This window comes from Arthrobacter pityocampae (genome assembly GCF_002927275.1).
Lineage (GTDB): Bacteria > Actinomycetota > Actinomycetes > Actinomycetales > Micrococcaceae > Arthrobacter_D > Arthrobacter_D pityocampae.
Window position 1 is genome coordinate 55,426 of the sequence record NZ_PRKW01000003.1, and the last position, 55,984, is coordinate 111,409.

Genomic DNA, 55,984 nt, shown 5'->3' on the forward strand with positions numbered 1-55,984 from the left:
CCCCGGGCGGCCGCGCCTGGCTGGTGGTGCAGAAGAACCTCGGCGCGGACTCGCTGCAGCGCTGGCTGGCCGAGGAGCTGCCGGAGGGCTTCCGGGTGCGCCGTGCGGACACGTCGAAATCCTTCCGCATCCTCGAGGTGCATCGCGCGGACTGACCCCGGCCTGCACGGGCACCAACCCGACCCGACTCGGTCGTCCGACTCGGTCGGCCGACTCGGTCGTCCGGCTCGCTCGTCCGGCTCGGCCGGCCCGACCCGATCAGTCGGACGGCAGGAGAACGCCCTCGGCGACGAGGGCCGCGGGGCCGCTGAGCAGGACGTGCTCGCGGCCGTCGGGGCCGTCGACGAACTCCACGCCGACGACGCCGCCCGGGACGGCCACCTGCCACCGCGTCGGCGCGCCCTGGCCGGCCCAGAAGCGCGTGGCCGCCGCGGCGGCGCACGCTCCGGTGCCGCAGGACTGCGTCTCACCGACGCCCCGCTCGTGGACGCGCATGCTGAGCCGGCCCACGCCGTCGTCGCCCACCAGCGGATCGGCGGGCACCACGAGTTCCACGTTGGTCCCCTCCGGCGGCACCGGCTGCACGGTGGGGGCCCGGTGCAGTTCGGTCCTCTGCAGTTCGGCGGACTCGGCCAGCGCGACGACGGTGTGCGGGTTGCCCATGCTGATGGACAGGGCCGGGCGATCGACGTCGAGCCCGCCGATCTCCACGAGGGAGTCCATGCCGCGGGCGACGGCGGCGTCGGGGTGGATGAACTCCCACGGGCCCATATCCACCGCGTAGCCGTCGTGCGAGCGGGTCACGCGCTTGACGCCCGCGCGGGTGGCGATGGCGAGTTCACCACCCTCGGGGAGGTCCGCCACCGCCGAGGAGAGCAGGAAGTGGGCGAAGACGCGCACGCCGTTGCCGCACATCTCGGACACGGACCCGTCCGCGTTGCGGTAGTCCATGAACCACTCGGCCTCCGGCGCGGTCTGCAGGAGTGCCCGACCCTCGGGCAGGGCGGACGACCGCACGGCGCGGATGTAGCCGTCGGCACCGATCCCCCGGTGCCGGTCGCAGAGCGCGGCGACGAAGGCTGCGTCGTCGGGGGCCGAAGCGTCCGGGTCGAGGGTCAGGACGAAGTCGTTGCCGGTGCCGTGGCCCTTGGTGAAGGAGAGGCCGGCGGACTGCCCGGAAGTGGCGGAGGCTCGGTGGTCGGTCACCGTTCTAGGATAGGTCCCCGTGCCGCTGCACCAGGCCGACCGCGCGGTCGACGAGGCCGGGAGCCTGCCAGTCGGTCCAGGCCACACGCGGGTCCCCGCGGAACCAGGTCAGCTGGCGCCGGGCGAATCGGCGGGTCGCGGCGATGGTGTCCTCGACGGCGTCGGCCTCCGTCATGGAGCCGTCCAGCACCCGGAGGAACTGCCCGTATCCGAGGGCGCGCGAGGCCGTCCGCCCGTCCCGGAGCCCGGCCCCGGCGAGGCGGGCGACCTCGTCCGCGAGCCCGGCCCGCACCATCGCGTGGACCCGGTCGGCGAGCCGTCCCCGCAGGACGTCGCGGTCGACGGCGAGGCCGATCTGCACGGCGGGTTGGTGGTACTCCCGGCGCGGCATGAAGGCGCTGAACGGCCGTCCGGTGATCTCGTGCACCTCGAGGGCGCGGATGAGCCGACGGTCGTCGTCGATCCGGTCGGCGGAGGCAGGGTCCACGGCCCGCAGGCGCCCGCGGAACGCCGCACTCCCGGTGGCGGTGAGTTCCGCCTCGAGGCGGGCACGCACAGCGGGGTCGGTCGGCGGGAACTCGAGATTGTCGAGCGCTGCGCGGAGGTACAGGCCGGATCCGCCGACGAGGACGGGCACCCGGTGCCGGGCACGGATCTCCCCGATGACTCGGCGGGCGTCCTCCTGGTAGGCGGCGACGCTCGCCTCCTGCGTGACGTCCAGGACATCGAGCAGGTGGTGGTCGATGCCCTGACGCTCCGCCGGGTGCAGCTTGGCCGTCCCGATGTCCATGCCGCGGTAGAACTGGAGGGCGTCGGCGTTGACGACCTCCCCATCGAGGCGCCGGGCCAGGGCGATCCCGAGCTCCGACTTGCCGGACCCCGTGGGGCCGACGACCGCGACCACGGGAAGGGTCAAGGACGCCCTCCACGGACCGGCAGGGACGGCATCCCCAGCGCGACGGGCCGCGGGGCACCAGCAGGACCGCCGCCGTCGGGCCCGGCACCGGACGGGGCGGGGACACCGCAGGAGTCGGCCTGGCTCCTGTCCCACGCGTCGCCGGCCCGGGAGCGGCGCACGGCGTACTGCTCCGGCGCGGGGTCCGACAGCAGGTGGAAGGAGGCCGCCTCGGTGACGGGCACCGTCACGACGTCCCCCGGCCGGGGCACGGGGCCGCCGTCGGGGACTGAGAAGTGGACGAGCCGCTGGTCCCGTGCACGTCCGGTGAGCCGGTGCGTCTCGCCGCCCTTGCGGCCCTGCTGGTCGGTGACGAGCACCTCGACCACCGTCCCGACCTGCCGGGCGTTCTCCTCGCGACTGATGCGGTCCTGCAGGGCGGTCAGTCGCTCGAAGCGCTCCTGCACCACGGCCTTGGGCAGCTGGTCGGGCAGGTCCGCGGCGGGGGTCCCGGGCCGTCTGGAGTACTGGAAGGTGAAGGCCGTGGCGAAGCGGGACTGTTCGACGACGTCGAGGGTGGCCTGGAAGTCCTCCTCCGTCTCGCCCGGGAAGCCCACGATGATGTCCGTGGAGATGGCGGCGGAGGGCATCCGGTCGCGGACCCGTTCCAGGATGCCGAGGAAGCGGCTGGACCGGTACGACCGGCGCATCGCCTTGAGGACGCGGTCCGAGCCCGACTGCAGAGGCATGTGCAGCTGCGGCATCACGTTCGGCGTCTCGGCCATCGCGTCGATCACGTCGTCGGTGAACGCTGCCGGATGGGGGCTCGTGAACCGGACCCGCTCGAGGCCCTCGATCGAGCCGCAGGCACGCAGCAGCTTCGCGAAGGCACCCCGGTCGCCGAACTCGACGCCGTAGGAGTTGACGTTCTGGCCGAGGAGTGTGACCTCGACGGCGCCGTCCGCGACGAGGGCCTCGATCTCGGCGAGGATCTCCCCCGGCCGGCGGTCGCGCTCCTTGCCCCGCAGCGACGGCACGATGCAGAACGTGCAGGTGTTGTTGCACCCCACGGAGATGGAGACCCAGCCGGCGTAGACCGACTCCCGCCGCGTCGGCAGGGTCGAGGGGAAGACGTCGAGGGACTCCAGGATCTCCAGCTGGGCGTCCTGGTTGTGGCGTGCCCGCTCGAGCAGGGCGGGCAGTGCGCCGATGTTGTGTGTGCCGAAGACGGCATCCACCCAGGGCGCCTTCTTCAGGATGGTTTCCCGGTCCTTCTGCGCGAGGCACCCGCCGACGGCGATCTGCAGGTCAGGTCGGGCCTCCTTGACGGCCTTGAGGATCCCGAGGTTGCCGTAGAGCTTGTTGTCCGCGTTCTCCCGGACCGCGCAGGTGTTGAATACGACGACGTCCGCCTGACCGCCCTCCACGCGCGACAGTCCGGCGCCCTCGAGCAGGCCGGAGATCCGCTCCGAATCGTGCACGTTCATCTGGCAGCCGAACGTCCGCACCTCGTAGGTGCGCCGGTCGCCTGCTCCGGGCGCGACGGGCGGAGCGGCCGCTGCGGTCAGGCCGGGCGCCCTTCGTGTATCAGGCGCGTCGGGCATGCTGCGGGGGGCCTCATCGAGGGAGACGGGAAGTGTCGTACTCACGTCCTCAAGCGTACGGCGGGCAGGCGGAGCCCCCACAATCCCGGCGCCCCTCCCGATGCCAGGCCTGGCCCTGTCCGATGCGGTCACCCGGCGTCGGCGATGACGTCCCTGACGATCGAGAACGCCCTGCCGGGGCTGTACCCCTTGCGGGCGAGCACCCCGACGAGGCGCTTCATCTCCTTCTCCCGCACGGTGCGGTCCGCGAGGTCGGCGCTGCGGCGGAGCTTGCGGCGCACGACGTCCCGGGCCTGTTCGTCCTCGTCCTCGTCGGAGAGCTGCAGCAGGGCGTCTTCTGCCAGGTCGGCGTCGATGCCCTTGTCCGCGAGCTCGCGCCGGAGCGAGGACCGGGAGAGCGACTTGGCGGCGGTGCGGGTGCGCACCCACATGCGGGCGAACTCGGCGTCGTCGATGAGCTGCACCTCCTCGAACCTGTCGAGGAGGGCTGTGGCGATCGGCGATGGCACGTCCCGCTCGGCGAGCTTCCGCTCGAGTTGATGCCGGCTCCGCGCCCCCAGGGCCAGTTGGCGGAGCAGGACCGACCGCGCGAGCGACGTCCACTCCTCGTCGGTCCGGATGTGCGCGTCCTCCCCCGACGCCGCATCATCCGCGGTGTCGCGGGGATCTGCGCCCGTGCGGGAGTTGCCTGCGCCGCCGGGCGACCCGCCGTCGCCGCGACGCCCGCGCCGCGCTCCCGGGGACCGGCGTCCGCCGCCGCGTGCGCGCCGACCGGTGTCGTCTCCGTCGCCCGCTTCGGGACTGTCGAACAGGGCCTCGTCGGGCCGTGCGTCGTCGGCCAACGCACCATCAGGCAGGTCGGCGTCGGCGGAGGCACCGACCACCGGGCCGAACGGATCATCGAAGGACGCCCGGCCTGACGGGCCTCCGCGGCGCCGGGCCCGCGGAGTCCCCTGCCCCCGGGCCGACGTCGACCTGCTGAAGGAGGACGCCGACCGCGACGATTTCTGCCGTGCGGACCGGGGCGGCCGTGGCTGCTCGGGGCTCGCCGGTTCGGCGGAACTGTCCGAGCCGAACAGGTCGTAGGAGGTCCCCCAACCGCCCGGGTCCGGTCCGGTCTCCGATGCCACCGGGGCCTACTCGCCGCTGACGGCCTTGAGCTTGGGGGCGTCCGGCTCCTCCGGCTGCACTCCGATGCCCAGCTTCACCCTGATCTTCTGCTCGAGCTCGTCGGCCAGACCCGGGTTGTCCTTGAGGAACTTCCGGGCGTTCTCCTTGCCCTGCCCCAGCTGGTCGCCGTCGTAGGTGAACCAGGCGCCGGACTTCTTGACCAGTCCGTTCTCGACACCGACATCGATCAGGCCGCCCTCACGGGAGATTCCGTAGCCGTACAGGATGTCGAACTCGGCCTGCTTGAACGGCGGGGCCATCTTGTTCTTGACGATCTTGGCGCGTGTCCGGTTGCCGACCGGGTTGACGCCCTCCTTCAGGGTCTCGATGCGTCGCACGTCGATACGGACCGACGCATAGAACTTCAGCGCCTTGCCGCCCGTGGTGGTCTCGGGGCTGCCGAAGAACACGCCGATCTTCTCGCGGAGCTGGTTGATGAAGATGGCCGTGGTCTTGGTCTGGGCGAGCCGGCCGGTGATCTTGCGGAGCGCCTGGCTCATGAGCCGGGCCTGGAGGCCGACGTGGCTGTCGCCCATCTCGCCCTCGATCTCGGCGCGGGGCACGAGGGCCGCGACCGAGTCGATGACGACGATGTCGATCGAGCCCGAACCGATGAGCATGTCCATGATCTCGAGCGCCTGCTCGCCGGTGTCGGGTTGCGAGACGAGGAGCGCGTCGGTGTCGACGCCCAGCTTCTTCGCGTACTCGGGGTCGAGGGCGTGCTCGGCGTCGATGAAGGCGGCGATGCCGCCGTTGCGCTGGGCGCTGGCGACGGCGTGGAGGGCGACGGTGGTCTTACCCGACGACTCGGGACCGTAGATCTCGACGACCCTGCCGCGGGGCAGTCCGCCGATGCCGAGAGCCGCATCCAGGGCGATGGAGCTCGTGGAGATGGTCTCGATAGGGGCCCTGGTCTCGTCCCCGAGTCGCATGATCGAGCCCTTGCCGTACTGCTTGTCGATCTGGGCGAGAGCAGCTTCTAGGGCTTTCTCGCGGTCTGGAGCGGCCATTCTTCACCTCGGTTGTTCATGGCCTGCCGGCCTGTGATTACGTGTTCGATTCGACTGTAGGGGCCCGCACCGACACTTTGCGGAGGGGTCGTCGCCATGTGCACAACAGCGCTCGGGCCGTTCGTCCATTCTATCCCTGTCCGAACAGATATTCGATTATCTGGCCGTTCCTCCGTGTGTCCCCGGGCCGCGGGACGGACGGACCCTCGGGTCAGCGCGGCGTGACGTCCCGGCCGAGCCAGCGGCTGACGGGCACATCCTGCGCCCGGCACACCGCTTCCCAGACGGTCTTCGGATCGGTGCCCGCGCCCAGCGCCTCGGACGCCGTCCTGTCCCCCAGGCCGTCGACGACGAGATCGCGGGCCAGCGTCCGCGAGTAGCGTTCCCCGAACTCGTCGTCCATCAACCGCCAGAAGTCGCTCAACCGCATACGCTGTCCCTTGCTCTCGTCGTGGGCCGGTCGTCCGTTCCGACACTCCTACCATTCTCGGTCCTGTCCGCACCACCGGCACACCGATCACCTGTAGCGTCCCGGCGGAATCACCCGAGAGGATGACTCGCACCCGGAATGCGCGGTCCGTATCACGATTCAGGCGGTGGGGCATGGCGATTCCGCCCCGTCGCCCTAGAATGGCCCCATGAATGCGAAGCCGAGCACCACCGACCCCGGCCCGGGCCGGGCAGGCTATCCCGGGGAGGATGCCGACACCGACGTGGCCATCGAAGCCCTGGAACAGCAGCTGAGCATGCTGTGGCGCCGCGCCCGGTCGAACTCCTACAAGGTGGCGCGCCGGGTGCACCCCGACATGGAACCGGCAGCGTACGGACTCCTGGTGATCCTGCAGCGCGAGGGCTCGATGCGCCTCACCGACATCGCCGCGAGCGTGGGAGTGGGCAAGCCGTCCGTCAGCCGGCAGATCGCGATGCTGGAGCAACTGGGCCTCGTCCGGAAGGAAGCGGACCCGCTCGACGGCCGGGCGCAGTCCATCTCGCTGACGGATGCCGGCACGCGGCAGCTCGTGGCCGCGCAGACCGCCCGGAAGCAGGCCTTCCACCAGCTCATGGAGGACTGGGACGTGGAGGACCTCACCCGCCTCGGCACCCTGATCGCGCAGCTCAACAACACCTACACCCGCGACAACTGGTAGCAGACGGCAGGAAGGCCCGTCCCCTGTTCGTACCGGGGACGGGCCTTCCTTGTACGGGTGACTAGCGGTTCGTGGCCGCGAGCCCCCGGCGGAAGTCGTCGTTCAGATCGTCCGTGAGGTCGTCCCCGAATTCGCGGGAGAACTCCTGGGGGATCGTGTCGGGGATCGACACGCCTTCTGCTTCTGCCAGGCGGTCACTGACCTCCCGGAGCATCGAGGAGAGTGGCACCTCGAGTGCACTGCAGATTGATGAGAGGAGTTCGGAAGATGCTTCCTTCTGTCCACGCTCCACCTCGCTGAGGTATCCGAGGGAGACCCTCGCACTGTGCGACACCTCACGCAGGGTACGGCCCTGGCGCTGGCGCACGTCCCGGAGGACGTCACCGATCTCGTGGCGGAGAACCACCAGCTTGCGCTCCTTGGGCTTGCGTTGTGCATCATCCGCCAACCCCACATCACGCCAACGGACCACGCCGTTTACGGATACGGGCTGCTTTACCATCTGGATCGCCTTGCTCCCTCATAATGTGGCGGCGTCCGATGGACGACCGCCCCGTGATGATGACCTGCCCGTTCTACTTGAGCCTGAGTCGCCAACCCTATCAACGGCCGACAGACTATATAACTACCCTTGGTCACTCTTTGTTCCCCCGACCAGCACCGCGTGGAGCTCGTCGAGCACCGCATCACGGGACGCCGCCCTGATCGCGTCGCGGCCTCCGGAGAAGTGATGCTCGGCCGTCGTCGTGCCCGACGCGGTGGAAATCGCCGTGAATACGGTCCCTACGGGCTTCCCCTCGTGGGGTGAGGGTCCGGCGACGCCGGTCGTGGCGACACCGATGTCCGCCGAGAACGCGGCCCGCGCGCCGTCCGCCATCGCCGCGGCGACGCGTGCATCGACGGCTCCCGCGCGGGCAAGAAGGTCGGCGTCGACGTTCAGGAGCTTCTGCTTGACAGAGATCTGGTAGGCGACTACACCGCCCTGCAGGACGGAGGAGGCTCCCGGGACGTCGGCGAGCGTTGCGGCGACCATCCCGGCGGTCAGGGATTCGGCCGTGGCCACGGTGAGACCCCGCCGCGTGGCCAGCCCGACGACGTCGGCCGCCCGTCCCGCGCCGGTCACGAGCGGGCGGCGGCCCGGAGGCGGATGGCCTGGACGATGTAGTCGACGCCGGTCACCACGGTGATCACGACGGCGGCCGCCATGACCGCGGCGGCGGGCCACCAGGCCCACGGCCCGAGCATGGTCTGCAGCGGGATGAGGAACAGCAGGATCGCGGCGGTCTGGACGACCGTCTTCAGCTTGCCCCCGCGCGAGGCGGGCATGACCCCGTAGCGGATCACGGCGAACCGCAGGAGGGTGATCCCGATCTCGCGGACCAGGATGACGATGGTGACCCACCACCACAGTTCGCCCAGGTAGGACAGCATGATCAGGGCGGAGCCGATGAGCAGCTTGTCGGCGATCGGGTCGGCGATCTTGCCGAAGTCCGTGATCAGGCCCCTGCTACGGGCCAGGTCGCCGTCGAGCTTGTCGGTGTAGATCGCCGCCGCGAAGACCAGGACGGCGAGCCAGCGGAACAGGCCGTCGCGGCCGTCGTCGAGGAGGAGGAACCAGACGAAGAACGGCACCATGAGGATACGCACGACCGTGAGGACGTTCGCGATGTTCAGGACCGGCACGGCCGGGCTCGGGGAGTTGTTCACGTTCTCAGGCTACCTGCCGGTGAGGTTCCAGGCGTCGGTGCTTTCGCCGTCGTCGTCGGAGCCGGACGCGTCGGCGCCGTCGTAGTAGTCGACCGCCTGCGCCCGGGAGGCGAGGTCGTCGGCGACGAGGTCGATCGGCGCCTGGGACTGCGGCTGGACCGGCACGGACGGCTCGTCCCCGCGCATGGCGGCGAGGACGGGCGCGAGGTCGTCGGGCTTGACCAGCACGTCGCGGGCCTTCGACCCTTCGGAGGGTCCCACGACCCCCCGCGACTCGAGGAGGTCCATGAGCCGCCCGGCCTTCGCGAATCCGACGCGCAGCTTGCGCTGCAGCATGGACGTCGAGCCGAACTGGGTGGTGACCACGAGTTCGGTGGCCTGGAGCAGGACCTCGAGGTCGTCCCCGATGTCGTCGTCGATCTGCTTCTTCGGGGCGTCGACCGCGACGTCCTCGCGGTAGATGGCCTGGAGCTGCCCCTTCACGTGCTCGACGACCCGGTGGATCTCCGACTCGGTGACCCAGGCGCCCTGCACGCGCATCGGTTTGGACGCGCCCATGGGCAGGAACAGCGCATCGCCCTGGCCGATCAGCTTCTCGGCGCCGGGCTGGTCGAGCACCACGCGCGAGTCGGTGACGGAGGAGGTCGCGAAGGCCATGCGGGACGGCACGTTCGCCTTGATCAGGCCGGTGACGACGTCGACCGACGGCCGCTGCGTGGCCAGGACGAGGTGGATGCCGGCGGCGCGCGCCAGCTGGGTGATGCGGACGATCGAATCCTCGACGTCGCGCGGGGCGACCATCATGAGGTCGGCGAGCTCGTCCACGATGACCAGCAGGTACGGGTAGGGGCGGACGACCCGCTTGGAGCCCTCGGGCGGGACGACCTTCCCGTTCCGGACGGCCTTGTTGAAGTCGTCGATGTGCTTGTAGCCGTAGTTCGCGAGGTCGTCGTAGCGGGTGTCCATCTCGCGGACCACCCACTGCAGCGCCTCGGCGGCCTTCTTGGGGCTCGTGATGATGGGCGTGATGAGGTGGGGCACACCCTCGTACGCGGTGAGCTCCACGCGCTTCGGGTCCACCATGACCATGCGCACCTCGTCGGGTGTGGAGCGCATGAGGATGGAGGTGATCATGGAGTTCACGAACGAGGACTTGCCCGCGCCCGTGGCACCGGCGACGAGCAGGTGGGGCATCTTCGCGAGGTTGGCGACGACGAAGCCGCCCTCGACGTCCTTGCCGACACCCATCACCATGGGGTGGTCCGTCTTGCGGGCGTTCCCGGACCGCAGCACGTCCCCCAGGGACACCGTCTCGCGGTCCGTGTTCGGGATCTCGATACCGATGGCCGACTTCCCGGGGATCGGCGAGAGGATGCGCACGTCCGAGCTGGCAACGGCGTAGGAGATGTTCTTGGACAGCGCTGTCACGCGCTCCACCTTGGTGCCCGGCGCCAGTTCGATCTCGTAGCGCGTGACGGTCGGGCCGCGCGAGAACCCGGTCACCTTCGCGTCCACGTTGAACTGGTCCATGGTGTGCGTCAGGGCGGCGACGACGGCGTCGTTGGCCTCCGAGCGCTCCTTGGGCGGAGTGCCCGCGGGCAGGTAGTCCGACGGCGGCAGGGTGTACGCGACGTCGCCGGCGAGCTGCAGCTGCTCGGTGCGCTGCGGGATGGGCGTGGGTGGGACCTGCGGCTGGACCGGCGTGGACGGGACGATGAGCGCCTTCGCGGCGGGGACGATGTCGATGGCCTCGGTCGCGCCCTCGGGTTCGCGCTCGGGCGCGCGGTCCGGGGTGCCGATGCCCTGCGACCGCTTGAGTTCCTCGGCGGCGAGTTCCTGCCGCGTGGGGCGCCGGACGCCGGGGCGGACGGCGGACTCGGCCTCGCGGGCGCGCCGCTCCTCGTCCTCGATGACGGCGCGTTCGAATGCCTCGTCGCCCACGTAGCCGTCGTCGTGCTGGTCGTGGTCGTTCGCGGACGTGTCGGGCTTGTCCTTGCCGAACAGACGCTTGCGGCGCTTCGGCTCGGGCTTCGCGGTGGCCCCGTGGGTCTCGTACAGGTAGCTCTGGTCGTGGCCGTCGTCGCGGCGGGCCGCCGCGGCGTCGGGGTCCTGGCCCATCAGGTGCTCGTACAGGGTGCGCAGGCGGGCCGGGATGTGGCGGAAGGGGGTGGCCGTGACGATGAGCAGGCCGAGGAAGATCGCTGCGGCGAGCAGGACGCCCACGGGCCACGGCGTGAGGATGCTGCTGAGCGGCCCCGCGACGAGGAACCCGACGACGCCGCCGGCGCGCCACAGGGCGTCGAGGCCGTCGGAGAGGCCCGGGCGGCCGCCGACGAGGTGGGCGATACCGGAGCCGGCGAAGAGGATCACGAGCTGGCCGATGGCGATCCGGTTGTTGGCGCGGTGCCGCTCCGGGTACCGGAACAGGCGGACGGCGCCGAGGCCGAGCATGAACGGCACGAGCAGCGCCATCCAGCCGAAGGTGCCGCCGGCGGCCGCGTGGACGACGTCGGCGGCGGTGCCGCTGAGGGCCCACCACTCGACGGCGGCGACGGCCAGGGCCAGCAGGAGGAGGAAGAAGCCGGATCCGTCACGGCGGAGCTCGCGGTCCGGGTTGACGTCGTGCCCGAAGGTCCGGACACCGGAGCCGACGACGCGCGCGGTGCCCATCCAGACCGCCCGGACGGCCCGCAGCGGGAGGGCGAGCTGGTCCTCGTCCCGCGGTGCGGGTGTCACGGGGCCCTGGCGGGTCTTCGCCGGGGCGCGGCCGGCCCCCTTGGCCGATGAACCGGCGGGCGGCTTGGCCGGGCCCTTGCTCCGGGGGGACCCCGCGACGGCGGACGCTCCCTTGCTGCGGGTCTGGTGCTGGCCCCGCGGGGCAGGGGACGTTCGAGTGGCCATGCTCCTCACGGTACCGGAGATCTCCCCTCATCCGTCGAATCCCGGCGCGTCGACGGGGCCCGAGGGCGTGGCGTCCTCAGGCCTCCAGGACCACCGGGATGATCATCGGGCGTCGGCGGTAACCCCGGTTGACCCAGGTGCCGACGATGCGCCGGACGACCTGCTGCAGCTGGTGCGTCGTGTGGTCCGGCGTGTTCGTCACGGCCTCCTCGAGGGCCCGGGCGATCGTCGGCTTGATCTCGTCGAACACGGCGTCGTCCTCGGCGAATCCGCGTGCGTGGATGTCCGGTCCCGACACGATCGTCCCGGTGCTGCGGTTCACGACCGTGATGATGGAGATGAAGCCCTCCTCGCCGAGGATCCGGCGGTCCTTGAGATCGGCGTCCGTGATCTCGCCCACGCTGGATCCGTCCACGTACACGTAGCCGCACTCGATCGCCCCGACCACGCGCGCCCGGCCGTCGACGAGGTCCACGACGGATCCGTCCTCGGTGAGCAGGACGTTCGACGCCGGGACACCCGTCTGCTGCGCCAGCTTCCCGTTGGCGATGAGGTGGCGGGTCTCGCCGTGCACCGGCATGACGTTCCGGGGTTTCAGGAGGTTGTAGCAGTAGAGGAGTTCGCCGGCTGCGGCGTGGCCGGAGACGTGCACCGTGGCGTTGCCCTTGTGGATCACGTCGGCGCCGAGCTTCAGGAGCCCGTTGATCACCCGGTACACGGCGTTCTCGTTGCCGGGGATGAGCGAGGACGCCAGGATCACGGTGTCGCCCTTGCCCACCCTGATGCGGTGGTCGCCGTTCGCCATCCGGGACAGCGCCGCCATCGGTTCGCCCTGGGATCCGGTGGACATGAGCACCACGCGGTCGTCCGGGAGGTCGTCGACGTTCTTGATGTCCACGAGGATGCCCTCGGGCACCTTCAGGTAGCCGAGGCGCGCGGCGATCGCCATGTTGCGCACCATCGACCGGCCCGCGAAGCACACGAAGCGGCCGTGGGCGTGGGCGGCGTCGAGGACCTGCTGGACGCGGTGCACGTGGGAGGAGAAGGAGGCGACGATGATGCGCTTCCGGACCTTCCCGAAGAGGTTCTCGAGGACCGGCCCGATCTCCCGTTCCGCCGTCGTGAAGCCCGGGACGTCGGCGTTCGTGGAGTCGACCATGAAGAGGTCCACGCCCTCCTCGCCGAGGCGCGCGAAGGCCCGCAGGTCGGTGATGCGGCCGTCGAGCGGCAGCTGGTCCATCTTGAAGTCACCGGTGTGCAGGACGTTGCCGGCCGCGGTGCGGATGAACACCGCGAGGGCGTCCGGGATCGAGTGGTTGACGGCGACGAACTCGCACTCGAAGGGCCCGAGCTGTTCGATCTGCCCCTCGGACACTGTGAGGGTGAAGGGGCGGATGCGGTGTTCCTGCAGCTTCGCCTCGACGAGCGCCGACGTGAGCTGCGAGCCGATGAGGGGGATGTCGGCCTTGAGGCGCAGGAGGTACGGCACGGCCCCGATGTGGTCCTCGTGGCCGTGCGTGAGCACCAGGCCGACGACGTCGTCGAGCCGGTCCTCGATGGAGGAGAAGTCGGGCAGGATCAGGTCCACGCCGGGCTGGGTCTCCTCGGGGAAGAGCACGCCGCAGTCGACGATGAGGAGCTTGCCGTCGATCTCGAAGACCGCCATGTTGCGGCCGATCTCCCCCAGCCCGCCGAGCGGGATGATCCGCAGGGTGCCCGGTTCCAGCGCCGGAGGGAGGACCCTCGGGGCGGGACCGACGCCGGCCGCGTCGCTCATGCCCCGGCGACCCGGGCGGTCCCCGCAGCGCCGACGTCCCAGCCGGCCTCGGCCAGGTCGGCGAGGACCGGAGCCAGCTCGTCCGCGTCCGCTTCGACGAGGGGCAGGCGGACGACGGCGTTCGGGAGCACCCCCCGCAGCCGCAGGATCTGCTTCGCGGAGACCGCCCCCGGGAGGTGGGTCATCACGGCGCGCACCACGGGGTCGAGGGCGAAGTGGATCCGGCGGGCCTCGTCGAGGTCGCCGGCGGTCGCGGCGTCGACCAGCGCACGGAAGGCGACGGTGGCGACCTGCGCGCTGACGCTCACCACGCCGACGGCGCCGGCGGCCATCCACGGCAGGGTGAGGGCGTCGTCGCCGGCGTACACGTCGAGGTCGGTGGCGGCGAGCACCCGCGTGATGGCGCTGAAGTCCGCCTTCGCGTCCTTCAATGCGCCGATCCGGGGGTTCTCCGCGAGCCGGAGCATCGTCTCGGTGGTGATGGGGATGGCGGACCGGCCGGGGATGTCGTAGACCATGATCGGCAGGTCCGTCGCGTCGGCCACGGCCTCGAAGTGGGCCAGCACGCCGGCCTGCGTGGGCTTGTTGTAGTAGGGCGTCACGACGAGCTGCGCGTGGGCTCCCGCACGCTCGGCCCGGCGCGCCATCTCCACCGAGTGCGAGGTGTGGTTCGTGCCCGTGCCGGCGATGACCCGGGCGCGGTCGCCCACCGTCTCTGCGACCACCCGGTAGAGGTCCTCCTTCTCGGAGTCCTCGAGCGTCGAGGTCTCCCCCGTCGTGCCGGAGACGACCAGGCCGTCGCAGCCGTCGTCGACGAGCTTCGCGGCGAGGGCGGCGGTGGCATCGAAGTCGACGCCGCCGTCGTCGGTGAACGGCGTGACCATGGCGGCCACGAGCGAACCGAACGGAAGGATGCGGGAGGGGGTTTCAGGCATGGGTAAAACGTTACCCGGTCGGGCAGGACCCGGTGGGACCCGGCGCCGGGGAGCCGGGAGGTACCTGTGGGACCATGACTGGATGCACTCGACGTCCGCGCCCCGCCGCCTGACCGGGATCGACGCGGCGCGCGGCGTGGCCCTCTTCGGCATGATGAGCACCCACGTCCTGCCCCTCTACGTACCGGGCACCACGGACGCCACCTGGACGGCCCTGCTGTTCTCGGGCCGCGCGTCCGGTCTGTTCGCCGTCGTCGCCGGTATCGGCCTGGCCCTGCTGACGGGAGGGCACGTCCCCCACCGCGACCGGACGCTCTCCGCCGACCGCACGGGCATCGCGGTCCGTGCGGTCGTGATCGCCCTGATCGGGTTCGTCCTCGGCGGCGTGGAGACGAACATCGCGATCATCCTCGTGCACTACGGCGTGCTCTTCCTCCTGGCCCTGCCGTTCGTGGGGCTGCGGCTGCGGGCGCTCGCGGCGTGGGCAGCCGGTTGGCTGCTGGTGGCCCCGGTGGCCGCCTACCTGCTGCGGCCGATGGTGACGGCGGTCGTGGACCCGCCCTCCGTCGACGGGAATCCCGTCTTCGAGCACTTCCTCGTCCCGGGGACGCTCGCCGCGGACCTCTTCCTCACGGGGTACTACCCCGTGCTGCAGTGGCTCGGCTTCCTCCTCGTGGGCCTCGTGATCGGGCGGCTGGACCTGTCGCGGCTCCGCGTGCAGCTGGGACTCCTCGGCGTGGGCGTGCTCGCCGCGGTCGGGGCCCGGCTGCTCAGCGCCCAGCTCCTCGGGCCCGGTGGGGGCCTCGCCGCGCTCCTGGCGACGCCGGACGGCAGCCGCTACCCGCTGGAGGCCATGCTCGACGTCGGGCTCGAGGCTGTGGACCAGTCGGGCTCGTGGTGGTGGCTCGCGGTCAGCGCTCCCCATTCGGGGGCCCCGCTGGACCTCGTGCACGTGGCGGGCTCCGCTGCGGCGGTCGTCGGGCTCTGCCTGCTGCTCACCCGCCGGTTCCCGCAGGCGCTCCTGCCGCTCTCGGCGCCGGGCGCCATGACGCTGACCCTGTACGCCCTGCACGTGTGCGTCATGAGCTGGGCGGACGAACTGGTCCCGCAACCGGATCCGCTGCTGGTGCTCTGGCTGCAGGTCGTCGCGGCGATCGCGATCGGCATCCTGTTCCAGCGCCTGCACTCCCGCGGGCCCCTGGAGCTGCTCGCGTCCGGTGCAGCGAACGCAGCCCGGGACAGTCGCACCCAGGTACGGCGCTGACGCCGACGCCCCCTACGACGGGGTGCCCGCTCCGTGCTCCCGGTACAGCGCGGCGGCGTCCCGCTAGGACGGGGTGCCCGCTCCGTGCTCCCGGTACAGCGCGGCGGCGTCCCGCATGGCGCGCCGGGCACGCTTGCGGTCGCCCGCGGCGTCGTACGCGCAGGAGAGCCTGAACCAGCCCCGCCAGTTCTCCGGATCGGCCTCCACCTCGGCCTGGTAGGCGGGGAAGGCGGCGTCGGCCGCGGACCGCACGATCCGCCCCGCGGGAGTCCTCGGGAGGTCATCGACGGGCAGGCCGCCCTCGGCACCGAGCCGGCGGGCCATCTGCTCCGTCCGGGCGCCGAACAGCAGTTCCCGGATCAGGGCCCAGGCGCCGATGCAGGGCAGGAGGAGGTACCCGGCACCCAGGGCCTTGGCCACGGGCTCAGGATCGCCGAGGAGGAGGAAGCTGCGCTGGAAGGCGACCGCGAGCCAGAAGACGAGCAGCGCCGTGATGAACAGCACGCCCGCCTTCACCTTGTGCCGCTGGTAGAACCTTGCCACCGGGTTCGACGTCACGACCCCGTCCCGCCGGTCTGCAGGTTCAGGTAGCCGTCGAGGCCGACGGTCAGCCCGGGGTGCCGGGCCACGGACCGGATCCCGAGGAGGACGCCGGGCATGAAGGAGGCGCGGTCGAAGGAGTCGTGGCGGATGGTCAGCTGCTCCCCTGCGCTGCCGAGGAGGACCTCCTGGTGGGCCGTCAGTCCGCGGAGCCGCACGGAGTGCACGGGGACGCCGTCCACGCGCGCGCCGCGGGCGCCGTCGAGCTGGTCCCGGGTCGCGTCCGGCGCGTCGGGGACGCCCGCGGCGGACCGCGCGGCGGCCACGAGCTGCGCGGTCCGCACGGCGGTCCCGGAGGGGGCGTCGACCTTGTCCGGGTGGTGGAGCTCCACGATCTCGACGGAGTCGAAGTAGCGGGCCGCGGCGGCCGCGAAGGCGGTGGCGAGCACGGAGCCGAGCGCGAAGTTCGGGGCGATCAGCACGCCGGTCGCCGGTGTACCGGCCAGGAGGGTCTCCAGCCGGGCGAGGCGGTCGGCGGTCCAGCCCGTGGTCCCGACGACGGCGTGCATGCCGTGCTCGACGGCGAAGGAGACGTTCCCGACGGTCGCGTCGGGCACGGTCAGATCCACGACGACGCGCGCACCGGCCGAGACGAGCGAGTCGAGGGGGTCGCTGCTGCCGAGGGCAGCGACGAGCTCGAGGTCCTCCGCCGCCTCGACCGCGCGGACGGCCTCCGCCCCCATGCGACCCCTGGCGCCCAGCACGGCCACCGGCAGTAGTTCAGTCATGCCCTCCAGCCTACTGTTCCGCTCCTGCCCCGACCCATTCCACACTGCCGTCCGTGAAGAACTGCTCCTTCCAGATGGGGACCCGCTCCTTGACGAGGTCCACGAGGTCCGAGCAGGCCCGGAACGCCTCTCCGCGGTGTGCGGCCCCGACGGCTGCGACGAGCGCCTGGTCCCCGATCGCGAGGGGTCCCACGCGGTGCGCCACCCAGATCCGGATGCCGTCGTGCCGGGCGGCGATCTCCTCGGCGACCTCCCGGATGACGCGCCCCGCGCTCGGGTGCGCGGAGTAGCTCAGCGACCTCACGTCGCGGCCGCCGTCGTGGTCCCTCACCACGCCGCTGAAGCCGACGACCGCCCCGCAGTACGGGGAGTCGACGCCGGCGTGCGCCTCCTCCGGGGTGATCGGGGTGTCGGCGACGGCGGCGTGGACGACCTCACCCGTGGTCATGGTGGCCCTCCAGCTGGGAGCAGATGTGGTCGATGAGCGGGGCGAGGACGGCGAGGCCGTCACGGACTCCCCCGGGTGATCCGGGCAGGTTGACGACGAACGTCGGACCCGCGGTGCCCGCGAGCCCGCGGCTGAGGACCGCCGTCGGGACGGCGTCGGCCCCGGCGCGGCGCATGGCCTCCATGATGCCGGGCAGACTGCGCGTCAGGTACGGCGCGGTCTGTTCGGGGGTGGCGTCATCGGGGCTGAGCCCCGTGCCCCCGCTCGTGACGAGCACGGCCGGGCGGGACTCCAGGGCGGCGCCGATCGCGGCGCCGACGGCGTCGCCGTCGGGCACGACGACGGCGTCGGCGACCGCGTACCCGTGGTCGTAGAGCCAGCGGGCGATCTCCGGGCCGCACTCGTCCTCGTACGTGCCGGCCGCGGCGCGGGTGGAGGCGATGACGACGGCGGCGGTGCGCAGGGGTGTCATACGGACCAGTCCCCGCTCTTGCCGCCGGACTTCGCGAGCACCCTCGTGCCGGTGATGACGGCGTGCTTGTCGACGGCCTTGATCATGTCGTAGACGGTCAGTGCGGCGACGGACGCGCCCGTCAGGGCTTCCATCTCGACGCCGGTGAGCGCGGTGGTCTTCACGAGCACGACGACCCGCACGCGGCCGCCGTCGGGCTCGAAGTCGACGGTCACCTTCGACAGCGGCAGCGGGTGGCACAGCGGGATAAGGGTGGAGGTCTGCTTGGCCGCCATGATGCCGGCGACGCGGGCGACGGCGAGGGCGTCGCCCTTCGGCAGGGCCCCGTCGGTGATGAGCGCGACGACGTCGGGCGTGGTCTCGAGGATCGCCTCGGCGACGGCCTGGCGGACGGTCGCCTGCTTGCCGGAGACGTCGACCATGTGGGCGGTGCCGTCGGCGCGGACGTGGGAGAGACCCTCGGGAGGGGGTGGAGTGCTCATGTCGGAGTCCTTTCTGCGGAGTCCATTCCACCAGATGCGGCCCGGTAAACCGCGATCGGGGCTCCGCTTGCCAGGGGCTCCACCGGTATGGGCCCGATGAGCGTGACTTCGACGCGGCTGCCCGCGGGGAGCGATGCGACGCCCTCGGGCAGGTGGACGAGGCAGTTGGCGGCGGCCAGGGCGTGCAACAGGTGGGATTCGGGGCCGCCCACGAGCGAGACCCTTCCCTCGCGGTAGATGCCGCGGCGGACCTGGTGCTTGGCGGGAGGGCTGTCGACGCCCTCGGCGAGGACCGCCCCGAGCACGGGGCGTGGCGCCGGGACGCCGGTCACCCGGGACAGGGCCGGCCGGAGGAACATCTCGAAGGAGACGATGGCGCTCACCGGGTTGCCGGGGAAGCCGAGGAACGGTACACCGGCGAGGGTGCCGTGCGCCTGGGGTCCGCCCGGCTGCAGGGCCACGGAGGAGAACTCCACGCGGCTGTCCGCCAGTGCCTGCTTCACCACCTCGTAGGCGCCCTGGCTGATCCCCCCGGTGCTGAGGACGAGGTCGGTGCTGCCCGCCGTGATCGTCGCGAGGTCCTCCCGGAGCACGGCGGGATCGTCCCCGAGGAGGCGGTGGCGCGTGACGTCCGCGCCGGCCTCCCGCAGCGCCGCTTCGAGCAGCGTCGTGTTGGCGTCGTAGATGCGTCCGGGGGCGAGGTCCGCGCCGGGTTCGGTCACCTCGTTGCCGGTGGACAGGAGCAGCACGCGGAAGCGCGGGGCCACGCGGACCTCGCCCACGCCGCAGGCGGCGAGGAGCCCGAGCTGGGCGGCGCCGAGCAGCGCGCCGGCCCGCAGCGCCGTCCCGCCCTGGGCGAGGTCGCTCCCGGCCCGCCGCACGAACAGTCCGGCGTCGATGCCTCCGGGCAGGCGGACGGTCGCGGTCCCGTCGGCGCGCTCCGCGTCGGAGTAGAACCGGTCCGGGTCCGCACGCTCGATGGGCACGACGGCGGCGGCACCGGCCGGCAGCATGGCGCCGGTCATGATCGGGGCCGCCGTCCCCGGCGCGAGCGGCGGGGGCGCGATGCCCGCGGGGATGGGGTCGGCCACCGTCAGCGGGGCCGTTCCCGCGAGGTCGGCGGCGTGGACGGCGTAGCCGTCCATCTGCGCGTTGTCGAACGGCGGGAGGTTCACGGGCGCCTTGACGTCCTCGGCCAGGGCCCGACCCGGGGCGTCGCGGAGCGCGAGCACCTCGGCAGCGCGGCGGGTCCCGCCGCCGGCCTGCAGGAGTCCGGCCACGGCGGCCTGGTGTTCGGCGACGGTTCGTCTCATGGGTGCCTTCCGCGCGCTCGTGCCGGGACCGCCCGGAGGGCGTGGCCTAGGTCACCGAGAACGTTACCGTGTGGAGTCCCTCGGCGCCGTCGGGTGCCGGGGGCACGCTGTCCTCGGACTGCACGGCGCCCTCACGGTCCACGGCCCGCGCCTGGACGGTGTGCTCGCCGGCCTCCAGCTGCAGGGTGGCACTGTACTGGCACCAGGTGTCCGCGGAGATCGGACGTGCGAGCGTGGCAGGCTGCCAGGCCCCGCCGTCGACCCTCACCTCGACGGCCTCGACGCCCCGGTGCTGCGCCCAGGCCACCCCGCCCACGACGACGTCGCCGGCGGGCACGCTCGCGTTCGTGCGCGGCACGTCGATCCGCGAGGACGTCTTCACGGGGCCGCGCTCGGACCAGCCGCGGGTGGACCAGTACGCCGTGTCGTCGGCGAAGCGGGTCACCTTCAGCTCGGTCACCCACTTCGTCGCGGACACGAAGCCGTACAGCCCCGGGACCACGAGCCGGACCGGGAAGCCGTGCTCCACGGGCAGCGGCTCCCCGTTCATGCCGACGGCGAGCAGCGCGTCCCGTGCGTCGGTCAGGGCTTCGAGGGGCGTGCCGACCGTGAAACCGTCGGCACTCCGCGACAGCACCATGTCGGCCTCGGGCCGCACACCGGCCCGGGCGAGGAGTTCGCGCACGGGCCAGCCGAGCCAGCGGGCGTTGCCCGTCAGGTCCCCGCCGACGGTGTTCGACACGCAGGCCAGCGTCACGTGGCGCTCGATCAGGGGCTGGGCGAGCAGGTCCTCGAACGTGATCTCGATCTCCCGGTCCACGAGCCCGGTGACCGTCAGGGACCACTGGGCGGCATCGACGACGGGCACCACGAGGGCGGTGTCGATCCGGTAGAAGTGGGCGGTGGGCGTCACGAGTTCGCTGATGCCCTCGACGTCGAGCTCCGCACCATCGGGGACGAAGGACCCCTCCGCCGGCGGCGCCGTCTTCACGGGCGCGGGCAGCGTGATCGACGAGCGCTGCTGCGTCACGGCGGACTGGGAGGAGCGGACACCGGTGGCCGCGACGCCGGCGGCGACGGCGACGGCGGCGGTGCCCCCTGCCCCCTGGAGGAACCGGCGGCGCGCCGGGAGCGGGTCCTCCCCACCGTTGTCGGCCGCCCTGGACCACGTCCTCAGCGCACGGACGAGTGCGGCCAGGACGGCGATCCCGACGAGAGCCGCGACCGCGGGCGCCACGAAGGAGACGGTGGAGGACTGCGGGCGGGAGGCCACGGCGACGGCACCGAGGATGCCGAAACCGACGATCACCGCCCGGCCGGCGAAGTTTCGCCGGTCCTCGAGCACGCCTGCGGCGGCGGCGATCACGGCGATGACCACGGCGATCGTCGCCAGGAGTACGGCCTTGTCCGCGGTGCCGAACCAGGCGACCGCCCAGTCCTTGACCGGCGGAGGCACGAGATCGACGACGGCGGCGCCCACGGCACTGACGGGGGTGACGGAGGGGCTCAGCGCCGCCGCGGCGAGCTCACCGGCAATGACGCCCAGGCCCACCGCCAGCACACCGGAGACGGCTGCCCACGCCGTGCGTCGCATGCTCACCAGGGGTAAGTCCCGCCTTTCCGTCGTGTCCCGGCCGCTGGGCTGTCCGAGGCGCGGGGGTCCGTTCCTTACACGACCGCGGGTGGGAGGAGGTTCCCCGCGTTCTACAGGGTCGCGCTACCGGGCGGTAGCCCTGCCCCCGCGGGCGCTCGCGGGTAGGGCGCAGGCGGAGGGAGGGCGTAACCTCGATCCCATGGGAATCCACTTGGGAATGCCGCGTACTGCCCGCGGGGGCACGATCGAAGGCCTGCTGGACACCCACGGGCGGCAGGCGACGGACATGCGTCTGTCACTGACGGACAAATGCAACCTGCGCTGCACCTACTGCATGCCGGCCGAGGGCCTGAACTGGCTGCAGAAGGACCAGGTCCTCTCCCGCCAGGAGATCGTCCGGCTGGTGCGCATCGGCGTCGACCTGCTCGGCATCCGCGAACTGCGCCTGACGGGCGGGGAACCCCTCGTCCGCGCCGATCTGCTGGACATCATCCGGGACATCCGTGCCGACCACGCCGACCTGCCCATCTCGATGACGACCAACGCCCTCGGCCTGGACCGACGCGCCGTACAGCTGAAGGACGCCGGGCTCACCCGCATCAACGTCTCGATGGACTCCCTGCACCCCGAGACCTTCGCCCAGCTGACCCGCCGTCCTTTCCTGGATCGCGTGCTCCGGGGCATCGAGGCGGCCGCCGACGCCGGGTTGGGACTCGTGAAGATCAACGCCGTCCTGATGCGCGGCATCAACGACCACGAGGCGCCCGATCTCGTCGCGTGGGCGGTGGCCCGCGGCTTCGAACTGCGCTTCATCGAGCAGATGCCCCTCGACGCCGACCACGGCTGGACGAAGGAGGGCATGGTGACCGCCGCGGAGATGCGCGCGCTCGTAGAGACCCGCTTCGTCCTCACCCCGGACCCCCGGAACCGTGACGGAGCGCCGGCCGAGCGGTGGGAGGTCCGGGCGAAGGAGTCCCCTGACATCGTCCTCGGGACCGTGGGCATCATCGCGTCCGTCACGGAACCGTTCTGTGCCGACTGCCGACGGACACGGGTGACGGCCGAGGGCAAGATCATGAGTTGCCTCTTCTCCCATGAGGAGACGGACCTGCGCGGCCTCCTGCGCTCGGGTGCGGACGACGAAGCGGTGGCCCAGCGGTGGCGCGACGCCATGTGGCTCAAGCCACGGGCGCACGGCATGAGCCACACGGGGCTCGGCGCCGACGACTTCGTCCAGCCCGACCGGTCGATGAGCGCCATCGGTGGCTGAGGTGCTGGTGAGATATTTCGGGGCGGCGAAGGCCGCCACCGGCGTCGGCGAGGAGCGGCTGCCCGGCGGCCGTACCCTCGACGCCGTCCTCGACGAGCTGCGGGCACGCCGGTCCTCCCCCGGCGCGCCGTCGCTCGCGACGGTTCTGGACCGCAGCAGCTTCCTCCTCAACGAGGTCGCGCTGCGGGACACCTCGACGGTCATCGGGGACGGCGACGTACTGGACGTCCTGCCGCCCTTCGCCGGGGGCTAGAGAGCAGAGGATGCCTCGGGCGCTGCCGCATCCGGGATGAGCGCCGTGTCCGCGACGAGGGCGGCATCCGCCACGAGGCGCCAGCTGTCCTGTTGCTCGTGCTCCGGTCGCTCCGCCGGCCCGCCGATGGTGACGCGATACCAGTAGATGGCCTTGTGATCGACGCCAAGGTCCACCGGATGCCCCTGGTGGACGCTGATGCCGCACGTCTCCTCACCCCAGACCTCCACGTGCACCACCCGCTCGTGGGGTGCGAGCACGCGGTCCTCGACGGCCTTCTGCGCGTGGCGCATCAGAACGAGGCCCTCGATGTAGCCGGCGCCTGCCGCGCGGAGGAAGCTGACGGTCTCGTACCGCGGGTAGGTCGTCATGGCGGTGGTCCGTTCCTATTGCGTACCGAGCGCGGTGGGGAAGTACTTCCATTCCTTGCGGAACCGCTCTTCGGCACGCAGGGCGGCACCTTGCTCCAGGGCGTGCAGCCTGCCGTAGGTGAAGCCGTTCTCGCCCTGCTGGGAGGCTGCGGCGCCGAGGCGGCGCAGCAGGTCGCGGGTCACCACGCTGTCCTGGTGCTCGCCGAGGATCTTCTGGATCCCGAGGGCCGAGTCCGCGATGCGCGTGATCTTCTTCCGACCCACCGGGGCCGCGGCCTCGGCCCCGTACCGCAGCCGCTTGGCGTCCTTGCGGGCCTGGTGGAGTGCGGGGTGGTCGCCGAGCCCGGCGGGGTGGTGCCGGGCTTCGTGCACGGCCGAGCGCAGGCGTCGTATGTCGCGGTTCAGGAGTTCCGGGATCAACCGGGCCGCCGGCTCGGCGGCCCGGGCGGTCAGCGCCGGAGCCGTCAGCAGTGACTCGAAGGTGTCGACCAGCCGGAAGTAGCGTTTCCCGCGCAGGGTCTTGAGAACCTGGGCGTGGGCTCTCCGGTAATCGCCCCCGAGCTCCAGGTCCACGCGGCGCCCCACCGGCCCGAGCACGAGGTCGGCCGGCTCGCCGGCGAGCATCTCCCGGAGGCGGGCGTGCATGACCTCCGCGTCGCGCGCCTTCCCGAGGACCCCGGCGAGCCATTTCAGTTCCTCGCGCAGGCTCCGGACGGCGTCGGCGTCCTCCAGCAGGGACCGGTATGTGGCGAGGGCCGATCGCGCACGGCGTGTGGCGACCCTCATGCGGTGGACGGCGTCGGGGGCATCCCGCCGCACCTGGGGGTCCTGCTGTTCGAGGGCGCTCAGTTGCTCGTGGAGGTAGGCGAGCAGGACGTCCGCGGCCGGGCCGTCCGGCGTCGGCGCCGGTCGGGCGTCGGTGACGGTGCGCAGGAGCGGGCCGAGGGTCCGCTCCAGCTTGGAGCTGTGGGTGGCGGGGCGCGCACCGGCATCCGTGACGCGGGTCTGTGCGGCGTCGAGCAGGTCCCTGGACCCGTCGACGAGCTCGATCTCCCATTCACGCCAGTGCAGGCTGTCCTGTTCGGGATGCAGCACCTCCGCCCGCACGCGGTCGTCCATGAGGTCGGCCAGGATCCCGCCCTCCTCGCCGTGGAGATGGTGCACGATGCGGCGCGTCGACAGCCGGGCGACCGGCACCAGCGCCCGGTCCCTGATATGCACGCGGACCAGGTCCAGCAGTGACGCGGGGACACCGTCGCCCTTCCTGCCCAGCGGCGCATGGTGTTCGTGGCGCTCGTCGGGGCCGACCGGGATCTTCAGGTGCCATCCGGCATCCTCACCCCCGGTGCGTCGTCGCACGGTGATGCGCCGTGCGGCGAGCCGGAAGTCCTCCGTATCGAAGTACTCGGCCTTCAGCTGGTACTCCACCGGCTGGGCCACCCTCCCGATCCCGGGCAGGTCGTGCAACAGAGGCACCGCGGCGTCGTCGTCGACGTCGAACTTCCGCTCGATCTCCACCGCAGGATCAGGACCCATAGGGCACTCTATATCGGGACACCCGATGGCGTCAGCAGGCCGAAAGCCCGTAGTCCCTCCAACGCTGCCGGGCGCACCACGAGGCCGGAGCTACTCCTCCTGCGCGGGACCGATCGCACGTCAGGATGCGTGGGGACAGCCCGTGAGCCAGGGCAGGGCGTGGGCGCGGTGCCGGAAGTACCGGGTGGGATAGGGCGGATCGTGCACTTCGGCGAAGAATGCCGCGAGGGTGCTGTCGACGGCGGTCGGTCCGACGATCGCCATCGCCGCGATGTTCAGGTCCCGGGCGAACCGGAGGAGGGCGTTCCGGCTGAGCGTCACCATGCCGTTGAGCTCGACCAGCATGGGCGGGCACACGTTCTCGCTGATCGCATCCGCCCGCGCGACGAGGGCCGCAGCGTCCGCGTCATCCACGCTCGTGCCGGCGTGCCATTCGACCCAGAGCACCCCGTCACACATCGTTGCCGTGAAGGTCTCGACCGCCGTCCGCGGTGCGTCGTCGATCGTCATCTCTGCTTCTCCGTCCCACGTCGTCCGGTCGAAGACTATCGGGCCAGTCGGTGCTCCTACTGGAGGCGGGGCGACGCGTCGGGGAGGTGGCTTCCCAGCCAGGCCAGGGCGGCGGCCTCGTCGGTGAAGAAGCGGACCGCGTGCACCGACTGCTGCACCGACGCGGCGATGACCCGGTCCACGGGTGTGGCGCCGAGCATCGCTGCGGCGAGGACCATCGTCTCGGAGCCGTAGGCGGCCCGCGCACCCGCGTTGATGATCGTGATGTGGTGCATGTCCACCAGCACCGTGTACGGGACATGACCGACGAGCTCGAGGCTCTGTCTGAGGACATCCCGGGCGTCGGCCGCCTGCACCTCGGTGTCCGGCACCCAGCTCAGGCGGAGCAGGGCAGGGCGGAGCAGGGTGAGTGTCGCCCTGCCGCCTGCCGCCGGCGCCGTCCTCATCGGGGCACGGCCGGGCATCGGTACGGGACCCGCACCAGGCCGCACCGCCTGCTCGATCAGTCGATCGTCGATACGTCTCAGCTCCCAGGCCACGGTGGTGTCGTCAGCTCTTCATCCTACGAACCGATCGGGTCCAGGACCTGCTGGGCGCCCGCAGCTTCTCCGCAGCTTGTCCGCACCGGCCCGCAGAGAGCAGGAAGCGGAGAGCAGGAAGCGGAGAGCAGGAAGCGGAGAATCGTCCGATCAGGTCTTGACGATCCCCGGAGGGGTCTTTACTCTGAGTGCCAAGACGTTTTGGCAAAACGTTTTGTCATACCCCTCAGCAATGAAGCTCAGAATGGAGTCCCTGTCATGCAGCACCTCGCCAGCCGGCGCCCCTCCGGCGCAGCAGCACGCAGCACCACGAAGACTTTCCTGTCCGCCGCAGCGGTCCTGTCCGCCCTCACCCTCGCAGGGTGCGGGGCGGGAGGAGGCGGCACGGCATCAGCCGACGACGCCGAGTCCCTGACCGTCCTCGTCGAGGCCGGCGGCAAGGCCGAGCTCACGGGCGTCGCCGAGAAATTCACGGAGGAGACCGGCACGGACGTCACATTCGTCGAACTCCCGTACGAAGGCCTCTACAACCGTCTCAACACGGAATTCTCGTCGGGCAGCACGTCCTTCGACGTGGCGGCCCTCGACGCGATCTGGCTGTCCACCTTCGCCGACGCCGTGACACCGCTGAACGACATGTTCACGGACGAGGTGACGTCCGATCTCTTCCCGGCACTGGTCGAGGAGGCCCAGGTCGGGGAGGACTTCGTGGGCATGCCCGTGTGGACGAACTCCGAGATCCTGTTCTACCGCACCGATCTGTTCGAGGACCCGGCCGAGAAAGCTGCGTTCAAGGACGAGTACGGCTACGACCTCGATCCCCCGACTACCTGGGAGCAGTACCAGGACGTCGCACAGTTCTTCACCCGGGATACCGACGGGGACGGGCAGACCGACCTCTACGGCACGGATGTCAAGGGCGCCGTGGAGACCGAGTGGCTGGCCACCGTGTCCCAGTCCGGCGCGGAGAACATGGTCCTCAGCCCCGAGGGCGACGTCACCGTCAACGACGCCGATCACCTCGCGGCCCTCGATTTCTACGTCGGCCTCAACAACGACCTGAAGGTCTCCCCTCCCGGGGCCGCTCAGATCGACTGGGCCGGCGCGCAGAACCTGTTCTACCAGGGCGAGACGGCGATGATGCGTTTCTGGGCGCACGCCTACCCCCAGACGCCGGAGGACTCACCGGTCGCAGGGAAGATCGGCGCAGCACCGATGATCGGCGGGCCGGGCGGCGTCGCAGGCGTCCCCGGACCCTGGTACCTGTCCATCCCGAAGACCACGGAGAAGCAGGAGACAGCGAACGAGTTCCTGCAGTTCGCCTACGACAACAACGCCATGGGCATCGACTCGTCACTGGGCCTGGCCGCCCGCGTCTCGGCCTTCGAGGAGTACGAGGGCAAGCCGGGCTACGAACACTTCGACGCCCTGGTGGAGACCCTCTCGGCCGAGGGCACGAAACCCCGGCCCGCCACGGAGAACTGGCAGGAGATCGTCGACTCGGCGCTCATCCCGATGCTGCAGAAGGCCCTCGAGCCGGGCGCCGACAACCAGCAGCTCCTCGACGACGCCAAAGAACAGATCGAAGCCATCGTCCAGTAGCCGACCGGTGGTGGCGGGCCCTGCGGTCCGCCACCACCGCCCCACGCTTCACAGCCCGCCTCCGCATTCTTCCCAGCAAAGGCTCACCCCGTGCACGTAACCGATCAGCGGGCTCCGACCCCGCGACCCCGGGCGTCCCGTCCTCCCAAGGCCGGGTCCTCACCGGTCACTCCCCCTCCGGTCCGCCGGAAGAGGGGCTTCACCGATCGGCGGTTCGCCGCCCTGATGATGCTTCCCGCCGTCGCATTCCTAGCGGTGTTCGTCGGGTGGCCGCTGGTGCAGTTCGTCCGGGACAGCTTCTACGCCATCGAACCCTTCGGTGGCGACCGCGAGTTCATCGGGCTTGCGAACTACTCGGCGGCACTCGCCTCCGACGCGTTCACCGGGGCCGCGTGGCGGACCCTCGTGTACACCGTGATCGTCGTGGCCCTCGAATTCACGCTGGGTCTGGCGGTGGCCCTGCTCTTCTCGGCCCTGGGCGACCGGTCGAGGGTCTTCCGGACCATCTTCATGTACCCGCTCATGATCGCGCCCGTGGTGGCAGGCCTGCTCTGGCGGTTCCTGCTCATCGACAACTTCGGCATCCTCAACGAACTGCTCCGTCGGGTCGGGATCCTGCAGAGCACCGACCAGATCCAGTGGCTCAGCAACCCCGACATCGCACTGTTCTCGGTGGCGCTCCCGGACATCTGGCTGACCACCTCGTTCATCACCCTGATCCTCTTCGCGGGTCTGCAGAACGTCCCGGAAGAGCTGCTGGAGGCAGCCCGGATCGACGGCGCGAACTATCCCACGATCCTGTTCCGGATCATCCTGCCGCTGCTGCGGCCGGTGATCGCGGTCGCCCTCATCATCCGGGGGATCGACGCCGCACGGGCCTTCGATATCATCCTCATCCAGACCAACGGCGGACCGCAGGGCAGCACCGAGACGCTGTCCCTGCTCGTCTACCGGACCCTCGTCCGCTTCGGCGACCCCGGCCTGGCCAGCGCCATGGGCACCATGTACCTGATGGGCATGCTGCTCGTCGCCGTCGTCGCCGTCTACGCCATCTGGCGCCCAGGAAGTGATCGCTCATGAACGGCCTCGTCGTCCGGGGGAAGACCGCCCGCACCGTCTTGTGGGTACTGCTCGCAGTCGTCACCGTCCTCTACGGCTTCCCCTTCGTCTACCTCCTGCTCACCTCCTTCAAGACCCCACTGGAGACCATCGCCGTACCGGCGACGGTCTTCGGCTCGGAGTTCACCCTGGAGAACTACGCCACCGCGCTCGGACGCGAGGGTGTGATCGCATCGTTCATCAACAGCACCGTCACCGCCGTGCTCAGCACCGCCATCTCCCTGGTCCTCGCAGTACCGGCCGCGTACGCCATCACCCGCTACCGGACACCGAGTGGGCAGGTCTTCATCCTGGTCGCGCTGGTCTGCCGGATGGTCCCGGCGATCGTCGTCGGCGTCCCCCTGGTCTCCCTGTTCCGGGACCTCGGAATCGCCGATACGTCGCTCGCCCTCGCCATCGCCCACGCCACCCTGTCCCTGCCGCTGTCGATCTGGCTCATGACGAGTTTCTTCGACGCGGTGCCCGACGAGCTCGACGAGGCCGCGAAGATCGACGGCTGCAGCCGCCTCGGGGCGCTTCGCCGGGTGGTCCTGCCGGTGGTCTCCGGCGGTGTCGCCGTGACGGCGATCTTCGCCTTCCTCGCCTCCTGGAACGAGTTCCTCTTCTCCCTGCTCCTGACATCCGTCAGGGCCCAGACGACGCCGATCGTGATCGCGAACTTCCAGACCCAGTTCGGCCTCGACTGGGGGTCCATGACCGCCCTGGCGGCCGTCTACTCCATCCCCGTCGTCCTGCTCACCCTGGTCCTCCAGCGGCACATCGTCGCCGGCCTCACCCTCGGCGCGGTCAAGGGCTGACCCGGTGCACCGGCTCCGCTGAGGAAGCGATCCCGGACCCGGGAACCAGGAACAACCAGCATCGGCTCCATCACGACAGGGGATTAACATGGCACGGAAGACAGTCGGTATACGGGACGTCGCAGCCGCGGCGGGTGTCTCCGTGACCACGGTGTCCCACATCCTCAACGACACCCCCCACGCCCGGGCGAGTGATGAGACCCGCAAGAAGGTCAGGGACGCCGCGGCTGCCCTCGGATACGGACCCAACCGGATGGCCCAGGGCCTGCGGACGCAGCGTTCGGCGATGATCGGCCTGCTGAGCGAGGACATCGCCACGACCCCGCATGCCGGCATGATCATCAAGGGGGCCGAGGAGACCGCGCGGAAGCACGATTACACACTCGTCATCATCAACACCGACAAGGACGCCGACACCCGGTCCAAGAGGCGTGATGTCGATGCCCTCCTCGAGCGGCAGGTGGATGGCATCCTGTACGCCACCATGTACCACCGCGCGGTCTCCCTGCCGCCCCGACTCTTCGAGGTTCCGGCCGTCCTCATCGACTCCACCGACAGGACCGGACTGGTCCCCTGCACCATCCCCGATGAGCGGGGCGGCGCCCGGACCGCCGTCACAGCACTCCTTGACGCGGGCCACCACCGCATCGGCTTCGTCACCAACACCGACGACGTCCCCGCCACCCATGGGCGCCTCCAGGGCTACCGGGACGCCGTTCAGGGAGCGGGGATCACCTTCGATCCGGGACTGGTTGCGGCGCAGGAGTCGGAGGCGGCAGGGGGTTATGCCGCCGCGAAGGAGCTGCTGTCCCGCGAGGACCGTCCGACGGCGTTGTTCTGCTACAACGACCGCATGGCGATGGGCGCCTACCGTGCCGCCGGCGAACTCGGGCTCGGCATTCCTGAGCAGCTGTCCGTCGTCGGCTTCGACAACCAGACCCTCATCGCCGAAGGACTGTTCCCGGGCCTCACCACCGTGGCGCTCCCCCACTACGAGATGGGCGCCTGGGCCGTCCAGACACTCATCAGGCTCATCGAGGGCCACGACGAGGAGAAGCTCCTCGCGGACGAAGCCACGATCCTCTCCTGCCCGCTCATCCGGCGCGACTCCGTTGCGCCGCCCCATGCCTCAACTCCGGCCGGCGCCGACGCCGCGCTGACCGACTAGATAAGGACACTCGATGTTTGAACTGCGTTCCTCCTGGGTGTGGGATTTCTGGTTCGCCGATGACGGCGACCGCTACCACCTCTTCTTCCTCAAGGCCTCGCGCGCCCTGCAGGACCCCGACCGCCGGCACTGGCGCGCCTCCGTCGGCCATGCCACCTCGACGGACCTGCGGACCTGGGAAGAGCATGCCGACGCCCTCGTCCCGGCAGACGGGCCCGCGTTCGACGACCTCGCCACCTGGACCGGCTCCGTCGTCCGCGACGACGCCGGACTGTGGCACATGTTCTACACAGGAGTGGACCGCGAGGGTAAGGGACTCGTCCAGCGCATCGGCAGCGCCACCTCCCCCGATCTCTTCACCTGGACCCGCACGGACCTGGTCCTCGAAGCGGACAGCGCCCACTACGAGAAGCTGACCCAGGCGTCCTGGCCCGACGAGGCGTGGCGCGACCCGTGGGTCACCCGGAGTGCGGACGGCACGGGGTGGGACATGCTGATCACTGCCCGGGCGACGGCGGGTGACCCCGACCAGCGCGGCGTCGTCGGGCACGCGTTCTCCCCCGATCTCGTGCACTGGGAGATCCGCTCCCCGCTCAGCGGCCCGGGGAACGGCTTCGGCCAGCTCGAGGTCCTGCAGACGGAGGTGATCGACGAGCAGACGGTGCTCCTGTTCTCCTGCCTCGGATCCGAACTGTCCGTCGAACGGCAGGCACGCCAGGACCGCGGAGGTATCTGGGCCGTGAACGCGCCGAGTGCCCTCGGCCCCTTCGACATCTCGGAGGCCTACCTCGTGGCCGACCAGTCCCTGTACGTGGGACGACTCATCCAAAACCGTGTCGGCCGGTGGCAGATGCTCGCCTTCGAGAACACCGACGAGGCAGGGGCCTTCGTCGGCAGGATCACCGACCCGCAGCCCGTCTCCTTCCGCGACGGCAAACTCACGCTGACAGGCGCCCACGACCCACAGCTCGAGGTACGGCACTATGTCGACGTCGACTGAGGGCAACTGCTACGACGTGACAACCTGGCCCATCGGCGACGCGTCCGAAGACGTCGGTGAGGTCATCAACAGCATCATCGCTGACATCAAGGTGCGGCAGGTTGCCAACGATGTGAACCACGGCGGAAAACCAGGCGCAGTCATCACCATTCCGCCCGGGGACTATCACCTCCGGACGCAGGTGCTCATCGATATCAGCTTCCTCAGAATCCAGGGTGCGGGGCACGGGTTCACCTCCTCGAGCATCCGGTTCAACGTTCCCGAGGACGAATGGGCCGGCCTGCACGAGTTGTGGCCCGGCGGAAGCCGCATCATCGTCGATCTTCCTCCCGCCGGGGATGAGGAACAGGCCACGGGAGCCGCTTTCCACGTCGAGCGGAGCGGGAGCCCGCGGATCAGTTCGGTCGAGTTCGTCGACTTCTGCATCGACGGGTTGCACTTCACCCCGGACGGCTCGGGAATGCACCCTGAGAACACCTACGTCAACGGCAAGACCGGCATTCACGTCGCCTCTGCGAACGACTCCTTCCGCGTGACCGGTATGGGCTTCGTGTACCTCGAGAACGCACTCACGATCCACCACGCGGACGCGCTCTCCGTCCATGACAATTTCATCGCCGAGTGTGGCAGTTGCATCGAGTTGCGCGGGTGGGGGCAGGCATCGAAGATCACCGACAATCTGATCGGGGCAGGCTTCAAGGGCCACTCGATCTACGCCGAGAACCACGGCGGACTCCTGATCACCGCCAACAACGTCTTCCCCCGCGGCGCGAGCAGCGTCCACCTCGAGGGCGTCACGCGTTCCAGCGTCACCAACAACCGCCTGCACTCGTTCTACCCCGGGATGCTGATCCTGGCGGGGGACAGTTCGGAGAACCTCGTGGCCACGAACCACTTCCTGCGGGACCAGGAGCCGTGGACGCCCTTCCGTGGTGTGGACAACGGCCTGGACGACCTTCACGGACTTCTGCGGGTCAGTGGCAGCAACAACTCCGTCATCGGCAACCACTTCTCCCAGATCATCGACGCACAGGACATCCGGCCCGAAGGTGCGACGCCGGTGGTCATCCGGCTCGTCTCCGGAACGGGTAACTTCGTGTCGACCAACCATGTCGTGGCGCTGGACGTCCACTCCACATCGAGTGACTCCTGCTTCGAGGCACAGGTGGATGCCCTGCTGACGACGACGGCCTCGAACGACCGGGCCGTCACGACCGTCCTCGTCGATCCCGGATCGGGTCGGAACACGATCCTCGATTCCGGCACAGATACACAGGTGCTCCTGGACAGGACGGTCAACGCCGTCAGGGCGACACCGACCATCGACTCCTAGTCAGGTGAAGACGTGGAGGAAGCGGAGGAACACCGAGGCGGCGACGGCGATCCAGGCCAGGACGATGATCGGCCCCACCCAGGCAGCGAGGATGCGGGTGGGACTCGCGGGTGCGGGGATGACCCCGTGCACCAGATTGCGGACGGTGGTGAGGACGAACAACGGGATCATCACCGCCCACACGACTATGCAGTAGAGGCAGAGGATGTAGATGTCGAAGAGCGCCTGGCTCCACAGCCAGGCCGCGAAGACCATGCCGAGGGTGACGCCCGCCTGCAGTCCCACCCAGTACCAGCGGCTGAAGCGGGCTCCGGCGAGCAGGGCCATGCCGGTGGTGATGACGACGGTGAAGCCCACGAGCCCGATGAACGGGTTGGGGAAGCCGAAGAGCTCGGACTGCCAGGTCTCCATGACCCGTCCACAGGACACCCACGGATTGATGTCGCAGCTCGTGACGTGGTCGGAATCGCGGTACAGCTCGAGCTTCTCGAGGACGAGGATGCCGGCGGCGATCCAGCCGATGACACCCGTGGCCACCAGCATGGCCCCGAACGGGATCCGACGCGCGAAGCCGGTCAGGGCCACGCCGTCCCGCCGGTCGGTAACGCCCTCCGTCATGGTGCTCAGTCCGCGATCGCTGTCTCGATGAGGCTGCGGAACTCCTCGATCGTCGCCGGCTGGATCTTCCGGCCCTCGAGGAAGAACGTCGGGGTGCCCTCGACGTCCAGGGCCATGCCGTCGGCCTTGTCGGCGTTCACGCGCTCCATCGTGGCCGGGTCGGCGATCGCCGCGTCGTAAGCCGCCAGATCCAGGCCGAGCCCTTCCGCGTAGCCCCGGAAGACCGGCGACCTGTCCTCGTCGGTGTGGCTCCACTCGGTCTGCGTCTCGTACATGCGGGCGTGCATCTCCTTGAACCGACCCTGCTGGGCGGCCGCCTCCACGGCCGCGGCTGCGGTTTCGGAGTTCGGGTGGCCGGGGAGCGGGAAGTACCGGGACACGACCGTGAGGTTCTCCCCGTACTCCTCGGACAGGTCCTCCACCACGGGGTATGCGGCGAGGCAGGATTCACACTCGAAATCGAGGAACTCGACCAGCACGGCCTTCTCGTCCGGCGCCTGAGACAGACGGTGGCTGTCCTCCCGGACCACCTCCGCGGCGGTCGCTGTCGTGCCATCGGTCCGGCCCTCGTCCTGGCCGAGCACGTCGAGGAGGATCACGAGGCCGACGACGGCGGCAGCGGCGGCGAGCAGGCCGACCGCGATCCGGTTCGGCAGGCTCAGTCGGTTCTTTGTCTCCGGCGTGGCGCTGGGTGCGGGTGTTGCCACAGTGGTGTCTCCTCGTCATGGGATGTCGTCTGATGGATGGGCGCCAGCACCCCCGTGACGGGTGGACACCCGGACGTTGCTGCTCGGCCTACGGGGCGAAGTCGGCTTCCGAGTCGAACGGCCCGACGACGACGGTGGTGCGCGGCGCCGCGGCCAGCTCCTGTGCCAGGGACTGGACGTCCTCGGCGGTGACCGACCGGATGCGGTCGAGGGAGGTGTCCATGTCGACGAACTCGCCCGAGACGAGCTCCGACCGGCCGAGCCGCGACATGCGGGAGCTGCTGTCCTCGAGGGCCATGACGAGTCCGCCCGAGAGCTGCCCGACGGCCTTGCGGAGCTCCTCGGCGTCGATGCCGTGGGCGGCGAGGCGGTCCAGTTCGGCGCCGAGCAGGTCGATGACCTGGCCCGTCTTGGCCGGTGAGCACCCGGCGTACATACCGAAATAGCCCGCATCGGCGTAGGCGGCCGAGAACGAGTAGGTGGAGTACACGAGTCCGCGCTTCTCGCGGACCTCCTGGAACAGGCGCGAGGACATCCCGCCGCCCAGGACGGCGTTCAGGACGCTCATCGCGAACCTGCGCTCGTCCGTCGCCGTGAGGGAGGGGCAGCCGATCAGGATGTTCGACTGCTCGACGGCGCGCCGGATCACATGGACGCCGGTCTCGCCCCGGACCGGGGCCTCCACGGTCCGCCGGCGCGGGACAGGCAGGGCGCCCTCCTCGAGGGTCCACCCGGCACTCTCCAGCGCCTCCTGCACCAGGCGGCAGACGACGTCGTGGTCCAGCCCGCCCGCCGCGGTGACGACCAGTTCGGCGGGCGTGTAGTAGCGGCGGTAGTGCGCGAGGACGGACTCGCGCGGCACCGCGCGGATGGCCTCGGGGGTCCCGCCGATCGGTCGGCCGAGAGGGTGCTCCCCCAGCACCAGCTCGACGAACCGCTCGTGTGCGACGTCCGCGGGGTCGTCGCTGTCCATCGCGATCTCCTCGAGGATGACGTCGCGTTCCTGCTCGAGCTCCTCCGGGTCGAGCACGGCGGAGGTGACCATGTCCGCGATGACGTCGATGGCCATCGGCAGGTCGGAGTCGAGGACGCGCGCGTAGTAGCAGGTGTTCTCCTTCGCGGTGGCGGCGTTGGACTCGCCGCCCACCTCGTCGAAGGCGGACGCGATGTCCATGGCACTGCGCCGCGCGGTCCCCTTGAACAGGAGGTGCTCGAGGAAATGGGTGGACCCGTGCTGGCCGTCGGCCTCGTCGCGGGACCCGACCCCCACCCAGAAGCCGATGGTCGCGGACCGCTGGCCCGGCATCGCCTCGGTGAGCACGCGCACGCCGCCGGGCAGCACGCTGCGACGCACCACGTTGCCGCCGGGATCACCGGCCACGAACGTGGGATCGGAACCCTCGCCACCGGTGTGGATGGTGGGCTGCAGGGGCAGGGACACTATGGAGGTCAGGGACATCCTGGACTTTCTGGTCTGTCGACTGGTCGGGGAACGGCAGACGGCTCCGGCGCCGATCGAAACGATCGGGACGCGCCGGGGCCGTACGGTGCTCACGGGGAGCGGGGCGAGAGGTCAGTCGTCGCCCTCGGTGGCCTCGGGCAGCTCGATACCGGCGTCCTCGGAGACGTCCTCCGCGACGACGGGCGAGAGCGAGAGCTTTCCGCGGTCGTCGACCTTGGTGATCTCGACCTGGACCTTCTGGCCCACGGAGACGACCTCGTCGACGTTGTCGACGCGCTTGCCACCGGCGAGCTTGCGCAGCTCCGAGATGTGCAGCAGGCCGTCCTTGCCGGGGGTCAGCGAGACGAAGGCGCCGAAGGTCGTGGTCTTGACGACCGTGCCCAGGTAGCGCTCGCCGATCTCGGGGACCTGCGGGTTGGCGATGGCGTTGACGGCGGCGCGGGCGGCTTCCGCCGACTCGCCGTTCGTCGCGCCGATCAGCACGGTGCCGTCGTCCTCGATCGAGATGTCTGCCCCGGTGTCCTCCTGGATCTGGTTGATCATCTTGCCCTTGGGGCCGATGACCTCGCCGATCTTGTCCACGGGGATCTTCACCGAGATGATCCGGGGTGCGAACTCGGAGAGCTCGTCCGGGGTGTCGATCGCGGCCTGCAGCACGCCCAGGATGTGCAGGCGCGCCTCGCGGGCCTGCTTCAGCGCTGCGGCGAGCACGGATGCGGGGATGCCGTCGAGCTTCGTGTCCAGCTGGATGGCCGTGACGAACTCGGACGTCCCGGCGACCTTGAAGTCCATGTCGCCGAAGGCGTCCTCGGCGCCGAGGATGTCCGTCAGGGCCGCGTAGCGGGTCTGACCGTCGACGACGTCGGAGACGAGGCCCATGGCGATACCGGCGACCGGCGCGCGGAGGGGAACACCGGCGTTGAGCAGCGACAGCGTGGAGGCGCAGACGGAGCCCATCGACGTCGAGCCGTTGGAGCTCAGCGCCTCGGAGACCTGGCGGATGGCGTACGGGAATTCCTCGCGGCTCGGCAGGACGGGCACGAGGGCCCGCTCTGCCAGGGCTCCGTGGCCGATCTCGCGGCGCTTCGGCGAACCGACGCGGCCGGTCTCACCGGTGGAGTAGGGCGGGAAGTTGTAGTTGTGCATGTAGCGCTTGCGCGTGACAGGCGACAGCGAGTCGATCTGCTGCTCCATCTTGAGCATGTTCAGCGTGGTGACACCCAGGATCTGGGTCTCGCCGCGCTCGAAGATCGCGGAGCCGTGCACGCGCGGCAGGACCTCGACCTCGGCGGTGAGCTTGCGGATGTCGCTCAGACCACGGCCGTCGATGCGGACCTGGTCCTTGAGGATGCGCTGGCGCACGACGGCCTTGGTCAGCGAGCGGAAGGCTGCGGAGAGCTCCTTCTCGCGTCCCTCGAACTGGGCGCCGAGGGCGTCCATGAGTTCGGTCTTGAGGGCGTCGGACGCGCTCTCGCGCTCCTGCTTGTCGGCGATCTGGAAGACCTGCCCGAGCTTCTCGGCCCCGGCGGACTCGATGGCCGCGTAGACGTCGTCCTGGTAGTCGAGGAAGACGGGGAACTCGACGGTCGGCTTCGCGGCACGGCCTGCGAGGTCGGCCTGCGCCTCGCACAGCGCGCGGATGAACGGCTTGGCGGCCTCGAGGCCGTCGGCGACGATCTCCTCGGTGGGCGCGGTCGCGCCGTTCTCCTTGATGAGGGTCCACGCGTTGTCGGTGGCCTCGGCCTCGACCATCATGATGGCGACGTCGTCACCGGCGATGCGTCCGGCGACCACCATGTCGAAGACCGAGTTCTCGAGCTCGGAGTGCTTCGGGAAGGCGATCCACTGGTCCTGGCCGCTGCCGTCGGAGACGAGGGCGACGCGCACGCCACCGATCGGACCCGAGAAGGGCAGGCCGGAGAGCTGCGTGGACATGGAGGCCGCGTTGATGGCCACGACGTCGTAGCGGACGTCGGGGTTGATCGCGAGGATCGTGACGACGACCTGGACCTCGTTGCGGAGCCCCTTGACGAAGGCGGGGCGCAGCGGCCGGTCCATGAGGCGGCAGGCCAGGATGGCCTCCGTCGAGGGGCGGCCCTCGCGGCGGAAGAACGAGCCCGGGATGCGGCCCGCGGCGTACATGCGCTCTTCGACGTCGACGGTGAGCGGGAAGAAGTCGAAGCCTTCGCGCGGGTGCTTGCCGGCCGTGGTGGCCGAGAGCAGCGCGGTGTCCTCGTCGATGTAGACCATGGCGGAGCCGGCGGCCTGCTGGGCGACGCGACCGGTCTCGAACCGGACGGTGCGTGTTCCGAAGCGACCGTTGTCGATCACTGCTTCGGCGAACTGAATTTCGGGACCCTCCAAGAGAGTCACCTCCGTTTCCTGGTAGGCGGAGGCAGCCGGCACCCGACGTGGCCCGTCCCTCATGGACGGCCCACAGCACCCGGTCTTCGATGGAGATCCACGGAAAGCGCCGGACCGGCGCTGCCGGAGATCACTACCGAGGACCGCGAATGCGCGGTGCCGGTTGACTCCTGTTATGCGTGGGGTACTTCGGTGCTGTTGCCAGCAAGAAGGCGGCTCCCCCTCGGGTGGAGAGGATGCCGCCTTCTGATGCTACTTATCGACGCAGACCCAGACGCTCGATGAGCGTACGGTAGCGCGTGATGTCGGTGTCCCGCAGGTAGTCCAGCAGGCGACGGCGGCGACCGACGAGAAGAAGCAGGCCACGACGCGTGTGGTGGTCGTGCTTGTGCATCTTCAGGTGCTCGGTCAGGTCGAGGATACGGCGGGAAAGCATCGCGATCTGGACCTCGGGCGAACCGGTGTCACCCTCGGCCAGGGCGTATGCCTTGATGATTTCCTGCTTGATGGCGGCGTCAAGGGCCACGAGTAACTCCTAGAGTTGTACCGTGAACAGGTGCTGAGCATCGCTTGCACGACGACACAGAAAAATCCAGCCACCACGGACTGCAGCCGGATCTACCCTGAGTCTAGCGTCTGGGCTGATGTTCTGTCGAAAGCAGGCCGCGGGCGTTGTCGACGTCCAGCCGCATCTGCTCGACCAGCGCCTCGGGCCCCGTGTAGGTGATCTGCCCGCGCAGCCGCTCGACGAACTCGACGGCCACGGACTGCCCGTAGAGGTCGAAGTCCTGTACCCGCTCGGGCGGACGGTTGATGACGTGCGCCTCGACCTGGCGGTCCACGCCGTCGAAGGTGGGGTTGGATCCGACGGAGATGGCGGCGGGCCACCGCGTCCCGGCCCCGTCGATGAGCCAGCCGGCGTAGATGCCGTCGGCGGGGACGAATCCCTGCGCGGTGGCTCCCAGGTTCGCCGTCGGGTAGCCGAGTTCCCGGCCGCGGGCCGCGCCGTGCACCACCTCACCGCGCATGCGGTGGAGCCGGCCGAGCACGCGGGCCGCGGTTCCCACGTCACCGGCCTCCAGCGCCTCGCGGACCCAGGTGGAGGAGCAGCGGCGGTCTCCGTCGGCGTCCGTGGCGTCCTCCGGATAGCTGGCGCCGAAGTCGTCGATGGTGATGACCTCGAAGCCGAGCGTGCGGCCGAGCTCCCGCATGGTGTCGAGGTCCCCGCTGTTGCCCCTGCCGAACCGGACGTCGTGGCCGATGACCACGGCCTTCGCCCTGAGGGCCCGCACGAACACGCGCTCCACGAATTCCTCCGGCGAATTGGAGGCCAGCTCCAGCGTGTAGTGCATCATCAGGAGAGCGTCGATGCCGGTCCCGGCGAGGGTCTCCACCCGGTCCTCGAGACCCATGATCAGTTCGGGCGCGGAGTCCGGCCGGTGGACCTGCGCGGGATGCGGGTCGAAAGAGACGACGACGGCCTCGGCGGATCGCTGCCGCGCCGCCTCGACGACCTGCTGCAGGACACGCTGGTGCCCGCGGTGCACGCCGTCGAAGTTGCCGAGCGTCAGGACGGAGGGCCCGAAATCTTCGGGCACACTGTCCAGGTCTCTCCAGTAGTACACGCATCTCCTTCGCGGTTCGGCCGCTCCCCCGGAACCGCGAAGGTGTGGTCCGGCCGGTCGGCGCCGATCCCATTATGGCCGACGGCCGCGTTCCGGACGGCATCGCCCACGGGCCGAGGGGCGTGCGCCTGCTAGCTGCGCCGGGCGAACTCCTTGCGGAGTTCGGTGGTCTTCGCGATGTACTTGTGCCAGACGAGCAGGGCCGCCGGGAAGGCGAGTTCGATGACCATGAGGATGATCATGAGGTAGTTGGGGGTGCCCGAGAACGCCCAGGACAGCACGCGGCCGATGCCGCCCATGAACACCATGAGGCACACGAGCCAGAGCATGTTGGCCCACTGGAACTTGATGGCGATGGTGATGAACGCCGCGCCGACCCCGACCATCATGGCCGAGTAGAACCGGAACTGGCTCTCGAGGGTGGGATTGACGGGAGTGCCCTCGGTGTCCGGCAGGCCCGCCGTCCCGAGGATGAGGTAGTAGGCGCCGAACGCGGCCAGGGCCAGTCCCACGAGGACGACGACGGTGCGGAACACGTTCCAGTCACCGCCCGTGGACGCGGACCTGCCCGCCTTCCCGCCCTTCCCCGGGGCGCCGGCCCCGGGAGTCTCGGTCCCGGGGGTGCCGGTCCTGGGAGTCTCGGCCCTGGGAGTGCCGGTCCTGGGGGCCCCGGCCCTGGGGGCGCCGGCCCCGGGGGTCTCGGACGCCGCGCCCGAGGTCCGCGGCGTGGCGCCGCCGGACGAGGAGAGGTTGTCGTGCTCGGGGCTGTTGCTGGTCATGTCGCTCCCTGGAGGCGGGCCGGATGGTGTGCTTGCGGTCATACTCTCATGATGCGGCCTGCCGTCGGCGGCGGTTGACACGGGTGGCGGCCATCCGTTCCCGTCCGGCGGCAGCCGCGTCAGGCCCGGGCCGGCCGGTTCCGGCGCAACCAGAGAAGGCCGAGAACGGGCAGGAGGAGCGGGACGAACCCGTAGCCGCGCCCGAAGGCCGACCACACCGTCTCGCTCGGGAACGCCTGGGCGTCGAGGACGCTGAGGAGTCCCACCGCGATGACGCCCACCAGCTCGGTGGTCACGGCGACGACGGACACACGGTAGGCCCGCGCGCCCGGCCGGGCGAGGGAGACGGTGGCGACGACGTACACGACGGCGGCGAACGCCGACAGCAGGTACGCGAGCGGCGCCTGGTCGAACTTCGTCGCGATCTGGAAGGCGGCCCTGGCCGTCGCCGCGAGGGCGAACACGCCGTATACGGCGATCAGGAGCCTCCCGGGTCCGCTCGCGCGGCCGGCTCCCTCCGGGGCGGGCGCGGCCGGGACCGCTCCGTGCTCGGATCTGCTCACAGTCCCGCCACTCCGTCCCAGATCTGCTCCATACGGAAGAGCATGACGAACACCGTCAACCCCGCCGCGCCCAGTACGAAATTGCTCCACCGCGTCTTCTCGAGGATCGCCCACCAGAACGCCCCGACGGGCACGAGGAGCGCCGTGAGCAGGTAGCCCCAGAACTCCCAGGCCTCCCCGAGGACCGGTTCCCCCGCGAGCTGCCGGATGACGGCGCCCACGGTGTAGGCGAGGAGTAAGAGCTCGACGGCCGCGATCGAGAGGATCGTGATGTCGTTGGGCGGGCGGCGCAGCACGCCGGCACCGATGCACAGCACGGCGGAGACGGCGCACACGATGACCCCGATGAGGAAGAAGGGATCCACGCCTACTCCTTGCCCCCGGGGGCGAACACCAGGACGGTCCGGGCCGCGTCCCCGCGGTTCTCGAGCAGCGCCACGAGGGTGCCGTCCGGCGCGAACGCCGCGACCGGCCCGTCGGGATCCTCGTTCGGCGCGACCTTCCGGCCGTGGGACACGTCGGCGGTCTCGGTGTCCGAGAGTTCCCGGACGGAGAACAGCGCCCGTCCGGCGTCGTCGAGCGAAAGGACGTCCAGTTCCACGGCGAGCTGCTCCAGGGTGCGTGCCTGCCCGATGGTGTACGGGCCCACCTGGGTCCGGCGGAGCGCCGTGAGGTGGCCGCCGACGCCGAGCGCCGCGCCGAGGTCGCGGGCGAGGGCGCGGATGTAGGTGCCGGAGCTGCATTCGACGGTGACGTCGACGTCCTGGAGACGGCCGTTGCTCACGCGCCGGATCGCGTGGATGTCGAAGCGGTGGATGGTCACCGGGCGCGCGGGGAGGTGGACCTCCTCGCCGGAGCGGACCCTCGCGTAGGACCGCTCGCCCTTGACCTTGATGGCGCTGACGCTGCTCGGGACCTGCTGGATCTCCCCGATGAGGGCGGCGACGGCGGCGCGGATCTCCTCCTCGGTCACCGCCGCGGCGATGCTCCCCCCGGTGACCTCGCCCTCGGCGTCGTCGGTGAGGGTGGACTGGCCCAGCCGGATCGTGGCGGTGTACGTCTTCGTGGTGCCGACGATGAAGGTCAGGAGGCGGGTGGCCCGGTTGATCCCCACAACGAGGACGCCCGTGGCCATCGGATCGAGGGTGCCGGCGTGGCCGACCTTCCGGGTCCCGGCCAGGCGGCGCAGGCGCCCGACGACGTCATGACTGGTCCAGCCCTGCGGCTTGTCCACGATAATCAGCCCTGAGTGGACCTGCCCGGCATTCACGCCTCCCAGTATATGGTCCGGGTCCCCCCGCCCCGTGCGCGATAGCATCCTCCGTATGCCTTCCGCTCCAGCCCACGTGGTCAACGTCCCGGTCAACCAGATCCGAGAGATCACCCAGGCGGCGTGGGCCACCCCCGACGCCATCGTGCTGAGCATCGGCGAGCCGGCCTTCCCGGTGGCACGGCACGTCCTCGAGGCGGGTATGGCCGCCCTGGACCGCGACGACACGAACTACACCCCCAACGCCGGGATCGCCCCGGCCCGGGCCGCCTTCGCGGAACGGTTCTCGCGGCAGGCCGGGGTCGACGACGACCCGTCGCGCGTGTTCGTCGTCGCCGGCGCCCAGCAGGGGCTGCACCTGGCGCTCAGCACACTCCTCGGAGCGGGCGACGAGGTCCTGCTGCCCGATCCGGGGTATCCGACCTTCGCCATGACGGTCGGCCTGCTCGGCGGCGTCCCCGTGCCCTATCCCCTGGTGCCCGAACACGACTTCCAGCCGCGGATCGAGGACCTGCGGGAGCTGGTCACCGATCGCACGAAGGTCCTCCTGCTGAACTCCCCCTCGAATCCCCTCGGCTCGGTCTTCGACCACGACCTCACGCGTGAGCTGGTCCGCTTCGCGCACGAGCAGGACCTGTGGGTCCTCTCCGACGAGTGCTACGAGGCCTTCACCTACGACGTCCCCCACGTCAGCCCGGCACGCTTCGACGCCGGGGGGCCGGAGGCGGTCCCGGAGGCCCACGAGCCGCGCGTGATCACGTCGCTGACGCTGTCCAAGACCTACGGGCTGACGGGCCTGCGCATCGGCGCGCTCGTGACGCCGCCGGGCATGGAGCCGCTGCTCAGCAACATCATGGAGGCCACGGTGTCCTGCGTCTCCGCGGCGTCGCAGTACGCCGCCGTCGCTGCCCTGACCGGCCCCCAGGACTACGTGTCCACGGCCCTGCGGCACTACCGGGCCAACCGCGACGCTGCCACGGCGGTTCTCGACGACCTGGCGATCGGGTACCTCGACGCCCGCGGCGCCTTCTACCTGTGGGCCGACCTGTCCCATGCGACCGGCGGCGACGTGCGTGCCTGGACGCGCTCGTTCCTCGCGGACCGCGGCGTGGCCCTCGCCCCCGGGACGGCGTTCGGCGCCCGCGGCGAGGGCTGGGTGAGGATCGCCCTCTGCGGGCGGGCCGAGGACCTCGTCGAAGGACTCTCGCGGCTCCCCGCCCCGTCGCGCACCTGACCTCCCCCGACAACGCGGAAGGCAGCCGACCCCGGGGGTCGGCTGCCTTCTCGTCGCTACCGGACGGGTCCGGGACTAGCGTGCCGCCTCGTCGTCCTCCGACGTGCGGTACGGGTCCGCGTCGCCCGCGAAGTTCGCGCCCTGTGCGATCGCGGCCACTTCGGCGTCGCGCTCACGTGCCTTCTGCAGGAGCTCCTCGAGGTGGCTGGCGTTGACCGGCACCTCGTCGGGGACGAACTCGAGGGTGGGCGTGAGGCGGGCCGTGATGTTCTTCCCGACCTCCGACCGCAGCACGCCGCGCGCGGATTCGAGCGCCATCCGGGTGGCCTGCTGCTCCTCCGGGTCGCCGAGCACGGTGTAGTACAGGGTTGCGTGCTGGAGGTCGTTCGTGACGCGGGCGTCGGTGATGGTCACGGCTTCCAGCCGGGGGTCCTTCACGCGGCGCCGCAGCGCCTCCGCGACGATGACTTTGATGCGCTGCGCGAGCCGCGCGGCGCGAGCCGGATCTGCCATTGCTGTTACTCCTACTGAAGCGTCTCTGAAGAGGAACCCGTGAGGGTTCCGGCGATTCGACAGGTCGGGCGCCCCGGAGAACCGGGGCGCCCGACCTGCGCTACCTGCTAGGCGCGGGGCTTCTCCCGCATCTCGAAGGTCTCGATGGTGTCGCCTTCCTTGACATCGTTGAACGAACCGAGGCCGATACCGCACTCGAAGTCGGTGCGGACCTCGGTGGCGTCGTCCTTGAAGCGCTTGAGCGAGTCCACGGAGAGATTGTCCCCGATGACCTTGCCGTCGCGCAGGACACGGGCCCTGGTGTTGCGTCGGATGATGCCCGAGCGGACGATCGAACCGGCGATGTTGCCGAACTTCGAGGAGCGGAACACCTCGCGGACCTCTGCGGTACCGAGCTGCACCTCCTCGTACTCCGGCTTGAGCATGCCCTTGAGGGCGAGCTCGATGTCGTCGATCGCGGCGTAGATGACCGAGTAGAAGCGCATGTCGACGCCTTCACGCTCGGCAAGGTCCGCCACGCGCTCTGCCGGCTTCACGTTGAAGCCGATGATGATCGCGTTGTCGACCGTGGCCAGGTTGACGTCGTTCTGCGTGATCGCACCGACGCCGCGGTGGATGACGCGCAGCTGCACGCCCTCTCCGACGTCGATCTTGAGCAGCGAGTCCTCCAGGGCCTCGACGGCACCGGAGACGTCGCCCTTGAGGATGAGGTTGAGGGTGTCGACCTTGCCCTCGGCGACGGCCTGGTCGAAGTCCTCGAGGCTGATGCGCTTGCGGCGCTTCGCGAGGGCCGCGTTGCGGTCCGCCGCTTCACGCTTCTCGGCGATCTGGCGGCCGGTGCGCTCGTCGTCGGTGACGAAGAACGTGTCACCGGCACGGGGCACATTGGACAGGCCCAGGACCTGGACGGGACGCGAGGGCCCCGCCGTCGTGACGACGTCGCCGTTCTCGTCGAACATCGCACGCACACGGCCGTGGGCCGTGCCGGCGACGATGGTGTCGCCGACGTGCAGCGTACCGGACTGGACGAGGACGGTCGCGACCGCACCGCGGCCCTTGTCCAGGTTCGCCTCGATCGCGATACCGCGGGCGTCCTTGTTCGGGTTGGCCCGCATGTCGAGTGCGGCGTCGGCGGTGAGCAGGACCGCCTCGAGGAGTTCGTCGATACCCATGCCCTGCAGCGCCGAGACGTGCACGAACATGGTGTCGCCGCCGTACTCCTCGGGGACCAGGCCGTACTCGGTGAGCTGGCCCTTGACCTTGTCCGGGTTCGCACCTTCCTTGTCCATCTTGTTGACGGCCACGACGATCGGCACGTTGGCCGCCTGGGCGTGGTTCAGCGCCTCGACAGTCTGCGGCATGACGCCGTCATCGGCCGCGACGACGAGCACCGCGATGTCCGTGACCTTCGCGCCACGGGCACGCATGGCGGTGAACGCCTCGTGGCCCGGGGTGTCGATGAAGGTGATGGCGCGCGTCGTCTCTTCGTGGACGTGCTGGATCTGGTAGGCACCGATGTGCTGGGTGATGCCACCGTGCTCGCCCTCGACGACCTTGGTGTTGCGGACGGCGTCGAGCAGGCGCGTCTTACCGTGATCGACGTGGCCCATGACCGTGACGACCGGGGGACGGGCCTCGAGCTGCTCGTCGCCCTCGGCTTCCAGCTCCGCATCGAAGTCGATGTCGAAGCTGCTGAGGAGCTCGCGCTCCTCGTCCTCGGGCGAGACGACCTGGATCAGGTAGCCCAGCTCGGTACCGAGCACCTGGAAGGTGTCCTCGTCGAGGGACTGCGTCGCCGTGGCCATCTCACCGAGGTGGAACAGCACGGTGACCAGCGCGGCGGGGTTCGCCTCGATCTTGTCGGCGAAGTCCGTGATGGACGAGCCGCGGCGCAGGCGGACGACGGTGTTGCCGTCGCCGCGGGGCACGCTGACGCCGCCCAGCGACGGAGCCGACATCTGCTCCAGTTCCTGCCGCTTCGCGCGCTTCGACTTGCGCTGCTTGCCGCGACCGGCGCCACCCTTGCCGAAGGCACCGGCGGTGCCGCCGCGTCCGCGGCCGCCCTTGCCGAAGCCGCCACCGGCGGGTGCACCGCTGGGGCTGTTCGGCGCTCCTCCGGGTCCGCGGCGCGGACCGGCACCGGCACCGGGTGCTCCGCGGCCGGGGGCGGCGGGGCGTTCGGTACGGTTCGGCATCATGCCGGGCGTGGGGCGCGAGCCCGGCGCTCCGGCGGGACGGGGTGCACCCGGACGCGGGGCGCCCGGACGGGGTCCACCGGCACCGGCTGCGGGGCGGGGTCCACCCGCACCGGCGGCCGGGCGGGGTCCGCCGGCACCGGCAGCGGGACGCTGCTGGGTATCGTCGCGACGACCCGGGCGGGGCATGCCCTGCGAGGGGGCGAACGGGTTGTTGCCGGGGCGCGGGGGACGGTCCGCACCGCGCTCGGCACCGCGATCGGTGTCACCGCGGCGTGAGCCCATGCCCTGCGAGGGGGCGAACGGGTTGTTGCCGGGGCGGGGAGCGCCACCGGGACGGGCACCGGAGGGGCGCGTGGTCCCTGCCGACGGCGCGGCCGGAGGAGTCGCCGGGCGGGGACCGGGTCGGTCACCCTCGCCCGGACCTTCGCCCGGGGTGCTCTGCTGTGCCGGAGCGGGGGTCTCCTGTGCTGCCGGTGCAGGGGTGCTCGGTGCGGGGGTGCTCGGTGCGGGGGTGCTCGGTACTGCCGGGGCGTCCTGGGCCGCCGGTGCTGGGACCGAACCGTTGGAGAACGGCGATGCCTGCGGTGCGACCGGCGCTGCCGGGGCGGGTGCTGCTGGCGCCGCCGGGGCCGGCGCTTCGGGTGCTGCCTGCGCGGCACCCGGCTTCGGGCCCGGTGAGGGAGCCGAGGGGCGTGAGGGCGCGGGGGCTGCCTCAGCCTTGGGTGCGGCGTTCGGGAAGGCGCCGCGAAGCTTCTTCACGACGGGGGCTTCGATGGTGGATGATGCCGAACGGACGAATTCGCCCAGTTCCTGCAGTTTTGCGACTGCGTCTTTCGAGGTGATACCGAGCTCTTTCGCGAGCTCGTGTACGCGGACCTTGGCCACATTACTCCTGTCTCGGTCCGCACCGAGTCAGGCACGAACCGTCTATTTCCTACTGCTGATCCCAGTCGCAAGCGCGTCTGGCAGATCGAATGTCGAGCGCAACGGATTGGTCATCGTTGCGCACTCATCGCTGGGTGCTCATCGGGTTTCCATAGGGTGCTGACCCGCTTTCAGGGGGGACGGTGGGGACGGAGCGTCCGTCTCGACGCTCCAGGTGTGCCTGGAAGGACGCTGCGAACTCCGCAGTGTCCACCGGCCCGCGGAAGGCCCTCGAGAAGGCTTTCCGCTTGACGGCGGTCTCCATGCATGCCGGGTCGGGGTGCAGCCAAGCACCCCGTCCGGATAACCGGCGCCGCTCATCGAGGACGGCCGTCAGGTGGCCGTCGATCGGTCGTGCAACAACCCGCATCACGTGTGACTGGCGATCCCGCCGACGGCATCCCACGCAGGTGCGTATCGGATGGGCGTCCGTCGGTCGGTGCCCGGAATCGTTTCGGCGTGCAGCCTGTTCCGGGCGTGACCGCGCGGCAGTCTCGTCCATTCTACCCCTTCCGATACCGCCGCCCGACCCGCGGGCCTACGCCTTCGCCGCGGACGCCTGCTGCGCGGCGTCGGACACGATGTCGATCCGCCAGCCCGTGAGCTTGGCGGCGAGGCGGGCGTTCTGGCCTTCCTTGCCGATCGCGAGGGAGAGCTGGTAGTCCGGGACGACGACGCGCGCGGACCGCGTGGCCTCGTCGGTGATCGTCACGGAGGTCACGCGGGACGGCGAGAGGGAACTGGCGATGAACGCGGCGGCGTCGTCGTTGTAGTCCACGATGTCGATCTTCTCGTCGTTCAGCTCGTTCATGACCGCACGGACACGGCTGCCCATCTCGCCGATGCAGGCACCCTTGGCGTTGACGCCGGGGATGTTGGCCTTCACCGCGATCTTGGTGCGGTGTCCGGCTTCGCGGGCGAGGGCGACGATCTCGACGGTCCTGTCGGCGATCTCGGGCACCTCCAGCTCGAAGAGCTTCCGGACGAGCCCGGGGTGTGAGCGGGACAGCGTGATGGAGGGCCCCTTCATGCCGCGGTGCACGTCGACCACGAACGCGCGCAGGCGGGTGCCGTGCAGGTACTTCTCCCCGGGCACCTGCTCCGGCGGTGGCAGGACCGCCTCCACCGAGCCGAGATTGACCTGGATCATGTGGGGGTTGGTGCCCTGCTGGATCATGCCGGCGACGAGCTCGCCCTCCTTGCCCCGGAACTCCCCGAGGATGTTGTCGTCCTCGGCGTCCCGGAGGCGCTGGAGGATGACCTGGCGCGCGGTGCTCGCCGCGATGCGACCGAAGCCGGTGGGCGTGTCGTCGAACTCGCCGACGGGTGCGCCGTCCTCGTCCTTCTCGGTCGCCCAGATGGTGACGTGCCCGGTCCGGCGGTCGAGCTCGGCGCGGGCGGTCTCGTGCGAGCCGGGCGAGCGGTGGTAGGCGATCAGCAGTGCCTGCTCGATCGTGGGAACCAGCTTGTCGAGGGGGATCTCGCGCTCGTGCTCGAGGAGTCTCAGCGCGCTCATATCGATGTCCATGTGGGTCTCCTTACGCGTGGTGCACGGCGCCGGAGATCTCCGGATCGGCCCCATCGGTGTCGTCGTGGTGGTCGTCGTCGGGATGCGCGAATTCGACCTGGACGGTCCCCTTGCGGATCCTGGAAAAATCGAGGGCGAGCGGATCGCCGAGCTTCGGCTTCATCCCCTTCTTCACCGGCAGCTGCGGGATCAGCCGGACCCCGGTGTCCGACACGTCCTGCAGGCGGCCGAGGATCACGTCGCCGGTCACCGGCTTCACCTCGATCAGGCGCCCCACGTTGCGGCGCCAGTGCCGCGGTTCGGTGAGCGGACGGGAGACTCCGGGGGACGAGACCTCGAGGTTGTACGGACGGTCGTCGTCCTCCAGGTCGTCCATCGCGGTGGAGAGGTCCGTGGAGATGGCGGAGATCAGATCGAAACCGACACTGCCCGTGGTCTCCTCGGGCAGATCCACGACGACGTGGACCGTGCGGTGGGACCCTGCGACCCTGACCTCGACGTCCTCGAGGTACAGGTTGTGCTGGTCGACGACCGGCTTCAGCCGTGTCCTGAGACGCTGCGCTTCGTCCTGCAGTTCGGCCTCCGAGGCCGACCTGCGGGTCGAGGCGTGATTTTCGTTCCCGGACCGGACCGCCATGGCTGCCTCCCACTCGATGATGTTGTCGTCCAAGAGTACCGACATTCCGGGGCACCCGGTGTATCGGCGGTCGAAACGGGAAGGGGCGTGACATCATCGGGAACTGTGATGGGACGGGCGGGGACGGAGAGGCAGCGAGCCGGCGGAGGGCGCCGTGGATCCCGTGCCGGGCGCCTGGCGCGGCGGTCCCTGGGCCTGGTCGGGCTCTTCGCCGTGATGCTCCTCGTGGTCGGTGTGGGATTGGCCGTCCGGTCCCCGGAACCGCAGGAGCGCGTCTACTCCGTGTCCGAGCAGGCGCAGCTCGACGCCGAGCTCCGCTACCGCTCAGCGGCCGGCCAGGCGCGCATCGCAGCGGCGGCCCCCGCGCTGGATCCGGAGGCCGCGGCGGAGCTGGCGGCGGCCGCGACGGACCTCGACGAGCAGGCGGACGCCGTGGCCCTCCCGCGCTCCCCCGATCCGACGGCGGAGCCGGGCACCGACCCTGCCACCGGTGCTGTCGGTGGCGCCGGCGCCCAGTCCCCAACCGGGTCCACCACCGGGCCCTCTGCCGCCCCGACACCCGCCGACGGCCCTGCCGTGCTGACGGCCCTCCGCGACAGCGCACTGAGAAGCCTCAGCGACGCGAGCCGCGCGGACCCCGGTCCCGGCCGCGTGCTCGCTGCTGCGGGGGTGAACCAGTGGCGGCACGCCCTGCGGCTCGGCGACACCCTGGGCGTGGACCCCGGGCTGCCCTCGCCCGGCGCGCTGTCCGCCGTCGACCTCGCCGCCGGGACCGGCCCCTTCGCGGACCTGCCGACCCCCGACGCGTCGACCGGCGCGGAACCCACGGCCGCTCCTCCGACCGGCTCCGCTCCGCCCGAGGCGCTGCCCGAGGCGCCGGCGGAGTGCGCGGGAACCCCGCTGGGCCCCGACGCCGACCGCCAGGGCCTCCTCCACGCGAGGACCGCGGAGGACGAAGCCCGGTACGCGTACGAGGTCGCCGCAGCCCTGCTCCCGGAGCCCGCGCGGGCCCTCGAGTCGGCGTCCGTCCACCGGTCGGCCGCGGAAGCCGTGACCGACCGCCTCGCCGCCCTGTGCGTCCCCGAGGCCCCTACGGCGACCGGCTATGCGATCGGGCCGGACTTCCGCGCCGATCCCGTCGCCGCGACGCGCGCGATCGAGCAGGCGCACACCGAGTTCTATGCGGGCCTCATCGCGACGGTCGGGCCGGACGCGCGGGCCTGGGCGGTCGTCTCGTTCAGCGCGGCCGCCCAGCGCAGCCTCGACGCCGGCACACCCCTCGATGCCCTCCCGGGGCTTGCCACGGCCCCTGCGCCTGCGCCTCCTCCAGCGCCACCGGCAGCTCCCCCGACGGCGGACCCCGGTGGGTAGTGATACCGGTGCGGGCGCGAGCGGGCGGTCGTCGGTCTCCGGACGACTCGCCACGTTCCCGGAGCTCCCGCCGTCCCTCGTCCGGTCCGCGCGGACGATCGACGGCGGGGCCCGCTGGACCCGCACATGGCACGGCCTCCTCGGGGAGCGCCTCGAGGAGTGGAACCTCGACCTCGACCTCCAGCCGGGGCAGCCCGCCTGGGCGGGCCGGTGCGGCGTCGTCGTCCCGGTCCTGGAGCGCGATCAGGGCACGCCGGCCGTCCTGAAGCTGAGCATCCCCCACGACGAGGCCCTGCCGGAGCCCGACGCACTGGCGCTGTGGGACGGACGAGGTGCGGTCCGCCTGCTGGCGTCGTCGCGCTCCGACTACGCCCTGCTCCTGCAGCGCCTCGACGGGGACCACTCGCTGCGCGACGTACCGCTCGACGAGACGCCCGCGCCGTGGGGCGCGGTCCTGCGCAGGCTGTGCCTCCCGGCGGGAGACAGTGCCCGCTGGGCCGCCTTCCCCCACCTGGCCTCCGAGGCCGAGCAGTGGACGGACACGCTCCCCGCCCGGTGGGACGAGCTCGGCGAGCCGCTCCCCCGCTGGCTCATGGAGGCCGCACTGGAGGTGTGCCAGTCGCGCGGAGCAATCGGCCGGCGCTCGGAGCGGGACGTCCTCGTGCACGCGGACCTGCACTACGACAACCTCCTGCCGTCCTCGCCGGGCCGGCTCGGGGACTTCGTCGCGATCGACCCGAAGCCCGTGGTGGGCGACGCCGAGTACGCGGTGGCGCCCCTGCTGTGGAATCGGCTGGGCGAGCTCGATCCCGCCGACCCCGCCGGTCATCTGCAGGCTCACTGCCGGGCGCTGGCGTCCGCCGGGGGTCTCGACGCCGAGCTGGCCCGGGGCTGGACCGTGGTCCGCGAGGTCCGCAACGCGCTGTCCTATCTGGCGCACGGCTCCACCGGGGAGGCGCAGCGATCGCTCTGGGTCGCGAGCTCCGTCCTGGGACGCACCCTGGACGGTCTGCCGCCCGTGGATCGGCTGCCTGTCCCCTGACCGATCGTCAGCCGTCCACGAGCGGGCGGACGTTCTCGACCCACACGTCGTAGCCGAGCTTCACGATCAGGGCGCCGACGACGAGGAGGAACACGATCCGGATGAAGCGGCTGCCCTGGCTGATGGCCATCCGCGACCCGGTGTAGCCGCCGGCCATGTTCGCGACGCCGAGCAGCAGCCCGAGGCCCCACAGGAGGGCGCCGCTGGGCAGGAAGAACATCAGGGCCCCGAGGTTGGTGGCCATGTTCACGATCTTGGCCTTCGCACTCGCGCCGAGGAAGTTGTAGCCCAGGAGCGTGACCATCGCGATGATCAGGAAGGATCCGGTACCAGGGCCGATCAGTCCGTCGTAGAACCCGATGACGAGCCCGATCGCGCACGCCGTCGCGTAGTGCCGTGCACCCTGGTACCGCAGCTTCGTGAGCGTCCCGACGGTGGGCTTCAGGGCGGTGAACACCGCCACCCCGACCAGCGCGACGACGATGATCGGCTTGAAGACCGACGACGGCAGCGACGACGCGAGGACGGCCCCGCCGAAGCTGCCCACGAGGGCCACCCCCGCCATGGGCAGCGCCGTCCGCAGGTCCGGGTGGGCGCGGCGGTAGTAGGTGACGGCGCTGGTCGTCGTCCCGAAGATGGACCCCATCTTGTTGGTGGCCAGGGCCTCCACGGGGGCGATGCCGGGCACGAGGAGCAGCGCCGGCAGCTGCAGCAGGCCACCCCCGCCGACGACGGCGTCCACCCAGCCGGCCGCGAACCCGGCGACGAGCACCAGCAGGATCGTGGCGAGGTGCAGCTCCTCGAGTCCCGAACCCGCCAAGGTCAGTGCGCGGTGAGTTCGCGCAGCAGCGGAACGGCCTCGTCCACGGCCACGTTCTGCGCCTCGCCCGTGCGGCGGTCCTTGACCTCGAGCACGCCGTCCGCGAGACCGCGCCCGACGACGACGATCGTGGGCACGCCGATGAGTTCGGCGTCGCCGAACTTCACGCCCGGGGAGACCTTGGGGCGGTCGTCGTACAGCACGGTCAGGCCGGAGGACTCCAGCTCCGCCGCCAGCTTCTCGGCCGCCTCGAACACCTCGGTCCCCTTGCCGGTGGCGACGAGGTGCACGTCGGCGGGGGCGACGTTACGCGGCCAGATGATGCCGCGGTCGTCGTGGTTCGCTTCCGCGAGGGCGGCCAGGGCGCGCGTGACGCCGACGCCGTAGGAGCCCATGGTCACCGTGGCGAGCTTGCCGTTGCGGTCGAGGACCTTCAGGCCCAGCGCATCGGCGTACTTCCGCCCGAGCTGGAAGATGTGGCCCATCTCGATGCCGCGGGCCGCGACCAGCGGTCCCGAACCGTCGGGCGCCTCGTCGCCCTCGCGCACCTCGACGGCCTCGACGACGCCGTCCCAGGTGAAGTCGCGGCCGGCGATGAGCCCGAAGACGTGCTTGCCGTGCTCGTTGGCGCCGGTGATCCACGCGGAGCCGCTGACCACGCGGGGGTCCACGAGGTAGCGCAGGCCCGTGACGGACTCGGCGCCGAGGACGGCCGCGTCCGTCGTCAGGCCCGGGCCGATGTACCCCTTGACGAGTCCCGGGTGCTTCTTCAGGTCGTCGTCGGTGGCGGCCTCGACGGCCACCTCCCCGCCGGTCTCGAGGTGGCCGGCGATGTTCGCCTCGATGCGCTTGAGGTCCACGGTGCGGTCGCCGGGGACGCCGACGACGACGATCTCGCGCTCGCCGGTGGGCAGGACGGCGGCGAGGACGACGTTCTTCAGGGTGTCCGCGGCCGTCCAGGGACGGTCCTCGCGGGGGGCCACCGTGGCGGCACTCGCCACGAGCGTCTCGATGGTCGGCGTGTCCGGGGTGTCCAGCACCTCGGCGGCCGGGGCGTCGGTGTAGTCGATGGCGTCGGGGGCCACGGTGGTGACGGCCTCCACGTTCGCGGTGTACCCGCCGGCCGACTGGACGAAGGTGTCCTCGCCGATGGGCGTGGGGTGCAGGAACTCCTCGCTCTTCGAGCCGCCCATCGCGCCGGCGGTCGCCGTCACGGGGATGACCTCGAGGCCCAGGCGCTCGAAGATGCGCAGGTAGGCCGCCCGGTGGAGCTGGTAGCTGGCCTCGAGCCCCTCGTCGTCGATGTCGAAGGAGTAGGAGTCCTTCATGATGAACTCGCGGCCCCGGAGGAGCCCGGCGCGGGGGCGGGCCTCGTCGCGGTACTTGGTCTGGATCTGGAACAGGCTCAGCGGCAGGTCCTTGTACGAGCTGTACAGGTCCTTGACGAGGAGTGTGAACATCTCCTCGTGCGTGGGCGCCAGGAGGTAGTCCGCGCCCTTGCGGTCCTGGAGCCGGAAGAGACCCTCGCCGTACTCGGTCCAACGGTTCGTGGCCTCGTAGGGCTCCCGGGGCAGCAGTGCCGGGAAGTGGACCTCCTGGGCGCCCATGGCCTCCATCTCCTCGCGGATGATGCCCTCCACCCGCGCGAGGACCTTCAGGCCCAGGGGCAGCCAGCTGTAGATGCCGGGGGCCGCACGCCGGATGTAGCCGGCCCGCACGAGGAGGCGGTGGCTGGCGACCTCGGCGTCGGCGGGGTCTTCACGCAGGGTGCGCAGGAAAAGGGTCGAGAGTCGTAAGACCACGCGGGTGTCCGTTCGTATTCATCGGGCGCTTCACTCCCCCGCCGTCCGGCGGGAAACAACAGGTACCAATCTAGCTGTACTGCCCGGGGAGGGTGCACCCCGCCGCCGTCGGCCCTGCGCGCCGGCGCCCTCCTCAGAAGAGGATCGTCGCGAACGTGTCGATCTGTTCGAAGCCCACGCGCTTGTACGCGGCGATGGCACGGGCGTTGTAGGAGTTCACGTAGAGGCTCACGGTGGGCGCCAGCGATCGGGCGGCGACGACGACGCCGGCCATGTAGGCGGCGCTGAGTCCCTTGCCGCGGTGGTCGGGGTGCACCCAGACGCCCTGCACCTGGACGGCCTGGGAGGACACGGTGCCGAGTTCGGCCTTGAAGATCACGGTGCCGTCGTCGTCGAACGCGGCCAGCGAGTGTCGGCGGCCGATCAGCGAGGCGACCCGCCGGCGGTAGTGGTCGGAGCCGCCGATGAACGGCGAGTAGCCCACTTCCTCCTCGAACATCGCGGCACAGGCGGGCAGGAGCCGGTCCAGCTCATGGGGGCGGGTGAAGCGCAGATCCGGCGCCGGGGTGATGAGGGGGTCCGTGTCGATGGCCATGAGGGGCTGGGTGGGCCGGACGTCGAAGGGTTCGGCGCTGTAGTCCTCGAGCGTGGACCACAGGTCCATCACGCCTTCGGACAGGCCGAAGATCGAGGAGAAGGTGCGGCCGGACCGGCCGAGGTGGTCGCCGAAGATGGCGCCGGTCTCGTCCGTCACGCCGACCGGCACGAGGTTCACGCCTGCCCAGCAGGCGGCGCGGAGCTCGTGGTGGCGGAACATCCCGATCACCTCGCCGCCGGCGAACGACGGCGCGGCGCTGCGCGTGGCCTCGAGGTGCGAGGCGACGAAGACGTTGGCCACGGGGTCCGCGTTGACGAGGGTCCAGAGATCCGGGGTGTCGGCCTCGCCGAGCACCCGGAAGGACCACGGCCCTTCCGGATCGGGCTGGGGCCTAGCTAACGGTAACCATGGGGCCACCCTGGCCAGCAGTTTCGCCATCAGCCTCCCCCATCTCCTCCGCGAGCCGCATGGCTTCCTCGATCAGGGTCTCGACGATCTGGTCCTCGGGGACGGTCTTGATGACTTCTCCGCGGACGAAGATCTGGCCTTTGCCATTGCCGGAGGCGACGCCGAGATCGGCCTCGCGGGCCTCGCCGGGTCCGTTGACGACGCAGCCCATGACGGCGACGCGCAGCGGGACCTCCATGCCTTCGAGACCGGCGGTCACCTCCTCGGCGAGGGTGTAGACGTCCACCTGCGCACGGCCGCAGGACGGGCAGGACACGATCTCGAGCTTGCGGGGGCGCAGGTTGAGGGACTGGAGGATCTGGTTGCCCACCTTGATCTCCTCCACCGGCGGCGCGGAGAGGGAGACGCGGATGGTGTCGCCGATGCCCTTGGACAGGAGCGCACCGAAGGCGGTGGCGGACTTGATGGTGCCCTGGAAGGCCGGCCCGGCCTCGGTCACGCCGAGGTGCAGGGGCCAGTCGCCGCGCTCGGCCAGGAGCTCGTACGCCCGGACCATGATCACGGGGTCGTTGTGCTTCACGGAGATCTTGAAGTCGTGGAAGTCGTGCTCCTCGAACAGGGACGCCTCCCAGACGGCCGATTCGACGAGCGCCTCGGGGGTGGCCTTCCCGTACTTCTCCATGATGCGGGGATCGAGCGATCCGGCGTTGACGCCGATGCGGATCGAGGTGCCGGCAGCCTTGGCGGCGTCGGCGATCTGCTTGACCTG

The 55,984-nt window shown here is 70.6% G+C and carries 56 protein-coding genes (2 of these 56 running past the window's edge); 14 read left to right on the plus strand and 42 right to left on the minus strand.

Going from position 1 to position 55,984, the window contains the following annotated elements; translation table 11 throughout:
• On the plus strand, positions 1 to 155 hold the 3' portion of the coding sequence (locus C4K88_RS06720; RefSeq protein WP_104120881.1) for a class I SAM-dependent methyltransferase. 454 nt of this gene lie to the left of the window's left edge; 155 of the gene's 609 nt are visible here — the last part of the coding sequence; the start codon falls outside the window, past its left edge; its stop codon occupies positions 153 to 155.
• 103 nt (positions 156 to 258) lie between these two features.
• Here C4K88_RS06720 and dapF read toward each other — a convergent pair whose 3' ends face one another.
• The 6 genes from dapF to C4K88_RS06750 all read right to left on the minus strand — a co-directional run bounded on the left by dapF (position 259) and on the right by C4K88_RS06750 (position 6,315).
• On the minus strand, positions 259 to 1,206 hold the full coding sequence (dapF, locus tag C4K88_RS06725; RefSeq protein WP_104120882.1) for a diaminopimelate epimerase: 948 nt from the start codon (positions 1,204 to 1,206) through the stop codon (positions 259 to 261).
• Positions 1,207 to 1,210: 4 nt separating this feature from the next.
• The gene (gene miaA / locus C4K88_RS06730; protein WP_104120883.1) at positions 1,211 to 2,122 is read right to left on the minus strand and encodes a tRNA (adenosine(37)-N6)-dimethylallyltransferase MiaA; all 912 of its coding nucleotides are present in this window, start codon (positions 2,120 to 2,122) and stop codon (positions 1,211 to 1,213) included.
• Positions 2,119 to 3,705: a tRNA (N6-isopentenyl adenosine(37)-C2)-methylthiotransferase MiaB gene (gene miaB / locus C4K88_RS06735; protein ID WP_104120884.1), complete on the minus strand. Its 1,587-nt coding sequence runs from the start codon at positions 3,703 to 3,705 to the stop codon at positions 2,119 to 2,121. The genes miaA and miaB overlap by 4 nt, the downstream gene beginning before the upstream one ends.
• A gap of 128 nt (positions 3,706 to 3,833) precedes the next feature.
• Positions 3,834 to 4,835: a regulatory protein RecX gene (locus C4K88_RS17735; protein WP_241521754.1), complete on the minus strand. Its 1,002-nt coding sequence runs from the start codon at positions 4,833 to 4,835 to the stop codon at positions 3,834 to 3,836.
• Positions 4,836 to 4,841: 6 nt separating this feature from the next.
• On the minus strand, positions 4,842 to 5,885 hold the full coding sequence (gene recA / locus C4K88_RS06745; protein WP_104120885.1) for a recombinase RecA: 1,044 nt from the start codon (positions 5,883 to 5,885) through the stop codon (positions 4,842 to 4,844).
• Between the two features lie 211 nt (positions 5,886 to 6,096).
• Positions 6,097 to 6,315, minus strand: a complete 219-nt coding sequence (locus C4K88_RS06750; protein ID WP_104120886.1) for a DUF3046 domain-containing protein — start codon at positions 6,313 to 6,315, stop codon at positions 6,097 to 6,099.
• 208 nt (positions 6,316 to 6,523) lie between these two features.
• On the opposite strand from C4K88_RS06750, the gene C4K88_RS06755 reads away from it, so the two are divergent.
• Positions 6,524 to 7,033, plus strand: a complete 510-nt coding sequence (locus C4K88_RS06755) for a MarR family winged helix-turn-helix transcriptional regulator (protein ID WP_104120887.1) — start codon at positions 6,524 to 6,526, stop codon at positions 7,031 to 7,033.
• Positions 7,034 to 7,094: 61 nt separating this feature from the next.
• Here C4K88_RS06755 and C4K88_RS06760 read toward each other — a convergent pair whose 3' ends face one another.
• From C4K88_RS06760 to dapA, 6 genes are all read right to left on the minus strand, one after another.
• The gene (locus C4K88_RS06760) at positions 7,095 to 7,535 is read right to left on the minus strand and encodes a helix-turn-helix domain-containing protein (protein ID WP_104120888.1); all 441 of its coding nucleotides are present in this window, start codon (positions 7,533 to 7,535) and stop codon (positions 7,095 to 7,097) included.
• A gap of 123 nt (positions 7,536 to 7,658) precedes the next feature.
• On the minus strand, positions 7,659 to 8,156 hold the full coding sequence (locus tag C4K88_RS06765; RefSeq protein ID WP_104120889.1) for a CinA family protein: 498 nt from the start codon (positions 8,154 to 8,156) through the stop codon (positions 7,659 to 7,661).
• Complete coding sequence (locus C4K88_RS06770) at positions 8,153 to 8,668, minus strand: CDP-alcohol phosphatidyltransferase family protein (protein WP_241521798.1); 516 nt, start codon at positions 8,666 to 8,668, stop codon at positions 8,153 to 8,155. The genes C4K88_RS06765 and C4K88_RS06770 overlap by 4 nt, the downstream gene beginning before the upstream one ends.
• An 81-nt stretch (positions 8,669 to 8,749) precedes the next feature.
• A complete protein-coding gene (locus C4K88_RS06775) occupies positions 8,750 to 11,641 on the minus strand; it encodes an FtsK/SpoIIIE family DNA translocase (RefSeq protein ID WP_104120891.1) in 2,892 nt (963 codons plus the stop codon).
• Between the two features lie 76 nt (positions 11,642 to 11,717).
• Positions 11,718 to 13,418: a ribonuclease J gene (locus C4K88_RS06780; protein ID WP_104120892.1), complete on the minus strand. Its 1,701-nt coding sequence runs from the start codon at positions 13,416 to 13,418 to the stop codon at positions 11,718 to 11,720.
• Positions 13,415 to 14,353, minus strand: coding sequence for a 4-hydroxy-tetrahydrodipicolinate synthase (gene dapA / locus C4K88_RS06785; RefSeq protein WP_104120893.1), 939 nt, complete (start codon positions 14,351 to 14,353; stop codon positions 13,415 to 13,417). Before dapA ends, C4K88_RS06780 begins: the two co-directional genes overlap by 4 nt.
• A gap of 82 nt (positions 14,354 to 14,435) precedes the next feature.
• Between dapA and C4K88_RS06790 the strand changes: the two genes are divergently transcribed.
• Positions 14,436 to 15,617 carry a heparan-alpha-glucosaminide N-acetyltransferase domain-containing protein gene (locus C4K88_RS06790; protein ID WP_104120894.1) on the plus strand — a complete coding sequence of 394 codons (1,182 nt, stop codon included), beginning with the start codon at positions 14,436 to 14,438 and terminating at the stop codon, positions 15,615 to 15,617.
• A 63-nt stretch (positions 15,618 to 15,680) separates the two neighbouring features.
• Here the strand turns inward: C4K88_RS06790 and C4K88_RS06795 are convergent, their stop codons facing one another.
• Genes C4K88_RS06795 through C4K88_RS06825 form a run of 7 tightly spaced genes read right to left on the minus strand, consistent with a single transcriptional unit; the run spans position 15,681 to position 21,254 of the window.
• Complete coding sequence (locus C4K88_RS06795) at positions 15,681 to 16,160, minus strand: hypothetical protein (protein ID WP_104121273.1); 480 nt, start codon at positions 16,158 to 16,160, stop codon at positions 15,681 to 15,683.
• Between the two features lie 11 nt (positions 16,161 to 16,171).
• The gene (gene dapB / locus C4K88_RS06800; RefSeq protein WP_104120895.1) at positions 16,172 to 16,945 is read right to left on the minus strand and encodes a 4-hydroxy-tetrahydrodipicolinate reductase; all 774 of its coding nucleotides are present in this window, start codon (positions 16,943 to 16,945) and stop codon (positions 16,172 to 16,174) included.
• A gap of 10 nt (positions 16,946 to 16,955) precedes the next feature.
• Positions 16,956 to 17,393, minus strand: coding sequence for a molybdenum cofactor biosynthesis protein MoaE (locus C4K88_RS06805; protein WP_104120896.1), 438 nt, complete (start codon positions 17,391 to 17,393; stop codon positions 16,956 to 16,958).
• Complete coding sequence (locus C4K88_RS06810) at positions 17,380 to 17,865, minus strand: MogA/MoaB family molybdenum cofactor biosynthesis protein (protein ID WP_104120897.1); 486 nt, start codon at positions 17,863 to 17,865, stop codon at positions 17,380 to 17,382. Before C4K88_RS06810 ends, C4K88_RS06805 begins: the two co-directional genes overlap by 14 nt.
• Positions 17,862 to 18,347, minus strand: coding sequence for a cyclic pyranopterin monophosphate synthase MoaC (gene moaC, locus C4K88_RS06815; RefSeq protein ID WP_104120898.1), 486 nt, complete (start codon positions 18,345 to 18,347; stop codon positions 17,862 to 17,864). The genes C4K88_RS06810 and moaC overlap by 4 nt, the downstream gene beginning before the upstream one ends.
• On the minus strand, positions 18,344 to 19,660 hold the full coding sequence (locus C4K88_RS06820; RefSeq protein WP_104120899.1) for a molybdopterin molybdotransferase MoeA: 1,317 nt from the start codon (positions 19,658 to 19,660) through the stop codon (positions 18,344 to 18,346). The genes moaC and C4K88_RS06820 overlap by 4 nt, the downstream gene beginning before the upstream one ends.
• 46 nt (positions 19,661 to 19,706) lie before the next feature.
• A complete protein-coding gene (locus C4K88_RS06825; protein WP_104120900.1) occupies positions 19,707 to 21,254 on the minus strand; it encodes a molybdopterin-dependent oxidoreductase in 1,548 nt (515 codons plus the stop codon).
• Positions 21,255 to 21,453: 199 nt separating this feature from the next.
• Between C4K88_RS06825 and moaA the strand changes: the two genes are divergently transcribed.
• Both moaA and C4K88_RS06835 read left to right on the plus strand, forming a co-directional pair.
• Positions 21,454 to 22,524, plus strand: coding sequence for a GTP 3',8-cyclase MoaA (gene moaA / locus C4K88_RS06830; RefSeq protein WP_104120901.1), 1,071 nt, complete (start codon positions 21,454 to 21,456; stop codon positions 22,522 to 22,524).
• 1 nt (position 22,525) lies between these two features.
• On the plus strand, positions 22,526 to 22,777 hold the full coding sequence (locus tag C4K88_RS06835; RefSeq protein ID WP_104121274.1) for a MoaD/ThiS family protein: 252 nt from the start codon (positions 22,526 to 22,528) through the stop codon (positions 22,775 to 22,777).
• Here the strand turns inward: C4K88_RS06835 and C4K88_RS06840 are convergent.
• The 4 genes from C4K88_RS06840 to C4K88_RS06855 all read right to left on the minus strand — a co-directional run bounded on the left by C4K88_RS06840 (position 22,774) and on the right by C4K88_RS06855 (position 25,640).
• On the minus strand, positions 22,774 to 23,148 hold the full coding sequence (locus C4K88_RS06840) for a hypothetical protein (protein ID WP_104120902.1): 375 nt from the start codon (positions 23,146 to 23,148) through the stop codon (positions 22,774 to 22,776). The genes C4K88_RS06835 and C4K88_RS06840 overlap by 4 nt on opposite strands.
• A gap of 15 nt (positions 23,149 to 23,163) precedes the next feature.
• Entirely contained in the window at positions 23,164 to 24,684 is a 1,521-nt protein-coding gene (locus C4K88_RS06845; protein WP_104120903.1) for a CYTH and CHAD domain-containing protein, read from the minus strand.
• 120 nt (positions 24,685 to 24,804) lie between these two features.
• A complete protein-coding gene (locus C4K88_RS06850) occupies positions 24,805 to 25,194 on the minus strand; it encodes a DUF7793 family protein (protein ID WP_104120904.1) in 390 nt (129 codons plus the stop codon).
• A 56-nt stretch (positions 25,195 to 25,250) separates the two neighbouring features.
• Positions 25,251 to 25,640, minus strand: a complete 390-nt coding sequence (locus C4K88_RS06855; protein ID WP_146065635.1) for a DUF7793 family protein — start codon at positions 25,638 to 25,640, stop codon at positions 25,251 to 25,253.
• 351 nt (positions 25,641 to 25,991) lie between these two features.
• Between C4K88_RS06855 and C4K88_RS06860 the strand changes: the two genes are divergently transcribed.
• The 6 genes from C4K88_RS06860 to C4K88_RS06885 all read left to right on the plus strand — a co-directional run bounded on the left by C4K88_RS06860 (position 25,992) and on the right by C4K88_RS06885 (position 32,752).
• Positions 25,992 to 27,335 carry an ABC transporter substrate-binding protein gene (locus C4K88_RS06860; RefSeq protein ID WP_104120906.1) on the plus strand — a complete coding sequence of 448 codons (1,344 nt, stop codon included), beginning with the start codon at positions 25,992 to 25,994 and terminating at the stop codon, positions 27,333 to 27,335.
• A gap of 225 nt (positions 27,336 to 27,560) precedes the next feature.
• Positions 27,561 to 28,415, plus strand: a complete 855-nt coding sequence (locus tag C4K88_RS06865; RefSeq protein WP_104120907.1) for a carbohydrate ABC transporter permease — start codon at positions 27,561 to 27,563, stop codon at positions 28,413 to 28,415.
• Positions 28,412 to 29,251 carry a carbohydrate ABC transporter permease gene (locus C4K88_RS06870; protein WP_104120908.1) on the plus strand — a complete coding sequence of 280 codons (840 nt, stop codon included), beginning with the start codon at positions 28,412 to 28,414 and terminating at the stop codon, positions 29,249 to 29,251. The genes C4K88_RS06865 and C4K88_RS06870 overlap by 4 nt, the downstream gene beginning before the upstream one ends.
• A gap of 88 nt (positions 29,252 to 29,339) precedes the next feature.
• Positions 29,340 to 30,419, plus strand: coding sequence for a LacI family DNA-binding transcriptional regulator (locus C4K88_RS06875; protein WP_104120909.1), 1,080 nt, complete (start codon positions 29,340 to 29,342; stop codon positions 30,417 to 30,419).
• A 13-nt stretch (positions 30,420 to 30,432) separates the two neighbouring features.
• A complete protein-coding gene (locus tag C4K88_RS06880; RefSeq protein WP_104120910.1) occupies positions 30,433 to 31,419 on the plus strand; it encodes a glycoside hydrolase family protein in 987 nt (328 codons plus the stop codon).
• Complete coding sequence (locus C4K88_RS06885) at positions 31,403 to 32,752, plus strand: NosD domain-containing protein (RefSeq protein ID WP_104120911.1); 1,350 nt, start codon at positions 31,403 to 31,405, stop codon at positions 32,750 to 32,752. The genes C4K88_RS06880 and C4K88_RS06885 overlap by 17 nt, the downstream gene beginning before the upstream one ends.
• Here C4K88_RS06885 and C4K88_RS06890 read toward each other — a convergent pair whose 3' ends face one another.
• The 10 genes from C4K88_RS06890 to truB form a co-directional block, all read right to left on the minus strand.
• Positions 32,753 to 33,370, minus strand: coding sequence for a vitamin K epoxide reductase family protein (locus C4K88_RS06890; protein WP_104120912.1), 618 nt, complete (start codon positions 33,368 to 33,370; stop codon positions 32,753 to 32,755).
• Positions 33,371 to 33,375: 5 nt separating this feature from the next.
• Positions 33,376 to 34,077, minus strand: coding sequence for a DsbA family protein (locus C4K88_RS06895; RefSeq protein ID WP_104120913.1), 702 nt, complete (start codon positions 34,075 to 34,077; stop codon positions 33,376 to 33,378).
• Positions 34,078 to 34,165: 88 nt separating this feature from the next.
• Entirely contained in the window at positions 34,166 to 35,536 is a 1,371-nt protein-coding gene (locus tag C4K88_RS06900; protein ID WP_104120914.1) for a M16 family metallopeptidase, read from the minus strand.
• Between the two features lie 114 nt (positions 35,537 to 35,650).
• Positions 35,651 to 37,903, minus strand: coding sequence for a polyribonucleotide nucleotidyltransferase (locus C4K88_RS06905; protein ID WP_104120915.1), 2,253 nt, complete (start codon positions 37,901 to 37,903; stop codon positions 35,651 to 35,653).
• 256 nt (positions 37,904 to 38,159) lie between these two features.
• Positions 38,160 to 38,429: a 30S ribosomal protein S15 gene (gene rpsO, locus C4K88_RS06910; RefSeq protein WP_043447493.1), complete on the minus strand. Its 270-nt coding sequence runs from the start codon at positions 38,427 to 38,429 to the stop codon at positions 38,160 to 38,162.
• Positions 38,430 to 38,532: 103 nt separating this feature from the next.
• Positions 38,533 to 39,528, minus strand: coding sequence for a bifunctional riboflavin kinase/FAD synthetase (locus C4K88_RS06915; RefSeq protein ID WP_104120916.1), 996 nt, complete (start codon positions 39,526 to 39,528; stop codon positions 38,533 to 38,535).
• Positions 39,529 to 39,659: 131 nt separating this feature from the next.
• Positions 39,660 to 40,307 carry a DUF4345 domain-containing protein gene (locus C4K88_RS17090; protein ID WP_146065636.1) on the minus strand — a complete coding sequence of 216 codons (648 nt, stop codon included), beginning with the start codon at positions 40,305 to 40,307 and terminating at the stop codon, positions 39,660 to 39,662.
• A 119-nt stretch (positions 40,308 to 40,426) separates the two neighbouring features.
• Positions 40,427 to 40,870, minus strand: a complete 444-nt coding sequence (locus C4K88_RS06930) for a hypothetical protein (protein ID WP_104120919.1) — start codon at positions 40,868 to 40,870, stop codon at positions 40,427 to 40,429.
• Positions 40,867 to 41,235: a hypothetical protein gene (locus C4K88_RS06935; protein WP_104120920.1), complete on the minus strand. Its 369-nt coding sequence runs from the start codon at positions 41,233 to 41,235 to the stop codon at positions 40,867 to 40,869. The genes C4K88_RS06930 and C4K88_RS06935 overlap by 4 nt, the downstream gene beginning before the upstream one ends.
• A 2-nt stretch (positions 41,236 to 41,237) precedes the next feature.
• Positions 41,238 to 42,140 carry a tRNA pseudouridine(55) synthase TruB gene (gene truB, locus C4K88_RS06940; protein WP_241521757.1) on the minus strand — a complete coding sequence of 301 codons (903 nt, stop codon included), beginning with the start codon at positions 42,138 to 42,140 and terminating at the stop codon, positions 41,238 to 41,240.
• A gap of 55 nt (positions 42,141 to 42,195) precedes the next feature.
• On the opposite strand from truB, the gene C4K88_RS06945 reads away from it, so the two are divergent.
• Positions 42,196 to 43,374: a pyridoxal phosphate-dependent aminotransferase gene (locus C4K88_RS06945; RefSeq protein ID WP_104120921.1), complete on the plus strand. Its 1,179-nt coding sequence runs from the start codon at positions 42,196 to 42,198 to the stop codon at positions 43,372 to 43,374.
• Positions 43,375 to 43,449: 75 nt separating this feature from the next.
• Here C4K88_RS06945 and rbfA read toward each other — a convergent pair whose 3' ends face one another.
• The 5 genes from rbfA to rimP all read right to left on the minus strand — a co-directional run bounded on the left by rbfA (position 43,450) and on the right by rimP (position 49,174).
• Positions 43,450 to 43,887 carry a 30S ribosome-binding factor RbfA gene (gene rbfA / locus C4K88_RS06950; RefSeq protein ID WP_104120922.1) on the minus strand — a complete coding sequence of 146 codons (438 nt, stop codon included), beginning with the start codon at positions 43,885 to 43,887 and terminating at the stop codon, positions 43,450 to 43,452.
• Positions 43,888 to 43,994: 107 nt separating this feature from the next.
• On the minus strand, positions 43,995 to 46,970 hold the full coding sequence (gene infB, locus C4K88_RS06955) for a translation initiation factor IF-2 (protein WP_104120923.1): 2,976 nt from the start codon (positions 46,968 to 46,970) through the stop codon (positions 43,995 to 43,997).
• 124 nt (positions 46,971 to 47,094) lie between these two features.
• Positions 47,095 to 47,511: a YlxR family protein gene (locus tag C4K88_RS06960; RefSeq protein WP_104120924.1), complete on the minus strand. Its 417-nt coding sequence runs from the start codon at positions 47,509 to 47,511 to the stop codon at positions 47,095 to 47,097.
• A gap of 36 nt (positions 47,512 to 47,547) precedes the next feature.
• On the minus strand, positions 47,548 to 48,537 hold the full coding sequence (nusA, locus tag C4K88_RS06965) for a transcription termination factor NusA (RefSeq protein ID WP_043447478.1): 990 nt from the start codon (positions 48,535 to 48,537) through the stop codon (positions 47,548 to 47,550).
• A gap of 10 nt (positions 48,538 to 48,547) precedes the next feature.
• Entirely contained in the window at positions 48,548 to 49,174 is a 627-nt protein-coding gene (rimP, locus tag C4K88_RS06970) for a ribosome maturation factor RimP (protein ID WP_104121276.1), read from the minus strand.
• A gap of 87 nt (positions 49,175 to 49,261) precedes the next feature.
• Here rimP and C4K88_RS06975 point away from each other — a divergent pair, with 87 nt between their 5' ends.
• Both C4K88_RS06975 and C4K88_RS06980 read left to right on the plus strand, forming a co-directional pair.
• The gene (locus tag C4K88_RS06975; protein ID WP_146065637.1) at positions 49,262 to 50,545 is read left to right on the plus strand and encodes a DUF4439 domain-containing protein; all 1,284 of its coding nucleotides are present in this window, start codon (positions 49,262 to 49,264) and stop codon (positions 50,543 to 50,545) included.
• Complete coding sequence (locus C4K88_RS06980) at positions 50,538 to 51,587, plus strand: aminoglycoside phosphotransferase family protein (protein ID WP_241521760.1); 1,050 nt, start codon at positions 50,538 to 50,540, stop codon at positions 51,585 to 51,587. The genes C4K88_RS06975 and C4K88_RS06980 overlap by 8 nt, the downstream gene beginning before the upstream one ends.
• Positions 51,588 to 51,594: 7 nt before the next feature.
• Here the strand turns inward: C4K88_RS06980 and C4K88_RS06985 are convergent, their stop codons facing one another.
• From C4K88_RS06985 to ispG, 4 genes are all read right to left on the minus strand, one after another.
• A complete protein-coding gene (locus C4K88_RS06985; protein ID WP_174705217.1) occupies positions 51,595 to 52,407 on the minus strand; it encodes a sulfite exporter TauE/SafE family protein in 813 nt (270 codons plus the stop codon).
• A gap of 2 nt (positions 52,408 to 52,409) precedes the next feature.
• A complete protein-coding gene (locus tag C4K88_RS06990) occupies positions 52,410 to 54,209 on the minus strand; it encodes a proline--tRNA ligase (RefSeq protein ID WP_104120927.1) in 1,800 nt (599 codons plus the stop codon).
• 133 nt (positions 54,210 to 54,342) lie between these two features.
• On the minus strand, positions 54,343 to 55,245 hold the full coding sequence (locus tag C4K88_RS06995; RefSeq protein ID WP_104120928.1) for a GNAT family N-acetyltransferase: 903 nt from the start codon (positions 55,243 to 55,245) through the stop codon (positions 54,343 to 54,345).
• Positions 55,199 to 55,984: the 3' portion of a flavodoxin-dependent (E)-4-hydroxy-3-methylbut-2-enyl-diphosphate synthase gene (gene ispG / locus C4K88_RS07000; protein ID WP_104120929.1), read on the minus strand. 381 nt of this gene lie beyond the right edge of the window; the window shows 786 of its 1,167 coding nt (coding positions 382-1,167); the start codon falls outside the window, past its right edge; the stop codon is at positions 55,199 to 55,201. Before ispG ends, C4K88_RS06995 begins: the two co-directional genes overlap by 47 nt.

Bases quoted from the DNA above. Each gene is read 5' to 3' on its own strand.
- C4K88_RS17090 (WP_146065636.1), bottom strand. From the start codon at position 40,307: ATGACCAGCAACAGCCCCGAGCACGACAACCTCTCCTCGTCCGGCGGC.
- C4K88_RS06865 (WP_104120907.1), top strand. From the start codon at position 27,561: ATGATGCTTCCCGCCGTCGCATTCCTAGCGGTGTTCGTCGGGTGGCCG.
- C4K88_RS06760 (WP_104120888.1), bottom strand. From the start codon at position 7,535: ATGGTAAAGCAGCCCGTATCCGTAAACGGCGTGGTCCGTTGGCGTGAT.
- C4K88_RS06810 (WP_104120897.1), bottom strand. From the start codon at position 17,865: ATGACACCCCTGCGCACCGCCGCCGTCGTCATCGCCTCCACCCGCGCC.
- C4K88_RS06820 (WP_104120899.1), bottom strand. From the start codon at position 19,660: ATGAGACGAACCGTCGCCGAACACCAGGCCGCCGTGGCCGGACTCCTG.
- C4K88_RS06755 (WP_104120887.1), top strand. From the start codon at position 6,524: ATGAATGCGAAGCCGAGCACCACCGACCCCGGCCCGGGCCGGGCAGGC.
- C4K88_RS06875 (WP_104120909.1), top strand. From the start codon at position 29,340: ATGGCACGGAAGACAGTCGGTATACGGGACGTCGCAGCCGCGGCGGGT.
- C4K88_RS06860 (WP_104120906.1), top strand. From the start codon at position 25,992: ATGCAGCACCTCGCCAGCCGGCGCCCCTCCGGCGCAGCAGCACGCAGC.
- C4K88_RS06995 (WP_104120928.1), bottom strand. From the start codon at position 55,245: ATGGCGAAACTGCTGGCCAGGGTGGCCCCATGGTTACCGTTAGCTAGG.
- C4K88_RS06945 (WP_104120921.1), top strand. From the start codon at position 42,196: ATGCCTTCCGCTCCAGCCCACGTGGTCAACGTCCCGGTCAACCAGATC.
- rimP (WP_104121276.1), bottom strand. From the start codon at position 49,174: ATGGCGGTCCGGTCCGGGAACGAAAATCACGCCTCGACCCGCAGGTCG.
- C4K88_RS06790 (WP_104120894.1), top strand. From the start codon at position 14,436: ATGCACTCGACGTCCGCGCCCCGCCGCCTGACCGGGATCGACGCGGCG.
- C4K88_RS06870 (WP_104120908.1), top strand. From the start codon at position 28,412: ATGAACGGCCTCGTCGTCCGGGGGAAGACCGCCCGCACCGTCTTGTGG.
- C4K88_RS06900 (WP_104120914.1), bottom strand. From the start codon at position 35,536: ATGTCCCTGACCTCCATAGTGTCCCTGCCCCTGCAGCCCACCATCCAC.
- C4K88_RS06780 (WP_104120892.1), bottom strand. From the start codon at position 13,418: ATGAGCGACGCGGCCGGCGTCGGTCCCGCCCCGAGGGTCCTCCCTCCG.
- C4K88_RS06960 (WP_104120924.1), bottom strand. From the start codon at position 47,511: ATGGACGAGACTGCCGCGCGGTCACGCCCGGAACAGGCTGCACGCCGA.
- C4K88_RS06840 (WP_104120902.1), bottom strand. From the start codon at position 23,148: ATGACGACCTACCCGCGGTACGAGACCGTCAGCTTCCTCCGCGCGGCA.
- recA (WP_104120885.1), bottom strand. From the start codon at position 5,885: ATGGCCGCTCCAGACCGCGAGAAAGCCCTAGAAGCTGCTCTCGCCCAG.
- moaC (WP_104120898.1), bottom strand. From the start codon at position 18,347: ATGAGCACTCCACCCCCTCCCGAGGGTCTCTCCCACGTCCGCGCCGAC.
- C4K88_RS06770 (WP_241521798.1), bottom strand. From the start codon at position 8,668: ATGGTGCCGTTCTTCGTCTGGTTCCTCCTCCTCGACGACGGCCGCGAC.
- C4K88_RS06890 (WP_104120912.1), bottom strand. From the start codon at position 33,370: ATGACGGAGGGCGTTACCGACCGGCGGGACGGCGTGGCCCTGACCGGC.
- miaB (WP_104120884.1), bottom strand. From the start codon at position 3,705: ATGCCCGACGCGCCTGATACACGAAGGGCGCCCGGCCTGACCGCAGCG.
- rbfA (WP_104120922.1), bottom strand. From the start codon at position 43,887: ATGGCAGATCCGGCTCGCGCCGCGCGGCTCGCGCAGCGCATCAAAGTC.
- nusA (WP_043447478.1), bottom strand. From the start codon at position 48,537: ATGGACATCGATATGAGCGCGCTGAGACTCCTCGAGCACGAGCGCGAG.
- C4K88_RS06855 (WP_146065635.1), bottom strand. From the start codon at position 25,640: ATGAGGACGGCGCCGGCGGCAGGCGGCAGGGCGACACTCACCCTGCTC.
- C4K88_RS06775 (WP_104120891.1), bottom strand. From the start codon at position 11,641: ATGGCCACTCGAACGTCCCCTGCCCCGCGGGGCCAGCACCAGACCCGC.
- C4K88_RS06885 (WP_104120911.1), top strand. From the start codon at position 31,403: ATGTCGACGTCGACTGAGGGCAACTGCTACGACGTGACAACCTGGCCC.
- C4K88_RS06845 (WP_104120903.1), bottom strand. From the start codon at position 24,684: ATGGGTCCTGATCCTGCGGTGGAGATCGAGCGGAAGTTCGACGTCGAC.
- C4K88_RS06805 (WP_104120896.1), bottom strand. From the start codon at position 17,393: ATGACCACGGGTGAGGTCGTCCACGCCGCCGTCGCCGACACCCCGATC.
- C4K88_RS06880 (WP_104120910.1), top strand. From the start codon at position 30,433: ATGTTTGAACTGCGTTCCTCCTGGGTGTGGGATTTCTGGTTCGCCGAT.
- C4K88_RS06850 (WP_104120904.1), bottom strand. From the start codon at position 25,194: ATGACGATCGACGACGCACCGCGGACGGCGGTCGAGACCTTCACGGCA.
- moaA (WP_104120901.1), top strand. From the start codon at position 21,454: ATGGGAATCCACTTGGGAATGCCGCGTACTGCCCGCGGGGGCACGATC.
- C4K88_RS06750 (WP_104120886.1), bottom strand. From the start codon at position 6,315: ATGCGGTTGAGCGACTTCTGGCGGTTGATGGACGACGAGTTCGGGGAA.
- C4K88_RS06825 (WP_104120900.1), bottom strand. From the start codon at position 21,254: ATGCGACGCACGGCGTGGGCAGCCGTCTCCGGTGTGCTGGCGGTGGGC.
- dapA (WP_104120893.1), bottom strand. From the start codon at position 14,353: ATGCCTGAAACCCCCTCCCGCATCCTTCCGTTCGGTTCGCTCGTGGCC.
- dapB (WP_104120895.1), bottom strand. From the start codon at position 16,945: ATGACTGAACTACTGCCGGTGGCCGTGCTGGGCGCCAGGGGTCGCATG.